The 57,386-nt window shown below is 72.5% G+C and carries 51 protein-coding genes (1 of these 51 running past the window's edge); 33 read left to right on the top strand and 18 right to left on the bottom strand.

All coding sequences use genetic code 11. The features are described 5' to 3' along the window. The 5 genes in view from VET29_RS14590 to VET29_RS14570 are tightly spaced (at most 15 nt apart) and all read left to right on the top strand, a layout consistent with a single transcriptional unit that may run on beyond the window. Positions 1–1,116 carry the 3' portion of a cytochrome P450 gene (locus VET29_RS14590; protein WP_324920180.1) on the top strand. 69 nt of this gene lie to the left of the window's left edge, so 1,116 of the gene's 1,185 nt are visible here — the last part of the coding sequence; its start codon lies off the left edge, out of view; its stop codon occupies positions 1,114–1,116. Continuing rightward, on the top strand, positions 1,103–2,296 hold the full coding sequence (locus tag VET29_RS14585; protein WP_324920178.1) for a cytochrome P450: 1,194 nt from the start codon (positions 1,103–1,105) through the stop codon (positions 2,294–2,296). The genes VET29_RS14590 and VET29_RS14585 overlap by 14 nt, the downstream gene beginning before the upstream one ends. Then, entirely contained in the window at positions 2,293–3,444 is a 1,152-nt protein-coding gene (locus VET29_RS14580) for a nucleotide disphospho-sugar-binding domain-containing protein (RefSeq protein WP_324920176.1), read from the top strand. The genes VET29_RS14585 and VET29_RS14580 overlap by 4 nt, the downstream gene beginning before the upstream one ends. Positions 3,445–3,453: 9 nt before the next feature. After that, complete coding sequence (locus VET29_RS14575; protein WP_324920174.1) at positions 3,454–4,620, top strand: cytochrome P450; 1,167 nt, start codon at positions 3,454–3,456, stop codon at positions 4,618–4,620. Positions 4,621–4,635: 15 nt separating this feature from the next. After that, positions 4,636–5,466, top strand: coding sequence for a phytanoyl-CoA dioxygenase family protein (locus VET29_RS14570; protein WP_324920172.1), 831 nt, complete (start codon positions 4,636–4,638; stop codon positions 5,464–5,466). Here the strand turns inward: VET29_RS14570 and VET29_RS14565 are convergent. Beyond that, on the bottom strand, positions 5,445–6,419 hold the full coding sequence (locus VET29_RS14565) for a UbiA family prenyltransferase (RefSeq protein WP_324920170.1): 975 nt from the start codon (positions 6,417–6,419) through the stop codon (positions 5,445–5,447). The two genes, VET29_RS14570 and VET29_RS14565, sit on opposite strands and share 22 nt — an antisense overlap. A gap of 117 nt (positions 6,420–6,536) precedes the next feature. Here VET29_RS14565 and VET29_RS14560 point away from each other — a divergent pair, with 117 nt between their 5' ends. The 9 genes from VET29_RS14560 (at position 6,537) to VET29_RS14520 (ending at position 16,443) form a co-directional block, all read left to right on the top strand. Then, positions 6,537–7,700, top strand: a complete 1,164-nt coding sequence (locus tag VET29_RS14560) for an FAD-dependent monooxygenase (protein WP_324920168.1) — start codon at positions 6,537–6,539, stop codon at positions 7,698–7,700. Positions 7,701–7,769: 69 nt separating this feature from the next. Beyond that, positions 7,770–8,519 carry a methyltransferase gene (locus VET29_RS14555; RefSeq protein WP_324920166.1) on the top strand — a complete coding sequence of 250 codons (750 nt, stop codon included), beginning with the start codon at positions 7,770–7,772 and terminating at the stop codon, positions 8,517–8,519. After that, positions 8,516–9,568: an acyl-CoA dehydrogenase family protein gene (locus VET29_RS14550; RefSeq protein WP_324920164.1), complete on the top strand. Its 1,053-nt coding sequence runs from the start codon at positions 8,516–8,518 to the stop codon at positions 9,566–9,568. The genes VET29_RS14555 and VET29_RS14550 overlap by 4 nt, the downstream gene beginning before the upstream one ends. Further along, complete coding sequence (locus tag VET29_RS14545) at positions 9,565–10,380, top strand: alpha/beta fold hydrolase (RefSeq protein WP_324920162.1); 816 nt, start codon at positions 9,565–9,567, stop codon at positions 10,378–10,380. Before VET29_RS14550 ends, VET29_RS14545 begins: the two co-directional genes overlap by 4 nt. Positions 10,381–10,382: 2 nt before the next feature. Then, on the top strand, positions 10,383–11,525 hold the full coding sequence (locus tag VET29_RS14540) for a cytochrome P450 (RefSeq protein WP_324920160.1): 1,143 nt from the start codon (positions 10,383–10,385) through the stop codon (positions 11,523–11,525). 20 nt (positions 11,526–11,545) lie between these two features. Next, the gene (locus tag VET29_RS14535; protein ID WP_324920158.1) at positions 11,546–13,546 is read left to right on the top strand and encodes a KedN5 family methylcobalamin-dependent radical SAM C-methyltransferase; all 2,001 of its coding nucleotides are present in this window, start codon (positions 11,546–11,548) and stop codon (positions 13,544–13,546) included. Continuing rightward, positions 13,509–14,555: a polyprenyl synthetase family protein gene (locus tag VET29_RS14530; protein ID WP_324920156.1), complete on the top strand. Its 1,047-nt coding sequence runs from the start codon at positions 13,509–13,511 to the stop codon at positions 14,553–14,555. The genes VET29_RS14535 and VET29_RS14530 overlap by 38 nt, the downstream gene beginning before the upstream one ends. Positions 14,556–14,692: 137 nt before the next feature. Continuing rightward, on the top strand, positions 14,693–15,226 hold the full coding sequence (locus tag VET29_RS14525) for an EF-hand domain-containing protein (RefSeq protein WP_324920154.1): 534 nt from the start codon (positions 14,693–14,695) through the stop codon (positions 15,224–15,226). Then, positions 15,223–16,443, top strand: coding sequence for a low temperature requirement protein A (locus VET29_RS14520; RefSeq protein WP_324920151.1), 1,221 nt, complete (start codon positions 15,223–15,225; stop codon positions 16,441–16,443). Before VET29_RS14525 ends, VET29_RS14520 begins: the two co-directional genes overlap by 4 nt. A 40-nt stretch (positions 16,444–16,483) precedes the next feature. On the opposite strand, the gene VET29_RS14515 is transcribed toward VET29_RS14520, so the two are convergent. Together VET29_RS14515 and VET29_RS14510 are read right to left on the bottom strand one after the other, a co-directional pair. Next, on the bottom strand, positions 16,484–17,509 hold the full coding sequence (locus VET29_RS14515) for an aldo/keto reductase (protein ID WP_324920149.1): 1,026 nt from the start codon (positions 17,507–17,509) through the stop codon (positions 16,484–16,486). Positions 17,510–17,570: 61 nt separating this feature from the next. Beyond that, complete coding sequence (locus tag VET29_RS14510) at positions 17,571–18,038, bottom strand: VOC family protein (RefSeq protein WP_324920147.1); 468 nt, start codon at positions 18,036–18,038, stop codon at positions 17,571–17,573. 112 nt (positions 18,039–18,150) lie between these two features. On the opposite strand from VET29_RS14510, the gene VET29_RS14505 reads away from it, so the two are divergent. Beyond that, on the top strand, positions 18,151–19,140 hold the full coding sequence (locus VET29_RS14505; RefSeq protein WP_324920145.1) for a helix-turn-helix transcriptional regulator: 990 nt from the start codon (positions 18,151–18,153) through the stop codon (positions 19,138–19,140). Between the two features lie 236 nt (positions 19,141–19,376). Here VET29_RS14505 and VET29_RS14500 read toward each other — a convergent pair whose 3' ends face one another. Next, positions 19,377–19,946 (bottom strand): helix-turn-helix domain-containing protein, encoded by a 570-nt coding sequence (locus VET29_RS14500; protein WP_324920143.1) that lies wholly within the window; start codon positions 19,944–19,946, stop codon positions 19,377–19,379. A 209-nt stretch (positions 19,947–20,155) separates the two neighbouring features. Between VET29_RS14500 and VET29_RS14495 the strand changes: the two genes are divergently transcribed. The 5 genes from VET29_RS14495 (at position 20,156) to VET29_RS14475 (ending at position 23,816) form a co-directional block, all read left to right on the top strand. Next, a complete protein-coding gene (locus VET29_RS14495) occupies positions 20,156–20,977 on the top strand; it encodes an SDR family NAD(P)-dependent oxidoreductase (protein WP_324920141.1) in 822 nt (273 codons plus the stop codon). A gap of 128 nt (positions 20,978–21,105) precedes the next feature. Next, complete coding sequence (locus VET29_RS14490) at positions 21,106–21,993, top strand: aldo/keto reductase (RefSeq protein WP_324920139.1); 888 nt, start codon at positions 21,106–21,108, stop codon at positions 21,991–21,993. Positions 21,994–22,237: 244 nt separating this feature from the next. Continuing rightward, the gene (locus tag VET29_RS14485) at positions 22,238–23,086 is read left to right on the top strand and encodes an oxidoreductase (protein WP_324920137.1); all 849 of its coding nucleotides are present in this window, start codon (positions 22,238–22,240) and stop codon (positions 23,084–23,086) included. Next, positions 23,083–23,271, top strand: a complete 189-nt coding sequence (locus VET29_RS14480) for an SDR family NAD(P)-dependent oxidoreductase (protein ID WP_324920135.1) — start codon at positions 23,083–23,085, stop codon at positions 23,269–23,271. Before VET29_RS14485 ends, VET29_RS14480 begins: the two co-directional genes overlap by 4 nt. Next, a complete protein-coding gene (locus VET29_RS14475; protein WP_324920132.1) occupies positions 23,268–23,816 on the top strand; it encodes an SDR family oxidoreductase in 549 nt (182 codons plus the stop codon). Before VET29_RS14480 ends, VET29_RS14475 begins: the two co-directional genes overlap by 4 nt. 48 nt (positions 23,817–23,864) lie before the next feature. Here the strand turns inward: VET29_RS14475 and VET29_RS14470 are convergent, their stop codons facing one another. Together VET29_RS14470 and VET29_RS14465 are read right to left on the bottom strand one after the other, a co-directional pair. Beyond that, positions 23,865–24,989, bottom strand: coding sequence for a HAMP domain-containing sensor histidine kinase (locus VET29_RS14470; protein ID WP_324920130.1), 1,125 nt, complete (start codon positions 24,987–24,989; stop codon positions 23,865–23,867). Between the two features lies 1 nt (position 24,990). Then, entirely contained in the window at positions 24,991–25,650 is a 660-nt protein-coding gene (locus VET29_RS14465; protein ID WP_324920128.1) for a response regulator transcription factor, read from the bottom strand. 88 nt (positions 25,651–25,738) lie between these two features. Here VET29_RS14465 and VET29_RS14460 point away from each other — a divergent pair, with 88 nt between their 5' ends. The 5 genes from VET29_RS14460 (at position 25,739) to VET29_RS14440 (ending at position 29,905) form a co-directional block, all read left to right on the top strand. Continuing rightward, the gene (locus tag VET29_RS14460) at positions 25,739–26,221 is read left to right on the top strand and encodes a hypothetical protein (protein ID WP_324920126.1); all 483 of its coding nucleotides are present in this window, start codon (positions 25,739–25,741) and stop codon (positions 26,219–26,221) included. After that, the gene (locus VET29_RS14455; protein WP_324920124.1) at positions 26,221–27,288 is read left to right on the top strand and encodes a peptidoglycan-binding protein; all 1,068 of its coding nucleotides are present in this window, start codon (positions 26,221–26,223) and stop codon (positions 27,286–27,288) included. The genes VET29_RS14460 and VET29_RS14455 overlap by 1 nt, the downstream gene beginning before the upstream one ends. Beyond that, positions 27,285–27,959, top strand: coding sequence for an ABC transporter ATP-binding protein (locus VET29_RS14450; protein WP_414636500.1), 675 nt, complete (start codon positions 27,285–27,287; stop codon positions 27,957–27,959). Before VET29_RS14455 ends, VET29_RS14450 begins: the two co-directional genes overlap by 4 nt. Beyond that, a complete protein-coding gene (locus VET29_RS14445) occupies positions 27,956–29,137 on the top strand; it encodes an ABC transporter permease (RefSeq protein WP_324920122.1) in 1,182 nt (393 codons plus the stop codon). The genes VET29_RS14450 and VET29_RS14445 overlap by 4 nt, the downstream gene beginning before the upstream one ends. Before the next feature lie 81 nt (positions 29,138–29,218). Continuing rightward, positions 29,219–29,905: an HAD family hydrolase gene (locus VET29_RS14440; protein ID WP_324920120.1), complete on the top strand. Its 687-nt coding sequence runs from the start codon at positions 29,219–29,221 to the stop codon at positions 29,903–29,905. A 4-nt stretch (positions 29,906–29,909) separates the two neighbouring features. Here VET29_RS14440 and VET29_RS14435 read toward each other — a convergent pair whose 3' ends face one another. The 5 genes from VET29_RS14435 to VET29_RS14415 are packed head-to-tail and all read right to left on the bottom strand — an operon-like array spanning position 29,910 to position 35,761. Further along, positions 29,910–30,905, bottom strand: coding sequence for an alcohol dehydrogenase catalytic domain-containing protein (locus VET29_RS14435; RefSeq protein ID WP_324920118.1), 996 nt, complete (start codon positions 30,903–30,905; stop codon positions 29,910–29,912). Then, positions 30,902–32,167, bottom strand: a complete 1,266-nt coding sequence (locus tag VET29_RS14430) for an aspartate aminotransferase family protein (protein WP_324920116.1) — start codon at positions 32,165–32,167, stop codon at positions 30,902–30,904. The genes VET29_RS14435 and VET29_RS14430 overlap by 4 nt, the downstream gene beginning before the upstream one ends. Then, positions 32,160–33,605: a trehalose-6-phosphate synthase gene (locus VET29_RS14425; protein ID WP_324920114.1), complete on the bottom strand. Its 1,446-nt coding sequence runs from the start codon at positions 33,603–33,605 to the stop codon at positions 32,160–32,162. Before VET29_RS14425 ends, VET29_RS14430 begins: the two co-directional genes overlap by 8 nt. Further along, positions 33,602–34,510, bottom strand: a complete 909-nt coding sequence (locus tag VET29_RS14420; RefSeq protein WP_324920112.1) for an SDR family oxidoreductase — start codon at positions 34,508–34,510, stop codon at positions 33,602–33,604. The genes VET29_RS14425 and VET29_RS14420 overlap by 4 nt, the downstream gene beginning before the upstream one ends. A gap of 54 nt (positions 34,511–34,564) precedes the next feature. Next, complete coding sequence (locus VET29_RS14415) at positions 34,565–35,761, bottom strand: MFS transporter (protein ID WP_324920111.1); 1,197 nt, start codon at positions 35,759–35,761, stop codon at positions 34,565–34,567. Between the two features lie 134 nt (positions 35,762–35,895). On the opposite strand from VET29_RS14415, the gene VET29_RS14410 reads away from it, so the two are divergent. From VET29_RS14410 to VET29_RS14400, 3 genes are read left to right on the top strand one after another with little or no spacing between them, the layout of a single operon-like run. After that, positions 35,896–36,855 (top strand): BadF/BadG/BcrA/BcrD ATPase family protein, encoded by a 960-nt coding sequence (locus VET29_RS14410; protein ID WP_324920109.1) that lies wholly within the window; start codon positions 35,896–35,898, stop codon positions 36,853–36,855. Then, on the top strand, positions 36,852–37,832 hold the full coding sequence (locus VET29_RS14405) for a sugar phosphate isomerase/epimerase (RefSeq protein ID WP_324920107.1): 981 nt from the start codon (positions 36,852–36,854) through the stop codon (positions 37,830–37,832). Before VET29_RS14410 ends, VET29_RS14405 begins: the two co-directional genes overlap by 4 nt. Beyond that, a complete protein-coding gene (locus VET29_RS14400) occupies positions 37,829–38,953 on the top strand; it encodes a sugar phosphate nucleotidyltransferase (RefSeq protein WP_324920105.1) in 1,125 nt (374 codons plus the stop codon). The genes VET29_RS14405 and VET29_RS14400 overlap by 4 nt, the downstream gene beginning before the upstream one ends. A 180-nt stretch (positions 38,954–39,133) precedes the next feature. Here the strand turns inward: VET29_RS14400 and aroB are convergent, their stop codons facing one another. Continuing rightward, on the bottom strand, positions 39,134–40,288 hold the full coding sequence (aroB, locus tag VET29_RS14395) for a 3-dehydroquinate synthase (RefSeq protein WP_324920103.1): 1,155 nt from the start codon (positions 40,286–40,288) through the stop codon (positions 39,134–39,136). Positions 40,289–40,655: 367 nt separating this feature from the next. Here aroB and VET29_RS14390 point away from each other — a divergent pair, with 367 nt between their 5' ends. Both VET29_RS14390 and VET29_RS14385 read left to right on the top strand, forming a co-directional pair. After that, positions 40,656–43,463, top strand: a complete 2,808-nt coding sequence (locus tag VET29_RS14390; RefSeq protein ID WP_324920101.1) for a helix-turn-helix transcriptional regulator — start codon at positions 40,656–40,658, stop codon at positions 43,461–43,463. 8 nt (positions 43,464–43,471) lie between these two features. Continuing rightward, a complete protein-coding gene (locus VET29_RS14385) occupies positions 43,472–46,177 on the top strand; it encodes a LuxR family transcriptional regulator (RefSeq protein ID WP_324920099.1) in 2,706 nt (901 codons plus the stop codon). 48 nt (positions 46,178–46,225) lie between these two features. On the opposite strand, the gene VET29_RS14380 is transcribed toward VET29_RS14385, so the two are convergent. From VET29_RS14380 to VET29_RS14365, 4 genes are all read right to left on the bottom strand, one after another. Next, positions 46,226–46,903, bottom strand: a complete 678-nt coding sequence (locus VET29_RS14380; protein ID WP_324920097.1) for a helix-turn-helix transcriptional regulator — start codon at positions 46,901–46,903, stop codon at positions 46,226–46,228. A gap of 439 nt (positions 46,904–47,342) precedes the next feature. Further along, positions 47,343–49,949, bottom strand: a complete 2,607-nt coding sequence (gene lanKC / locus VET29_RS14375; protein WP_324920095.1) for a class III lanthionine synthetase LanKC — start codon at positions 49,947–49,949, stop codon at positions 47,343–47,345. A gap of 459 nt (positions 49,950–50,408) precedes the next feature. Further along, positions 50,409–50,588 (bottom strand): hypothetical protein, encoded by a 180-nt coding sequence (locus tag VET29_RS14370; protein ID WP_324920093.1) that lies wholly within the window; start codon positions 50,586–50,588, stop codon positions 50,409–50,411. Between the two features lie 104 nt (positions 50,589–50,692). Further along, entirely contained in the window at positions 50,693–51,628 is a 936-nt protein-coding gene (locus VET29_RS14365) for a 3-oxoacyl-[acyl-carrier-protein] synthase III C-terminal domain-containing protein (RefSeq protein ID WP_324920091.1), read from the bottom strand. Between the two features lie 59 nt (positions 51,629–51,687). On the opposite strand from VET29_RS14365, the gene VET29_RS14360 reads away from it, so the two are divergent. Further along, a complete protein-coding gene (locus VET29_RS14360) occupies positions 51,688–52,119 on the top strand; it encodes a PaaI family thioesterase (protein ID WP_324920089.1) in 432 nt (143 codons plus the stop codon). Positions 52,120–52,129: 10 nt separating this feature from the next. On the opposite strand, the gene VET29_RS14355 is transcribed toward VET29_RS14360, so the two are convergent. After that, positions 52,130–53,404, bottom strand: a complete 1,275-nt coding sequence (locus VET29_RS14355; protein ID WP_324920087.1) for an MFS transporter — start codon at positions 53,402–53,404, stop codon at positions 52,130–52,132. Further along, positions 53,401–54,957, bottom strand: a complete 1,557-nt coding sequence (locus tag VET29_RS14350; protein ID WP_324920085.1) for a class I adenylate-forming enzyme family protein — start codon at positions 54,955–54,957, stop codon at positions 53,401–53,403. Before VET29_RS14350 ends, VET29_RS14355 begins: the two co-directional genes overlap by 4 nt. A 276-nt stretch (positions 54,958–55,233) precedes the next feature. Here VET29_RS14350 and VET29_RS14345 point away from each other — a divergent pair, with 276 nt between their 5' ends. Next, on the top strand, positions 55,234–56,118 hold the full coding sequence (locus VET29_RS14345) for a hypothetical protein (protein ID WP_324920083.1): 885 nt from the start codon (positions 55,234–55,236) through the stop codon (positions 56,116–56,118). A gap of 218 nt (positions 56,119–56,336) precedes the next feature. After that, positions 56,337–57,386, top strand: a 1,050-nt coding sequence (locus tag VET29_RS14340; protein ID WP_324920081.1) for a PQQ-dependent sugar dehydrogenase, incomplete at its 3' end; no start/stop codon positions are given.

The following is a 57,386-nucleotide window of genomic DNA, read 5'->3' as shown; positions in this document are numbered from 1 at the left end:
GACGAGCCGGTCTGCCAGGTGCGCTTCCCCTACGGCGAGCCCGCCTGGCTCGTCACCCGGCACGCCGACGCCAGGACCGTGCTGACCGACCCGAGGTTCTCCCGGGCCGAGTCGCTGCGCCGGGACGTCCCCCGGGTCACGGAGGTCAACTTCTCGGGCGGCATCGTCGCCATGGACCCGCCGGAGCACACCAGGACCCGTGCCGCCTGCCGGCACGCGTTCACCGCGCGGGCGGTCGCCCGGCTGCGCGACCGGGCGAGGGCACTCGTGCACGAGCTGGTCGACGCGGCCGCGGCGCGCGGGAGGTTCGACGCCGTCGCCGACCTCGCCGTCCCGTACACGCTGCGGATGATCTGCGCGCTGCTCGGCGTGCCCTACGCCGACAGCGACCGGTTCCGCGGTTGGGCGGAGGCCGGGCTCGCCACGACCGCCATCACCGAGGCCGAACGGCTCGACGCCACCGGGCACATGTGGGAGTACGTCGCCGACCTGATCGCCCGGCGCAGGGCGGAGCCGGCCGCCGACCTGATCTCGGCCATGCTGGCCGAGGGGGAGCGCGGCCTGCGCGACGAGGAGCTCGTGGTCATCGTGATGACCGCGCTCGTCGCCGGCTACGAGACCACGTCGACCGAGCTGCCGAACTTCCTCTACGTGCTGCTGTCGCGGCGGGACCGGTGGGCGCGGCTCGTCGCCCGCCCGGACCTGCTCGACACGGCGGTCGAGGAGCTGCTGCGGTTCGCGCCGCTGGAGGCCAACGGGGCGTCGCCGCGCTACGCCACGGTCGACGTCGTGCTGAGCGGGACCCGCATCCCGGCCGGCGCACCGGTGGTCGCGGCGACGGCGGCGGCCAACCGGGACCCCCGGGTGTTCGCCGACCCGTACCGGCTCGACCTGGCCCGCGATCCCAACCCGCACCTCGGGTTCGGCCACGGCGCGCACTTCTGCCTCGGCGCGCCGCTCGCCCGGCTGGAGCTGCGGGTCGCACTCGACGTGCTCGTGGCGACCCTGCCCGGACTGCGGCTCGCCGCGGAGGGACCGCGATGGAAGACCGGCATGCTCGTGCGGGGACCGGCGACCCTGCCGCTGGCGACGGGGAGGCGCCGTGACGTCGCGTGAACCGCCGCCGGTGGAACGGTTCCGGCCGGCCGACCTCGACCGGGACTGGCCCGCACTGCGTGCCGGCTGCCCGGTGTCGCGGACGACGACCCCGGACGGCGCCGGCGCCTGGCTCGTCAGCCGCTACGCCGACGTTCGCGCGGTGCTCGGGAGCCCGTCGTTCAGCGTGTCACCCGTCGACGGCACGGCCGGGCCGAACGAGTCGATCTTCCAGGACCCGCCGGGGCACACCCGGCTGCGGGGGCTCGTCGCCGGGCCGTTCGCCGCGGGCCGGGTCGACCGGCACGCGCCGGCGGTGCGGGCCAGGGCCGACACGCTGCTCGCCACGATGATGCGCGCGACCGAGCCGGTCGACGTCATGGCCGCGTTCGCCAAGCCGCTCACCATGAACGTGATCGCCGGCATCGTCGGCATCCCCGAGTGCGACCGGCCGATGGCGCAACGGCTGTCCGACCAGCTGCTCGTGCCGTTGTCCGAGGAGCAGGGCGCGGTCGCGCTCGCCGGGTGGCGCCAGTTCAACGACTACGTGCTGGCGCTGGTCGCCGCGCGGCGCGCCCGGCCGGAGGAGGAGGACGACCTCGTCGCGCACCTCCTCCGCGCCCAGCGCGAGGACTCGTCGCTCACCGACGTCGAGCTCGTCACCATGGTGCTCGGCCTGCCGGTCGCCGGCTACGTCAGCACCGCCAACGCGATCGCCGTCGCGTTCCGGCACCTGCTCGACGGCGGCTGGCTCGCGCGGCTCCGCTCCGGCGACGCCGGCCTGGCCGACCGGTTCGTCGAGGAGGTGCTGCGGATCCAGTCCGGCGACAACGGCGAGTCGATGCCCCGCTTCGCGACCCGCGACGTGCTCGTCGGCGGGACGGTCATCGGCAGGGGGGACATGGTCGTCGCGCCGCTCGTCGCGGCCAACCGGGACACCGACCTCTTCGCCGATCCCGACGCGTTCGACCCGGACCGCGCCGGCCGGGACCGGCACCTCGCGTTCGGGTTCGGCGTCCACCGCTGCCTCGGCGCCAACCTCGCCCGGCTGGAGCTGCGCTGTGCCGTCGCCGCGGTCGTCGAGTCGGGGCTGCGCGCCAGCATGGTCGAGCGCTGGGACGAGGTGCCGTGGCGGGTGAACATGCTCGGCGACCGGTTCCCCGAGCGGTTGATGGTCGCGATCGAGGGAGGTGGCGCGTGAACGTGCTGTACGCGTCGATTCCCGCCTGGGGGCACACCTTTCCCGTGCTGCCCGGGCTCGCCGAGCTCCGTGGCCGCGGCCACCGGGTGCGGATGCTCGCCTCGGCGAGCTTCACGCCGGAGATCGCCCGCCGCGTCGAACCGGTGGGCTACGACTCGCCGATGGACACCCCGGAACATCCCGTCGACCTCGCCGACATGGGACGGGTCCTGCCGCTCCTGCTCGCCGAGGCGCGGGCGGCGTTCGCGGCGCTGGCCGCCGTGGACCGGCCGGACGTGATCGTCGCGGACGTGCTGTCGATGGCGGGCTGGCTGCTCGCCGAGGCCACCGGGCTGCCGCTCGTGCGGGTGTGGCCGGTGTTCGCGTCCAACAGCGAGTTCTCCCTGCACACGGACTACGCCTCGCGCACCGACGACGCCGCGTCCACCGCCGAGTTCTTCGCGGCCGCGGCGGATTTCCTGGCCGAGGTCGGGCTGTCGTCGGTGTCCCCGGAACGCCTCTTCGACAACGAGGCTGACCACAACATCGCCCTCTACCCGCGCGAGCTGCAGCCGCACGGGGACACCTTCGACGAGCGCTTCACCTTCGTCCGGCCGTGCATCCGGCCGCCGGAGGAGTCGGCCGATCTCGCCTGGCTGCGCGGCGAGGATCCGCTCGCCGCCGTCACCCTCGGGACCGTCTTCACCGGCAACGCCGGGTTCTTCCGCACCTGTGTCGCGGGTGTCGCCAGGCTCGGCTGGCGGGCGGCGGTGGCCGTCGGGCCGACCGTGTCCCGGTCGGACCTCGGACCGCTGTCCGACCGGGTCGTGCTGCGTGAGCGGCTGCCGATGATCGACACCCTGCGCCACGCGAGCGTGCTTGTCTCCCACGGCGGGTTGACCAGCACCGTCGAGGCACTCGCCAACGGGGTGCCGGTGGTGATCGCGCCCCAGATCGGCGAGCAGTGCGCCGTGGCCGACCGGGTCGAGGCCCTCGGCGTCGGCGTGCGGCTGCGGGAGCCGTTCACCCCGGCGATCGTCGCCGACCAGCTGAGTGCCGTCGCGGCCGACCCGCTGCTCGCCGCCCGGGTCGCGGCGCTGCGGGCCCGGCTCTGCGGCGGCCACCCCGGCGCCGAGTTCGCCGACGCCGTCGAGCACGCCACGACCTGAAGGGACGCGATGACGACCGAGCAGGAAACCCTGCTGTACTACCCGTTCGTCAGGACGGCGACGCTCGACCCGCCGGCCGAGCTGGCCGAGCTGCGCGCCAAGGGCCCCATCCACCGGGTGCGGACGGCGGCCGGCGCGGCGTGGCTCGTGACCCGGCAGGCCGACGTGCGGGAGCTGCTGTCCTCACCCGCGTTCGGCACCGGGTACCCCGGCGCGATGCCGACCGGCGCGGACGACCTGGCCACCGGTTTCATGTTCCTGCACGACCCGCCGGAGCACACCCGGCTGCGGCGCAGCGTCGCCCGCGCCTTCACCGCCCGCCGGGTCGCCGAGCTGGGGCAGCGGGCCAGGGTGATCGCGGCCGAGCTGGTCGCGGCGATGCGTGACCGCGGCCCGGTGCTCGACCTGCAGGCGGAGTTCGCGTTCCCGCTGCCGATCGCGGTCACCGCGGAGCTGCTCGGCATCCCGGAGCCGGACCGCGCGCGGTTCCGCGGCTGGGCGGACATCGTGCTGCGACCCGGCGACGCGACCGGCGACCGCGGGGCCGCCTTCGTCGACCTGCAACAGTTCGTGGTGGACCTCGTCGACGCCAAGCCGGACGGGCCCGACCTGCTGAGCGACCTGGTCCGCGAGCCGGACGGCCTGCACCGGCTGGAGATCGCGGCCATGGCGCTCGGGCTGCTGATGGCCGGCTACGTGACCACCGCGTCGGCCATCTCGCTCGGGATGCTGCGCCTGTTCACCACGCCCGGCGCGCTCACCGCCCTGCGGACCGGCGCCGTCCACACCGGCCGGGTCGTCGAGGAGCTGCTGCGGCTGCAGGACGAGGAGATCGGCGTCAACCGGGTCGCCCGGTCCGATGTGGACCTGTGCGGCGTGCGGATCAGTGCGGGGGAGACGGTCATCGCCGCCCGCTCCGGCGCGAACCGGGACCCGTCGGTCTACGCGGCGCCGGACGAGTTCGACCCGGCCGCCACGCGGGCGCCGCACCTCGCTTTCGGCCACGGAATCCACCACTGTCTCGGCGCCGCCCTCGCCCGCATGGAGCTGACCGTCGCGCTCGACACGCTGCTCGACGGGTTGCCCGGCCTGCGTCTCGCCGTCCCGCCGGACGCGGTGCGGTGGAGTGCGCAGGGCATGGACGTCGCCATCGAGACCCTGCCCATCGACTGGTGAGAGAGAGGAACACCCATGGGACCGACCGTGCCACGCCTCCAACAGCCCTACGACGCCATCGAGCTGGACGCCGCCGTCCAGAACCGGGGAGCGGTCGTCCTCGCCGAGGCCTACCCGCCCGACCTGTGCTCGACGTTCCTCGACCAGGTCACGGACTACCTCCAGGCGCACCCGGAGGAAACCGAGTACGCCGCCCGGTCGGTGCTGGGCGGCTTCCAGGGCGCCACGACGACGACCCTGCACGCCCTCGTGGGGGCGATCGGCTGCGCGCCGGACCTGGTGCTGCAGCGCGACATCGTCGACTGTGCGCGGCGGGTGCTCGCCCCGCTGTCGGACACGATCCTGCTCACGGTCGCCGAGTACATGGCCCGCCACCCCGGCGCACCGCGGCAGGAGCTGCACCGGGACACGTACTCCTGGCGGCACGTACCCGGTGGCAGGCAACCGATCGCGCTCACCGTCATGGCCGCGATGTCCGAGTTCACCACCGCCAACGGCGCCACCTGGGTCGTGCCGGACAGCCACGGTGGCCCCGCCGACGAGCCGGCACCGGACTGGCCGGCGGCCGTGCAGGTCGAGCTGAACCGGGGGGACGCCCTGCTGTTCCGCGCCGACACCTTCCACGCGGGCGGCGCCAACACCACCACCGACCTGACCCGGCACATCTTCTCGATGGGCTTCCAGGTCGCGTGGCTGCGCCAGGTGGAGAACGGGACGCTCAGCGTGCCACCCGACCGCGCCGAGGGCCTCGACCCCGAGCTGCTCGAACTGCTCGGCTACTCACACGAGCTCGTCCTCGGGCTCTACAAGGGCGGTCACCCGCGTCATGCCCTGACCGGCTCGTAGCGCCGCCGCATCAGGCCGCGAGCGACCAGCGTCGCGGCGAGCGAGGGGCCGCCGACCAGCAGGGCGATGTCCGCCCTGCCGGCGGCGGCCGGCAGGAAGGTGCCGAGCACGATCCGCTCGGCGACGACGATCTCGTGCGCGCGCAGGCAGACCGCGCGGGGGATCGGTCGAGGCGCGCGGGCCACGAGCGCCACGGCCACCCAGTTCGCGAGCGCCACGACGGCGAGACCCGCGGCGTAGACCGGCAGTGACACCGCCGGGATCGCGGTGCCGGGCACCAGCGGCCACAGCGCGGCGATCGCCACCCAGCACATGCCGAAGTTGACCAGGCCCCGCACGGTGGCGTCGTCGCCGTGCAGCACCGGGTACGTGCGGCAGCCGCCACGCTGGTCGCCGTCCCGGTCGCCGAGCGCGCCGAGGAGGTTGGAACCCGAGTCGTGCAGCCAGAAGGCCACGGCCAGCGGCACGAGCCGCGGCTCCGGCAGCGGCTGCACGACCATCGAGCCCCACAGCAGGGTGAGTGCCGTCGGCAGCCCACGCACGACGTTGCCCCACAGTCCACGTCCTTTGAGGACACTCGCGTAGGCGATGCCGAAGACGCAGGCCACCGCGGCCAGTCCCGCCGTGAGCGGGTTGACCAGCACGGCGATCAGCCCGCCGGCCGCGATGCCGGCCACCATGACCGCGCGGGCGGTGCCCGCCGCGACGCGGCCGGACGGGATCGGCCGGTGCGGCTTGGTGAGCCGGTCCAGCTCGCGGTCGAAGTAGTCGCCGCCGTAGATCGAGGCGACCCAGGCGAGTGTCGGCACCAGCCAGGCCAGCAGGAGCAGTCGAGGCGGCGTGTCCACATCGGTCAGCACGGCGCCGGACAGCCCGACGGTCCCGGCGTAGAAAAGGGTGTCCGGCCGGCACGCCTCCAGGTGCGCCAGGACGCGGGCCCGCAACCACGACATGTGCGGCACTGTAACCGGCTCCTGGCAACGGTTCGCTGTTCGCGTGCCGAGGCGCCATGCTTGTCCGGTGTCGAATGTCCACAGTGTCCACAGCGTCCGAGCCGGCGGGGAACCGTCGTGATCCACGTCGTCGGCGCGGGTATCGCCGGGCTCGCGAGCGCGCTCGCGCTGCGCGCCGCCGGCCTGCCGGTGCGGGTCCTCGAACGAGCCGCCGCGTCGAGTGCCCGTGGCGGCGGGATCGGTCTGACCCCCAACGGGATGCACGCGCTGCACCGGCTCGGCGTCGGCGACGCGGTATGCGCGCGGTCGGTGGTGCAGAGCGAGGGCGGGGTGCGCACTCCGAGCGGCCGCTGGCTCGCCCGCAGCGACCTCGCGTTCGTACACCGCCGCTACGGCGAGCACGTGCGGGCGATGCTGCGCCGCGATCTCGTCGCCGTCCTCACCGCGGCCCTGCCGCCCGGCACCGTCCACTACGGCCAAACCGCGACGCTCGTCGCGTCCGGCTCCGCGAGCGATCCCGCGTGGCTGCGTGCCGGCGCCGACGTCGTGCCGAGCGACCTGGTCGTGGTGGCGGACGGGATCCGCTCCGCCGTCCGCGCCACCCTGTTCCCGGACCATCCCGGCCTGCGTGACTGCGGCTCGGCGAGCTGGCGGGCCGTCGTGCCGGCCGCGGGCCTCACCCTGGTCCCCGCCGAGACCTGGGGTGCCGGCCTGCGCCTGTCGATCCTGCCGCTGCCGGCCGGACTTACGCACTTCTCCGCGCTGGCAACGGATGCCGCGGGTGCCGGCGCCACGCTCGACACGCTCTTCGGCGGCTGGCACGACCCCATCCCGAGGCTGCTGGCCCGTGCCGAGGACGCCGAGGTGCACCTGGACCGCATCGAGGAGCTGGCCGCCCCGCTGCCGGCGCTCCACCGGGGCCGGGTGGTCCTGGTCGGCGACGCGGCGCATCCCATGGCGCCCAACGTGGGCCTCGCCAACGTCGCGCTGGAGGACGCCGTCGAGCTGGCGCACCGTGTCGACCACACCGTCGGCACCGCCGACTTCGCGGCACTGGTTGCGGCACTCGCCGACTACGACCGGGTACGCCGCCCACGTGTCGACCGGTTGGCCCGGATCTCGCGCTGGACCGGCCGCGTGGTCGAGTCGGCCGGCCCGGTCGCGGTCGCCGCCCGCAACGCCGGCACCTGGCTCGGCGGGTTGCTGCCCGAGGCGGTGTCCCGCCGGTCGCTCGACATCCTGGTCGGCTGGTCGCCGCCCGCCGGCGTTCGACCCGGCTGACTTGCCCGCGACAAGGGCCCCGGCGTTTCCTGAGTGTCCACACCGGACCGTCGACGCTACGGGATGTCAATGGACACCAGGGAATTCGAGCTACGCATCGGCCAGACGATCATCGACGGCTACCGCACCGACACCGCCCGCCCCGCGGTGTTCGAGCTGCTCGGCCGCCAGTGGGAACTGCTGGACGACGTGTGGCCGCCCGCGTACTCGCCCGGTGGCGAGCTGCACGCCGAGCTGATTCCCTTCGCCGCGATGGCCTCGTTCCTCGAGATGGGCAGCGGCACCGGGATCATGTCCGTCCTCGCCGCGCTGGCCGGCTGCCCCCGGGTCCTCGCGCTCGACCTCAACCCGGCCGCCGTCGACAACACCCGGCGCAACGCCCGCCGGCACGCCGTCGCCGACCGGGTCGAGGCCAGGGTGAGCGACCTCTACGCCGCCGTCCCGCCGGGCGAGCGGTTCGACGGCATCTACTGGAACCCGCCGTTCCTCGACGCGCCCGCCGAGCGTCTCGACGGCTCGCTGTGGCACGAGACGATGTTCGACCCCGGGTACGCCAAGCTGCGGCGCTTCCTGGGGGAGGGCGCCGATCTGCTCACCCCCACCGGCCGCATCTACCTGTGGTTCGGCGAGGCGCTCGGCAGCCCGACCCTGATCGACGACCTGGCGGCGGCGGCCGGTCTCACGGTGCGTGAGCTGCACAGGACGACCATGGGCGAGGTGCCCCCCGCCCTCGCCCGGGCGTTGCCGGCGGATGTCACGCACGGCGACCCGGACGCGCGGTGGCACCTGCATCTGCTGGAGCTCGGGAGCGGGGCATGACGCTGCTCGCCGCCGCCGCGGCGATCGTCGACGAGGTGCTGTTCCCGGCCGCCGCCGAGGTCGACCGCACCGGCCGCATCCCGGACAGCCACTTCGCGCTGCTCGCCGCCGAGGGCTTCTACGGACTCTTCGCCCCGCCCGAGGTGGGCGGACCGGGCCTGGAGTTCACCGAGGCGCTGCGGGTCATCGAGACGCTGGCCGGCGGCTGCCTCACCACGACGTTCACCTGGCTCCAGCACCACGGGATCGTGATGGCTCTGCTCATGACGCCCAACGAGGACCTGCGCCACCGGCTGCTCGCGCCGGCCGTGCGGGGCGAGGTGCGCGGCGGCGGCGCGTTCTCCGGCGTCGTGCACACCCCGCCGCGGGTGCGCGCCAGCCGCCGTCCCGGTGGCTGGTCGGTCAGCGGACGGGTGCCGTTCGTCAGCGGCTGGGGCATCGTCGACCTGCTGCACGTCTCCGCCTTCGACGAGACCACCGGCGAGGTGGTGAGCGGGCTCGTCGACGCCCACCCCGGCCCGGGGATCGCCACGGTCGAGCCGCTGACGCTGGTGGCCGGCCAGGGCACCAACACCGTCGCGCTCGGCCTGCGCGACCTGGTGCTGCCCGACGAGCAGGTCACCACGAGGATCGACCGCGCCGCCTACCTCGACGGCCTGACCGTCGGGTTGCTGGTCGACAGCGCGCTCGCGCTCGGCCTCACCGGCCGGGCCGTGCGCCTGCTGGCCGACGTGGACCCGCGAGCGGCCGAGACCCTGCACGACGAGCGGGACGACCTGCGCGACCGCTTCGACTCCGCCCTCGCCGAGCCGGACCGGCTGCCGGCGCTGCGGGCCGCCTGCTCGGCACTCACCCAGCGCGCCTGCACGGCCCTCGTGGTCGCCGGTGGCGGCGCCGCCCTGCTCGACGGCCATCCGGCGCAGCGCCTCGCGCGCGAGGCACTGTTCACGCACGTGGTCGCGAGCCGTCCCGAGGTGCGGTCGGCGCTGCTCGGCCTGCTCGCCGACCCGGCCCCGCCGGCCTTCGCGACCGCCGGCGGCCGGCGATGAACCGGGTGGACCTCGCCGACGGGCACCTCGCCTACGACGACCTCGGCGACACCGCCGGCGGCCAGCCGGTGCTGCTGCTGCACGACGGCACCCTGGACCGCAGGGTGTGGGGGCCGCAGCTCACCGGCCTCCCCGGTTACCGGCTGCTCGTCCTCGACGCGCGCGGGCACGGGGACTCCGCCACGCCGACCCTGCCCTACCAGCGGGCTGACGACGTGATCGCCCTGCTCGACCACCTCGACCTGCCCGCCGCGTTCCTGGTCGGGCAGTCGATGGGCGGCACCACCGCGCTCGACACCGCGCTCGACCACCCGGACCGGGTGACGGGGCTCGTGGCCAGCGGCTGCGGCACCTCCCAGCAGTACTGGCGCGGCGCGTTCCTGGTCGACCTGCTGCACCGCCAGTTCGAGGCGGCTATGCGCCGGGACACGGCCGAGTACGTCGAGCTCTTCCTGCGGATGTGGGTCGACGGGCCGGCCAGGCGGCCCGACGAGGTGCCGGGCGGGGTCAGGGACCTCTGCCGGACCATGGCCATGTCGACCGCCACCCGGCACGCCCGGCCGGATCCCGTCCTGCCCGGCCGCGCCGCCGACTCATGGGAGCGGCTGCCCGGCCTCACCGTCCCGCTCCTGCTCCTGACGGGCGAGCTGGACTGCCCGGACGTCCACGAGATGGCGGACCGGATCGCCACCGCGGTGCCCCACGCCGAGTCGCTGCGCGTGCTGGGGGCCGGCCACATGCTCAACCTCGAACGGCCGGACGTGTTCACGGCGGCCGTGCTGCGTTTCCTCGACACCGTGCGGGTGGGGTAGCCATGGATCTCGACTCGCTCTCGCTGCCCTACGAGCGGCCGTCGCCCTACGACCCGCCGCCGGCGTTCGCCGAGCTGCGCAAGGAGGGCCCGCTGGTCCGCACCGCCGACGGGGCGGGGCGTCCGGTGTGGCTGGTCCTCGACGCCGACCTCGCCCAGCGGGTTCTCGCCGACGCCCGCTTCGGGATCGTCGGTCCCGGCGACCACGCCGACACCGACTCGCTGCTCTGCGACGGCGCCGCGCACACCAGGCTGCGCGGCCCGATCTCCCGTGGGTTCGGGGTGCGGGCCATCGAGCGGCTGCGACCGCGCGTCCGGGACCTCGCCGACACACACGTGTCCGACCTGGCCGCCGCCGGACCACCGGCCGACCTGGTCGCGGTCGTCGCGCTGCCGCTCGCCCGCGCGGTGATCGCCGACGTGCTCGGCGTCGACATCGCCGACCGGGACCGGTTCAACTCCTGGGCACAGGCCATCTCGACGGTCGTCGCCGAGCAGGATGGTGCGGCGATCGCCGGTTGGACGGACCTGCTCGCCTTTCTCGGCGACCTCGTGGCCGCCCGCCGTGCCGAGCCACGGGACGACCTGCTGAGCGCGCTCGCCGAGGAGGGCCTCGGTGAACGCGAGCTGGTGCTCGCCGGTGCCGCGCTGCTCGCCGGCGGCCAGCTCACCAGCGCCAACGCCCTGTCCATCGGCATGGTCAAGCTGCTCACCACCGGCGGGCTGGGCGGACTCGCCCACGAGCCGGCGGCCGGCGCGGCCGCCGAGGAGATCCTGCGCCACCAGGCGGGCGTGAGCGGGGAGCCCTACCCCCGCTGGGCACTGTCCGATGTGGACCTCGCGGGCCGGCGGGTCGCAACGGGCGACGTGGTGATCGTGCGGCTCGAGGCGGCCAACCGGGACCCGACCCGCTTCGCCGATCCCGACCGCTTCGACCGCACCCGCGACCCCAACCGGCACCTGCGGTTCGGCTACGGGCCGCACCGGTGCGTCGGCGCCGCCGTCGCCAGGACGCAGCTGGTCGCCGCCATCACCGCGCTCGCCACCCGGCTGCCCGGCCTCGCGCTCGCCTGCGCGCCGGAGGACGTGCGGTGGACCCGGGCGCCGTTCGACGACGGTCCCGCCGCCCTGCCCGTGACGTGGTGACCGCAACCGGAGGAGACACGATGCGACGACAGCCGCTGCGGGTCTGGCTGGTGCAGCAGGGAATCTGGGCCATGTCGCTGGAGTCGATGCCGCTGGCCTCCGGCTACCTCAAGGCGACCGCGCTCGCCGACCCCGTCATCGCGGCCGACACCGAGATCGTCATCCACAACTTCGACGGCGAGGCCACCCTCTTCGGCATGGCCAACAGTCTGTTCGGTGACGGCGCGCCGGACGTGCTGGCGTTCTCGGTGCTCGGCTGGAACTACCGGGAGTTCACGGCGCTGGCCGAGACCTTCACACAGCTCAACCCGGCCGGCTGGGTGATCTTCGGCGGCAACCACGTCTCCGGTCAGGGTGACCGGGTGCTCACCGCCAACAGCGGTGTCGACGTGGTGGTCAACGGCGAGGGGGAGTTCACCTTCCGCGAGCTGCTGCGTGCCCGGCTCGCCGGCGCCGGCCCGCACGAGCTGCACGACATCGCCGGCATCACCTTCCGCGACGCGGCCGGCGCGATCGTGTCCACGGTGGACCGTCCGAGGAGCGAGAACCTCGACGAGATCCCGTCGCCCTTCCTCTCCGGTGTCATCCCCATGACCGACGCGCAGGGCCGCTTCCCCTACGACGTCGCGCTGCTGGAGACCAACCGCGGCTGCCCGTACAAGTGCTCGTTCTGCTACTGGGGCGGCGCCGTCGGGCAGAAGGTCCGCGCGTTCTCCCGTGCCAGGCTGCGCGCGGAGGTCGAGCTGTTCGCCCAGCACCGGGTGCACACGCTCGTGTTGTGCGACGCCAACTTCGGGATGCTGCCGGGGGACCGGGACTTCGTCGCCGACGTCGTCGCCATCCGCGAGCGGTACGGCTTCCCGCGCAGTATCGAGGCGTCCTGGGCGAAGAACAAGTCCAGGGTGTTCTTCGACATCGTGAAGACCATGAAGGAGGTCGGGCTGCACAGCTCGTTCACCCTGGCGCTGCAGACCCTCGACGAGGGCACCCTCGACCTCATGAACCGGCGCAACATGAAGGTCAACGACTGGGAGGAACTGGCCGCCTGGCTCAGCTTCGAGGGCCTCGACTGCTACGCGGAGCTCATCTGGGGCGCGCCGGGCGAGACCGTCGAGTCGTTCATGAAGGGCTACGACCGGCTCAGCCAGCACGTCTCCCGGGTCGCCGTCTACCCGATGCTGATCCTGCCCAACACCACCTACCACCAGGACAGGGCCCGGTTCGGCATGGTGACGGTGCGCGGGAACACCGACGACTTCGAGCACCTGATCTCGCACGACACGATGTCGCCGAGCGACAACCGGTACATGCACCGGTTCATCTTCGTGTCCCGGCTGGTGGCCGAGAACCCGGTGTTCCGGCACCTGTGGACACCGCTGCGCGTCCTCGGCGGCATCTCCCAGTCCACCGCGATCCGCTCGCTCATGGACTGGTTCGCCCAGGACGACGACCCGGCGTGCGAACCGTTCCGCACCGGCATGACCAACTCGTTCACCGACTCCGACGTGCTCGCCCCGGTGCTCGTCCACGTCTACGGCACCGACGAGGCGAAGGACCTGCTGCGACGGTGGTGGGCCACCTCGCTGCGACCACTCGTCCCCCCGCGGCACCGCGAGGTGCTCGATACCGTCGTCGACTACGACCTGCTCACGCTGCCCGCCTACACCGCCCCGGGCCGGGCGCCGTCGTGTCGTTACGCGGGCGAGCACCTGCCGGTCGTCGACGTCGACGGCGAACCGCACCACGTGCTGCGCGACGTGCGGCTCGGGTGTGACGTGCCGGCCGTCGTCCGCGCGCTGCGCAGGGGCGAGCCGCACGAGCCGGCCGTCCGGCCCGTGGCCACCGACCTCTACTTCAAGGCGGGCGCGGACCACTTCCTGCCGTCGACCAACCACGAGGAGGTCCTCTACTACATGGGTAGGACCGAACGGCAGGTCCGGCGGCTGCCCGACCGTCCCATCCCCGAGACGAGGAGCCGAAGCGATGTCCGTTCAGGTGAGAGAGGGAGCCCCGTCGGGTGAGGCCGAGCTCGCCGGCCTGATCGCCGACAGCCAGGAGCTCACCGGGCTCGTCGACGAGGTGCGGTCCCGGCTCGCCGGTCGCTGGGCCGGTGAGCCGTCGCTGCTGGCCAGGATGTGCGCGCACGCGCACACCCCGCCGGGCAAGCTGTTCCGGGCGATCCTGCTGATCGAGTCGGCGCTCGCGGTCGGCGGCGATCCGCGCTGGGCGCTGCCCGCCGCGGTCGGCGCGGAGTCCGGCCACGTCGCGAGCCTGGTGCACGACGACATCATCGACGGCGACGACACCCGCCGCGGCCGACCGGCCGTGCACACCGCGTTCGGCGTCGGCGACGCGATCGTCGCGGGCGACGCCCTGATCTTCGACCTGTTCGCCGGGCTGGCCGAGTGCCGTGCCGCCGGCGCGTCGGCCGACCGGGTCGTCGCCGCGCTCGCCGTCGTGTCGCGCTGCGGCATCGACCTGTGCCGGGGGCAGAGCCTCGAGACGGAGCTCCACGGCAGCGGCCGGTTCGACCACGAGACTTATCTGAACATGGTGCGGCTGAAGACGGCGGCGCTGTTCCGCGCGGCGTGCGAGTGCGGCGCGCTGCTGGCGGGCGGCGACCCCCGGCAGGTCCGCGCGCTCGGCCGCTACGCCGAGCACCTCGGCGTCGCCTTCCAGATCCGCGACGACCTGTTGCCCTACACCAGCTCCGCCGCCGAGGTGGGCAAGCCGGACACGAGCGACGTGCGCAACGGCAGGCTCACCCTGCCGGTGATCATCGCGCACCGCGCGAGCGGCGCCGCCGACCGCGCGGTGATCGAGGCGGCGCTGTCGGGCATCGGCGACCCGGCCACGGCACGGGCCGACCTGTCCGACGTGCTGCACAGGACCGGTGCCGTCACCGCGACGGCCGGCTGGGCACGGCGCTACCTGCGGTTCGCGCTCGCGGCGTTGCACGCGCTCCCGGTCACCGCGAGTCGCGCGCGGCTGGCCGGATACGCCGAGGCCGCCGTCGGCCGGGACCGCTGACTCGGCCGGTCACCCGAACAGGTGGCTCCGGTTTCTGTCGTACCGGGCCTTTGGTAGGAGTTGACACGCCCGGGTGCCCGTCAGCCGTCTGTCCACTCGGAACGCACAGTCGTCCGAGGTCGAGGAGTGAGCCGCCAATGACATCGAGTCCCAGCAGTGCGGAACAGGCGTTCCACCACCTCGACGGCGATCGCGACGGCTACGTCACGAGGCAGGACTTCGAGCGGATGGCACGGATGATCATCGACGCGTTCGGCATCGACGACTCGTCGCCGAAGGCGGTCGTCCTGCGGGAGGGCTACCGCAGGACCTTCGAACTGGTGCTCGCCGAGATGGCCACGCACCGAGGGGGCAGGGTCGGTCCCGACGAGTTCACGAGCGCCATGGTCGCGCTGTCCGAAAAGGAGTCGGCCGCCGAGCTGCGCGGGGTGTGCGCCGCCGAGTTCGCGGCCGCGGACCAGGACGACGACGGCGTGATCACCCGCACGGAGTTCGCCCACCTGCTCTCGGCGGTCGGCCAGCCGAGCTGTGACGTCGACGCCGCGTTCGACGCTCTCGACCGCGACCGGGACGGCTGGATCACCCGTGCCGAGTACGTCGCCGCCTGGGAGGACTACCTGGTCAGCGACAACCCGGACTCCGCGGGAGCGCGGGTGTTCGCCGGACTGTGACTTCCGCGCCAGGGCCGGCGGACCGGCACTCGACCTGGCTGGAGCTGTTCTTCGACCTCGTCGTCGTGGTCGCGGTCAGCAAGCTCGACGACCTGATCTACAGCGACGCGCACCACGGTCCCGACGGCCTGCACATCGCCACGTTCTTCACCCTGTACCTGGCGATCTGGCTCGTGTGGACGTCCTTCACGCTGTACTCCAACGTGGTCGCGGACCGGGTCAGGTACCCGTCCATGTTCGTGGGGATGGCCGGCATCGCGATGATGGCGGCGACCATTCCGAACGGGGTGAGCGACCGGGCCGACATCTTCGCGGCCATGTATCTGGTGACGAGCGGGGTGGGGTCGTCGAACTTCACCCGGTCGGGTCAGGTGCTGCTGTCCTGGGGTGCCGCGAGCCGCAACGCCGGGCTGGCGCCGTGGATCGTGTCGTTCTGGGTGGAGGACCCGTGGTGGAAGCTGTCGCTGTGGATCCTCGGGCTGGTCATCTCGCTGTGGTTCAGCGTCCTGTCCGGCCGAGGCAACTCCGCCGGCACGCTCGACCGGCTCAACGAGCGGCTCTCGCGACGCGGTGAGCGGAGTCGGCGCGGCACGAGCACGCCGGTGCTGGTGGCCGCGCACGTCGACGCGGGACACCTCGGTGAGCGGCTCGGGCTGTTCGTGATCATCGTCCTCGGGGAGGCGATGCTCCAGCTGGTCGAGACGCTCGCGGACGTGGACGACTGGTCGCCGGGGGAGGGCCAGGGCTGGCTGCTGCTCGTCACGGTCGTGTCCGCGTTCGGGCTGCTGATCGCGCTGTGGTGGCTGAACGTCAAGAACGGGTTCGCCGAGGAGGCGCGCTTCCCGCCCCAGTTCGTGCTGCCGGCGCACTTCGCCGCGATCGCCGCGGTCACCACCGTCGCGTCGGGCATCGGCACGGCGGTCACGGCGACCTACGGTCACCTGCCGGTGTCGAGCGCGTGGTTGCTGTGCGGCGGCGTCTCGGGCTATCTGACGGTGATCACGCTGCTGAGCAGGCAGACGTTCTCCTGGCGGGTACTGGTGACCGTCCTGGCCGTCGTGCTGCCGTTGGCGATGGGCACGCTGTCGTCGCGCGTGGCGCCCGCGGTGGTGGTCATCGTCCTGCTCACGGTGTGCGCCGGACAGGCGTGGAACCTGCGAGTAACCGTGGGGCCCGCGTCGGATGCGCCCCGGACCGGACCTGCCGCCGCCGAGTGAGCTCCCGGGCGTGCCCACCGTGCGTGCTCACCGGGCTTGTTCACCGCTCGGGAGCGCGTCGGCGCAACGCCGGCCGCGTGAGCGCGGGAGGGACGTACGCCACGTCGACGGGTCCCACGTCGATGCCCGGCGGCACGATCTCGTCGATGCGGTCGAGCACGTCGTCGTCGAGGCGCGTGCCGGCTCCCGCCAGCAGGTCGTCGAGCTGTCCGGGCGTACGTGGGCCGATGATCGCCGAGGTGACCGCGGGGTGGGCGGTCACGAACGCCAGGGCGAGGTGGGGCAGCGACAGTCCGGCCTGCTCCGCGACCGCGACGAGGGCTTCGACGGCGTTGAGCTTGCGTTCGTCGGTCATGTGCCGGCGCGCCCAGTGCAGGCGGCCCGCCGACGCCGTCTCCGTGCCGCCCTTGCGAAGGCGGCCGCCGAGCAGGCCCATCGCCAGCGGGCTCCACACCAGGACCCCCAGCCCGTAGCGCTCGCAGACCGGCAGGATCTCGCCCTCGATCCCGCGGTTGAGGATCGAGTAGTGCGGCTGCTCGGCGCGGAAGCGGGCCAGCCCACGCCGCTGCGCCACCCACTGGGCCTCGACGATCTCCGACGCGGGCAGGTTCGAGTGGCCGATCGCGCGGACCTTGCCCGCGCGGAGCAGGTCGGTCAGCGCGCCGAGGGTTTCCTCGATGTCGGTGTCGGGTTCGGGGTGGTGGGCCTGGTAGAGGTCGATGTGGTCGACCCCGAGGCGGCGCAGGGACGCCTCGACGGCGGTGACGACCCAGTGGCGGGAGCTCCCGCGCTGGTTGGGGCCAGGGCCCATGGGGCCGTTGAACTTGGTGGCGAGGACGACGTCGTCGCGGCGGCCGCGCAGGGCCTTCCCGACGATCTTCTCGGACTCGCCGTCGCCGCCGTAGACGTCGGCGGTGTCGATGAGGTTGATGCCGCCGTCGAGGGCTCGGTGGACGATGCGGACGCACTCGTCCGGGTCGGAGTTGCCGTACGGCCCGAACGTCATCGTGCCCAGTGCGTAGGCGCTGACCTGGATGCCGGTGCGGCCGAGCGGGCGGGTCTGCATGGTTTTCTCCGTCGCGGTGGTGGTGGGGGTGCGGCCGGCGCCGGCCGCACCCGTGGGAACGTCAGGCCTGGCCGTACTCGGCCGCGACGTCGACGATCCAGGTCACGCCGAAGCGGTCAGCCAGCATCCCGAAGGCGGGCGCCCACTGGGCGGGGCCGAACGCCTCGATCACGGTCGCCCCCTTGGAAAGGCCCTCCCACAGCGGCGTGACCTCGTCGACGCTCTCGCCGCGGACGGAGAGGAAGAACGGCTCCTCGGTGATCGTGGTGCCGTTCTCGCGCCGCGTGGTGGGCACACCGGGCGTGGCCGGCGCGTGCTGGCCGGGCACGTCGTAGGCCATCACGCGGAAGCCGTTGTCGGCGACGACCTGGCCGAACACGACGTTCGTGGCGCCGGGCAGCTCCGCGGGCATCCCGAAGTCGGCGTACGTGGCGACGGTGAGCTGCCCGCCGAACACCGACTGGTAGAACTCGAGGGCCTCGCGGGCCTGGCCGTGGAAGTTCAGGTGGGTGACAGCGTTGAGCGACATGGTGTTCAAGGTCCTTCACGAGCGGTTCCACGCCGGAGGCTTCCGGCGACAAGATCCACGATGTCACCAGTACCGGTCAGGGAACGTCCGCTACTTGTGGCAGCCTGAGGACATGCCCCTCGCTTCGTCGACGACGACCTCCAGCCGGCTGCTGTCGCTGCTGTCCCTGCTGCAGGCCCGCCGCGACTGGCCGGGGGGCCTGCTTGCCCAGCGGCTGGGCGTCAGCGAGCGGACGGTGCGCCGGGACGTCGACCGGCTGCGCGAGCTCGGCTACCCCGTCCACGCGGTCAAGGGACCCGACGGCGGCTACCGGCTCGAAGCGGGCAGCCAGGTGCCGCCGCTGCTGTTCGACGAGGAGCAGGCGGTCGCGCTCGCCGTGGCGCTGCGGATCGCCGTCGGGACGGGCGCGGGCATAGCGGAGGCGGCCGCGCGGGCGCTGGCCACCGTGCGCCAGGTCCTGCCGTCCCGGTTGCGGCAGCGCGTCGACGCCCTGGAGATCAGCGCGGCGGGGCGGGGCGCCGACCCCCAGGTCGACACTGGTGTCCTGCTCGCGCTGAGCGACGCCGTCCGAGCGGGGGAGGAGCTCCGGTTCGACTACCGTTCGCCGGGCCGCCCCGAGGACACCGGGCAGCGCCGCCCCCGACGGGTGCAGCCGCACCACCTCGTGGTCCGGACCGGGCGGTGGTACGTGGTCGGCTGGGACCCCGAGCGCGAGGACTGGCGGATCTACCGCGCCGACCGGATGACCCCGCGGGTCCCGAACGGCCCGCGGTTCTCGCCACGCGAGGTGCCGGGCGGCGACGTGGCCGTCTTCCTGTCGGCCCGGTTCAAGGGCTCCGACAGCACGGACGCCTGGCCCTGCCGCGGCGAGGTGATCCTCGGTCTGCCCGCGGCGGAGGTCGCCCCGTTCGCCGGCGAGGGCGTCGTCGAGGAGCTCGGCGCCACCCGGACGAGGCTGACGACCGGGTCCTGGTCCTGGGCCGCCCTCGCCGCGGCACTCGCCCGCTTCGACACCGAGATCGAGGTGCTCTCCCCGCCGGAGCTGCGCACGGCGTTCGCCGACTTGTCCCGCCGCGCCGGCCGCGCCGCGGAAACCGCCTAGGACGACGAACCACCCTCGCACGAGCCTTGGTGGGGCTCGGCTCAGGGTTTCGATCGGCCAGGGCAGCCTTCGAAGCAACCGCTCGGGGTGCGTCGCACCTACGACGACGAAGGGCGAGCCTGTTCCTCCCGCGTGCGCGTGCCGCGCGCCGGACACGGTGCCAGACCTCGGGCTGTCGGCGGCACACGCTCCGGGATCAGGTCTCCGGCGTCATGGGGAACCTGGCTGGCCCTGCGTCAGCACGAGGCGCTGGCCGCCTGCACCTCGTCGAGTGCCTGGCACGCGAGCTGGCTGAAGCCGTCGGCGTTGGTGGGGTCGCTCCAGCGTTGGTAGGCGATCTTCCAGGCGAGCGCGCCCAGCTCGGCGGCCACGCACGCGGTCAGCTCGGCCACCCCGCGGCGTTCGAGCGCGCCGGCCATCGCCGCGGTCAGGCCGAGTCCCTTGAGCGCTTCGCGCTCTCGCAGTTCCGGGTTGGCGGAGATCACCGCCCACCTGCGGGTGACGAAATCGCGGCGGGCAGACGTGAACGACTCCGTCCCGACCGCGTGCAGGGCGTTGGCCACCGCCTCGAGCGGGGTCGCGCCGGCCGGCGCGGCGGCGATCGCCTCGGTGACCAGTCCGGTCATGGAGTCCCCGCCGAAGAGCACCTCCCGCTTGTCCGGGAAGTGCCGGAAGAAGGTGCTCTTCGTGAGCCCCGCACGCTCCGCGATGTCGATCACCGTCGTGTCCTCGTAGCCGCGTTCCTCGAACAGGTCGAGGGCGGCGACCATGAGTCGCTCGGATGCGCGGGGTTGCCAGCGGGCCACGGGAGCAGCCTACGGCACTTGGTCCCGTCACCCGTGTATGGTGACAGGACCAAGTCCCGTCACCTTCGGTGGAGGTCCTCCCGTGAGCCGAGCCGTCGCCCTGTAGCGGCCGGCGCCGAAGCGGCACGCCCGGCTCCCGCAACCGAGACGTCGCGGGCCGCCGGGTGCGGACCCGTCATCGATCCACCCTCGAAAGGTCGTTGTGCGCCATGACTGTCGACTATCGGTCGCAGACCGTTCTCCTCACCGGAGCGAGCTCCGGGATCGGCGCCGCCCTCACCGCGGCCCTGGCGGCGCGCGGCGCGAACCTCGTGCTCGTCGCTCGGCGCGCCGAGCGGTTGGCGTCCCTGGCCGAGGACCTGCGCCGGACACACGGCGTCCGGGTCGAGGCGATCCCCTTCGACCTCACCAGCCCGGCCGCCGGGAACGAGCTTCGTGACGCTGTCGCCGACCGAGACGTGGAGGTCACCAGCCTGGTCAACAATGCCGCGTTCGGCACGTTCGGTCCGTTCGCCGGCGCGGATCCCGGACGTCTCGCCGCCGAGATCGCCGTGGACGTCACGGCGCCGGTCGCCCTGACCGCGGCGTTCATGCCCCAGATGTTGAGCGCTGGCAACGGCTTCATCGTCAACGTCGCCGGCGTCACCGCCTACCTTCCGTCACCCAGGATGGCCGTCTACAGTGCCGCGAAGGCCTTCGTGCTGAGCTTCAGCGAGTCCCTCTGGACGGAGCTGCGTGGCACGGGGCTCACCGCGTGCGCCGTCTGTCCTGGCGCCACCGACACGGACTTCACCACCGGGATGGGCCCCGGCGCCGGGGTGCTGACGTCCGGGCGGATGCGGACGCCGGAAGACGTCGCCGCCACGGCCATTCGCCACCTCGACCGGCGAAATCCGGGACCGGCCGTCATCGACGGGCGCGCCAACCGGATGAGCGTGATCATGAGCCGGCTCACCAGCCGCCGCACGAGCGCCAGGATGATGGACCGCGTCTTCGACCCGGACCGCCGGTCGAAGCCCGCCGCGGCCTGACACCCGCCGCGGACGGCCTCTTTCGCGTGGTGTCTCCGGGCCGCTGGTGGGTACGTCCCTCGCAACGGCCGATGTTCACCGGTCTCCGGTCGGGTTCACCCGCTCCGCGAATCGAGGAGGACGTCCTGATGTCCACCGTCCCGCACCTGACGCTCAACAACGGCGTCGAGATGCCCGCCATCGGTCTGGGTGTGTTCCAGACCCCGCCGGAGGAGACCCGCGCCGCCGTCGAGGCGGCGCTGTCGGTCGGCTACCGGCACATCGACACGGCCGCCGCGTACGGCAACGAGCGCGAGGTCGGCGAGGCCATCGCCAGGTCCGGTGTGGACCGTGGCGAGGTCTTCGTCGAGACCAAGATCTGGATCAGTGACTACGGGTACGACCAGACGCTGCACGGCTTCGAGAAGAGTGCCGCCAAGCTCGGTGTGGACCAGCTCGACCTGTTGATCCTGCACCAGGCGCTGCCCTCGGAGTTCGACAGGACCCTCGACGCCTACCGCGCGCTCGAGACGCTGCTGGCCGACGGCAGGGTCCGGGCCGTCGGCGTCAGCAACTTCATGGTGGACCACCTCACCGGGCTGCTCGACAAGGCGACGGTGTTGCCGGCGGTGAACCAGATCGCGGTGCACCCGTACTTCGCGCAGCGCGAGGTGCAGGAGTTCGGCGCACGGCACGGCATCCTGTCCCAGGCGTGGTCGCCGATCGGCGGCATCACGTTCTACCGCGACGGCGAGCACACCAGCACCCTTCAGGACCCGGTGATCGGTGAGATCGCGACGGCGCACGACAAGAGCCCGGCCCAGGTGATGCTGCGCTGGCACCTGCAGCAGGGCCGCTCGGTGATCCCGAAGTCCACCAGGCCGGCACGTATCGCCGAGAACTTCGACGTGTTCGACTTCGAGCTCACCACCGAGCAGCTCGCCGCGATCGACGCCCTGGACACGGGCACGCGCGGCGGCCCGGAGCCGACCGCCATCACCCTCGAGGCCTTCGGCAGGCCCGTCCCCGAAGCCTGATCGCCCCTGTCGCCACCGCCGGCACCTCGTGTTCGCGACGTGTCGAACCGGGGTGACCACGGTGGACTCGCAGCCGGGTTCGGCGCGTGCCCAGCACCGGCCGGTGCTCGTCTCGCGCCCGCGCGGTGGTTGTGCGACGCTGGGACGCCGTCGGTGCGGGGAGGGATCGTGGCCGAGCCTCCCGAGCGACGTTCCGAGACCTGATCATCAGGACCACCTGTCCCGACGAGGAGCGTGATGAACGATGGCGAGCTGGCTGATCACGGGATGTTCGACCGGCCTGGGGCGGTCGCTCGCCGAGGAGGTCCTTGCCGCGGGGCACAACGCCGTCGTGACGGCGCGGGACGCCGCCACGCTGCGGGACCTGGTCGACGCCCATCCCGAGACGGCGCTGGACGTCGCGCTGGACGTGACCGACCCCGCGCAGGTGAGCGCGGCCGTGGCGCGGGCCGAGGAACGTTTCGGCCGGATCGACGTGCTGGTGAACAACGCCGGCTACGGGTACCGCGCCGCGGTCGAGGAGGGCGACGATGACGACGTGCGGCGGCTGTTCGACACGAACCTCTTCGGTGCGGTCGCGATGATCAGGGCCGTCCTGCCGGGCATGCGCGCGCGTCGCGCCGGGACGATAGTGAACATCTCCTCGATCGGCGCACGGGCGTGTCCACCGGGTTCCGGCTACTACGCCGCGACCAAGGCGGCGATGGAGGCGGTGACCAACGCGCTGCGCAAGGAGGTCGCGCCGCTCGGGATCACCGCGATGTCGGTCGAGCCGGGTTCGTTCCGCACCGACTTCGCGGGCCGTTCGCTCACCCAGTCCGCGGCGGCCATCGCGGACTACGCCGACACCGCCGGCAAGCGCCGCAAGGAGAACGACACCGTCCACGGCAGGCAGCCCGGCGACCCCGCGCGTGCCGCCGCCGCACTGGTCGAGGTGCTCGATGCCGGCACGGCACCCGCCCTCCTCGTCCTCGGGCCGGACGCGCTGGGCATCTTCCGGTCCGTCGCGGACGAACAGCGCGCGGACCTCGACGCCTGGGCAGAGGTCAGCGCGAGCACGGACTTCGACACGAACGGAACCGCACGGTCATGAGCGGGACAGGGAACCAGGGACGCGTCGCGGTCATCACCGGCGCCTCGTCCGGCATCGGTGCGGCGACCGCCCGTGCGCTGGCCGCCGACGGTCACCGCATCGCGCTCCTCGCGCGCCGCACGGACCGGATCACGGCCTGGCCAAGGAACTCGACAACGGCTCGATCGCGATCGAGGCCGACGTGACCGACCGCGCCGCGGTGCTCGCCGCCGCCGACCGCGTGCGGCAGGAGTTCGGTGGTGCCGATGTGCTCGTGAACAACGCCGGGGTGATGTTGCTCGGGCCGTTCGGCTCCGACCAGCGGGACGACTACCGGCAGATGATCGAGGTCAACCTCCTCGGCGCGATCACCACCACCGAGGTGTTCCTCGACCAGCTGAAGGACGGCGGCGGCGACGTCGTGAACATCTCCTCGGTCGCGGGGCGCACCGCACGGGCCGGCAACGGCGTGTACGCCGCGACCAAGTGGGGCCTGAACGGCTGGTCCGAGTCGCTGCGGCGCGAGCTGCTCCCGGACGTCCGGGTGACCCTGATCGCGCCCGGCGCCGTGGCCACCGAACTGCCCGACCACATCACCCACGCGGAGACCAGGCAGGGCGTCGGCGCGCTCTACAGCAAGGTCGTGGTCACCGCGGCGGACATCGCCGAGGTGATCGCCTTCGCCATCTCCCGGCCACGACGCCTCGCCATCCACGAGATCCTCCTGCGACCGGCCGGTCAGGAAGGCTGACACGGCACACCGGCCGCTCGGCCGGCCCGGCGTGCTGCCGCCGCCCTGTCACTGGGCTCGCGGGAGGTCCAGGTGCGCGGTGAGGCCACCGTCCGGGTTGGGGTGGAGCGTGAGTGCGCCGTTGTGGGCGGTGGTGATGGCCGAGACGATGGCGAGGCCGAGTCCGTGGCCGTAGCCGCGGGTGAGGGTGCGGCCGGTGCCGCGGACGAACGGTTCGACGAGTGCCTCGACGGTGTCGGGCGAAACGACGGCTCCGGTGTTCGTGATCGTCGCTCGTGCCGTCGCGTCGTGCATGGCGAGTCGCACGGTCGCCAGGCCGCCGGACCGGTTGTGCCGGATGGCGTTGCGGACGAGGTTGGTGACGGCCCGGCGGATGAGGACGGGGTCGCCGTTCGCGGCCGCCTCCCCGGTTCGGGCCGTCAGCTCGATGCCGGCGCTCGCCGCTTCGTCGGCGAGCTCGCCGAGGACGGCGTCGGTGATGTCCGACAGGTCGACCGGCTCGTGGGTGAGCTCACCGGTGCCGGCGTCCGCGAGGTCGAGCAGGGCGTCGACCGTCTCGATGTTGGCCCGGTTCACTTCCCGCACCCGTACGGCGAGCGCGCGCAGCTCCGCGATGCCGGCGCCGGGGTCCGCCAGGGCGACGTCGATCATCGTCTGGGTCGTCGCGAGGGGGGTGCGTAGTTCGTGCGAGGCGTTCGCGGCGAAGCGGCGGTGGGCGGCGAAGGACCGTTCGAGGGAGGCGAGCATGCGGTCGACGGTGTCGGACAGGTCGCGGATCTCGTCCTGGGGACCGGCCAGGCCGACCCGGTGGTCGAGGGCGCCGGTGGCCGCCCGGGTGGCGGCGGCGTTGATGGCGGCGAGCGGCCTGATGATCCGGCCGGCGACGAGCCAGCCGACCGCGCCGCCGAGGGCCGCGAGCAGGCCGAGGGCGACGCCGGAGGCGATGAGGTAGAGCCGGAGGAAGTCGTCGGCGCTGGTGATCATGAGCGCCTCGGTCGGGTGCGCGTCGGCGATGGGCGGCCGGGGCCCGGCCAGGGCGGCGACGGCACGGTAGCTGGGGACGAAACGCATGACGAAGTAGACGATCGCGATGAGGACGGCACCGCAGCCGGTGACCAGACCCGCGTAGCTCAGGGTCAGTCTGGTGCGGATCCGCAGCCGGCGGTGCAGCATGTCAGCTCCCGAACCGGTATCCCGCGCCGGGGACGGTCTGGATGACCCACGGCTCGCCGAGACGCCTGCGGAGGTTGGAGATCGTCACCCGGGGCGTGTTCGTGAACGGGTCGACGTTCGCGTCCCATGCCTTGCTGAGCAGGGTTTCGGCGCTGAGCACGCCGCCATCGGCGTTCATGAGGACCTGCAGGACGGCGAACTCCTTGGGACTGAGCCGAACGAGGCGGCCGTCGCGATAGACCTCGCGGCGGAACGCGTCGAGCCGGACGCCGTGCGACTCCACGACCGGCGGGCGTGCCGGTTGGGTGCGCCGTTCGAGCGCGCGGAGGCGGGCGACGAGCTCGGGGAACTCGAACGGCTTGGCCAGGTAGTCGTCGGCGCCCAGCTCGAAGCCGGACACGCGGTCACCGAGTGTGCGGGCGGCGGTGAGCATGAGCACCCGCACCCGTGGATGCTCGGCCGCGATGACGGCGCAGACCTCGTCGCCGTGGACGCCGGGCAGGTCGCGGTCGAGCACGACGACGTCGTAGTCGTGGACGGTGACCGACTCCAGCGCCGCCTCGCCGTCGTGCACGACATCCGCGGCGATGGTCTCCCGGCGCAGGCCGGTGTGGATGGCGTCGGCGAGGTACGGCTCGTCCTCGACGATCAGGACACGCATGCCCGAACCCAACCAGACCAGGTGTTCCGGAAACGTAAACGATTTCCTGAACCTCGTGAGAACGGCCGGGGTGATCGACTCCCCGGCCATGAGAAACACCCTGATGCTCGCGGCGGTCCTGCTGGTCGGCGCGCTGCTGGGCGCCTGCGGCTCGACGAGTGACACCCCGAGCTCGGCCGGCACGTCCACGGCGGCCGACTCGTTCGAGGACTACCAGCTCTCCTTCGCCCGGTGCATGCGTGAACACGGCATCGACATGCCCGACCCCTCCGCCGACGGCAGCGTGAAGATCCCGGCCGTCAAGGACATGACCGCGTTCACCGAGGCGTCCGACGCGTGCCAGAAGAAGCTGGGCCAGCCACCCGCACCGGACGGCCAGGCGCCGAAGTCGGACGACGAGCGGCTCGCCGAGGGCGTCAAGACCGCCGAGTGCTTCCGCGCGCACGGACTGAACGTGCCCGATCCCAAGCCCGGCGAGGCCCTCACCATCCCGATGGACGCGCCGAGCGACGTCCTGGAGGCGTGCGTGCCCAACGGCGTCTCCGGGCCCGCCGCGCCGGGCGGCAAGTGATGCCGTCACGGCGCAGCCTCCTGGCCGGCCTCGCGGGCTCGGTCGTCGTGGTCGCCGGAGCGGGGGTCGGCATCAGCGCCGCCACGGGATCCGCCGAGCGTGGCGGCGACCCCGCACGCACCTACCGGGGGGCCACCGGCACCGTCGTCCGCGGTGACCTCGAGGGCAGCACCACCGCGTCCGGCACGCTGCGGTTCGCCGACGGGCGGCCGATGCAGTCCGCCCGCGGCGGGATCGTCACCGAGGTCCCGCCCCCCGGCTCGGTCAAGAAGTTCGGCGACCGGCTCTACGCGGTCGACAACGTCGCCGTGTTCCTCCTGCGGGGCGACATGCCCGCGTGGCGGGAGCTCGCGTCCGGGATGGGCGACGGGCCCGACGTGCGGCAGCTGGAGCAGAGCCTGCGGGCTCTCGGCTTCTTCCGCGGCGAGCCCGACCAGCGGTTCTCCTCCGCGACCGCGGACGCGGTCAGGAGGTGGCAGAAGGCGGTCGGCCTCGAACGCACCGGTCGCCTGCCGCTCGGCTCGGTCGTCTTCACCGGCGGGGACCTGCGGGTCGGCACCGTCACCGCACACGTGGGCGACCAGGTCGGGCCCGGCACGGCGCTGTTCGACACGACCAGCACCACGCAGGTCGTGGACGTGAGTCTCAAGCTCGCCGACCAGCAGCTCGCGGTCGTCGGCAGGTTGGTCGGCCTGCGCCTGCCCGGCGGGACGGAGACCGCCGGGACGATCTCGTCGGTCGGCACCCCGACCGAGACCGACAGCCCGAGCGGCCAGAAGGAGACGGTCATTCCCATCGTCATCGTCCTCGACGATCCCGCTGCCGCGGCGGCGTTCCAGGAGGCGTCGGTGACCGTCGACGTGCCGAGCGACCGGCGCGAGAACGTGCTGTCCGTGCCGGTCGGCGCCCTCGTCGCCATCGACGCCCACCGGTTCGGCATCGAGGTCGTCGAGCGGGATGGCACGACGCGGGCGGTCCCGGTGACGACCGGGTTGTTCGCCGGGGGACGGGTGGAGATCGCCGGCGCGGACGTCGAGGAAGGCCAGCGAGTGGTGGTGCCGCGGTGATCTCCCTCTCCGACGTCCAGCGCGCCTACGGCGCCCCGCCCGTGCTCGCCTGCGCCGGCATCTCACTCACGATCACGCCGGGGGAGTTCGTCGCGATCGTCGGGCCGAGCGGCTCCGGCAAGTCCTCCCTGCTGAACATCATCGGCACGCTCGACCGCCCGACCGCGGGCGTCGCCCGCGTCGACGGCCTCGACGTCAGCGGCCTCGACGACCGGGCGCTGTCGGCGCTGCGGGCACACCGGATCGGGTTCGTGTTCCAGCAGTTCCACCTCGCCGACGGCGTGTCCGCGGTCGACAACGTGGCGGACGGGCTGCTCTACACCGGCGTCCCCCGGGCCCGCCGACGGCTCGCGGCGAAGGGCGCGCTCGACCGCGTCGGCCTCGCCCACCGGCTCGACCACCGACCGAACCAGCTCTCGGGCGGCGAACGCCAGCGGGTCGCGATCGCCCGCGCCGTCGTCGGCGACCCGCCGCTGCTCCTCGCGGACGAGCCGACGGGCAACCTCGACACGGCGTCGGGGACCGCGATCGTCGAGCTGCTCGACGACCTCAACCGGCAGGGCACGACCGTCGTCGTCATCACCCACGACACCGGGCTCGCCGAGCGGCTGCCACGCCGGATCGCCCTGCGTGACGGCCGGGTGGTCAGCGACTCCTCGGGGGAGTCGTGACCGCACCTTCCCGGCTACTCAACCGCGACGTCCTGCGGATCGGCACGACCGGCCTGCGTACCCGCCCGACGCGCGCGGTCCTCTCCGCCCTGGGCATCGCAATCGGCATCGCCGCGATGATCGCCGTCGTCGGCATCTCGTCCTCCAGCCAGGCCCGCCTGAACGACGAGCTGGCGAGACTCGGCACGAACCTGCTGCGAGCGACCGCCGGCACCGACTTCACCGGTAAGCAGACCACCCTGCCCCCGGACACCGTCGGCAAGGTCGGCATGGTCGAGGGCGTCGAACGGGCCAGCAGCACCGCGACGCTGCCTGTGTCGGTCTACCGCAGCCGGCTCTCGGACCCCGCCGCGACCGGCGGGCTCGTCCCCATGGTCGCGGACCGGTCCCTCCTCGACGTCGTCTCCGGTCACGTGCGCACGGGCACGTGGCTCAACCCGGCGACATCGGCCTTCCCCGCCGTCGTCCTCGGCAGCGCCGCCGCGGACCGCCTCGGCGTCGTCACCCCGGGCACCCAGATCTGGTTGGGTGGCAACAACTTCACCGTCGTCGGCATCCTCGACCCGGTGTCGCTCGCGCCGGAGCTCGACCGCGCCGCCCTCATCGGAGAACCCGTGGCGACGCGGCTGTTCGCCTTCGACGGCAGCCCGACCACCGTCTACGAACGCTCGGCCGACGAGGCCGTCGAACGAGTCCGGTCGCTTCTGGGCCCGACCATCGCACCGCAGGCCCCCAGCGGGGTCGAGGTGTCCCGGCCGTCCGACGCACTCGCCGCGAAGAACGCCGCCAACCAGGCCTTCACCGGTCTTCTCGTCGGGCTGGGCTCGGTCGCCCTGCTCGTCGGCGGCATCGGCGTCGCGAACACGATGATCATCTCCGTGTTGGAACGCCGTCGCGAGATCGGCCTACGCCGCTCGCTCGGCGCGACTCGCGGGCACATCCGCACGCAGTTCCTCACCGAGGCTCTCCTGCTCTCGGCGCTGGGTGGTGTCTTCGGCTGCGGCCTCGGCGCGGCCGTGACCGCAGCCATGGCCCTGACCAACCGCTGGCCCTTCGCCCTCCCGGCGGAGTCGCTCGCGATCGCCGTCGCGGCGACGCTCGTGATCGGCGCGGCGGCCGGGCTGTACCCCGCGGTCCGGGCCGCCAGGACCCCGCCGACGGCGGCACTGAACTCGTGACGGCGCGGTAGCGTGTGCACAGTGGGAAAAACAGTGGGAATCACAGCGGCGACAACAGCGGCAACAACAGTGGCAAAACACGTGGACGCCATCCTGTTCGACTTCGCCGGGACGCTGTTCGACGATGCCGCGGTGTTGACCGTCACCGGGCTGCGGGCCGCCGCGCGGGTGCGGGGGGTCGCGTTGGACCACGAACAGGCCGCGCGGCTCATCGAGGTGTCGCTCGCGACGGTCGACTCACCCGAAGGGCGGGCACGCCGCGACGGGTGCGACCGGTCGGCCGCGCGGCACCGCGCCGTGTGGACGGAGCTGCTCACCGCGGCGGCCACCGGGTTCCTGCCCGGCCAGGAACCCGGGACGCTCGCCGACGCGGTGTACGCGTGCCTGTCCGACCCACTGTGCTGGCGGCCCTACCCCGACACCGCCCCGGTGCTCACCGCAGCGCACCGGGCCGGGATCCCGTTCGGGGTGGTGAGCAACATCGGCTGGGACATCCGGCCCGCGTTCGCCGCGCTGGGGGTCGCCGACCTGGTCGGCGGCTTCACGCTGTCCTGCGAAAAAGGCCTCGTCAAACCGGAGCCGGCGATGTTCGAGGCGGCGTGCGCGGACCTGGGGGTGCCGGCCGGCCGCACGCTGTTCGTCGGCGACGATCCGGCCACCGACGGCGGGGCGGCCGCCGTCGGATTGCCGGTGTACCTGCTGCCCGACCACCGTGTCGCGGACGAGCCCCGTGGGCTGGCCGCGGTGCTCGCCATCGCGGGCGGCTGACCCGTTACGGCACGACCAGCGTCTTGCCCAGCACCCGCCCGGACGCCTGCTCACGCAGCACCCCGGGCAGCTCGGCCAGCGACACCTCGCAGGTGATCATCCGTTCCACCGGCAGCACCGCGGCGGCCAGCACGTCCACCGCGGCGACGAAGTCCGCCGGCACCGTGCCGTAGCTGCCGCCGACCACCACCGGCTTGCCCCGCCACCGCGCGGACACGGCCGTTTCGGTGCGCCGCACGGTGTCCAGGTCGCAGCCGAGACCGTCGAGCACGTCGCCGGGCTTGGTGCCGCCGTAGAGCAGCACGAGCCCGCCGGGCACCACCACGCGCAGCGCGTCGGCCAGCACCGCGGGCCGGACGAAGCTGGTGGTGATCACCGCCGCGTCCACGCCGTCCGACGGCAGCTCCGCGATCGGCCCGACGGGCGCGTCCAGCATCCGTCGCTCACGCAGGAACGCGGTCCGGTCCTCGCCGCGGTTGCCGAGGAGCACCGACGCGCCCTGCGCGAGGGCCAGCCCCGCGGTCAGCACCCCGGCGGTGCCCGCGCCGAGCACCGCGAGCCGCAGGTCCCGCAGCGGCCTGCCGAGGTGGGTGGTCAGCGCGGAAAGGCAGTGCCACACACAGGCGACCGGCTCGGCGAACACCAGTCGCCGCGCGGGCAGGCCGTCCGGCAGCGTGGGCAGTGCCGCGGGCAGCCGCTCGGCCGGCCCGGCCACCCACATCGCGGTCGCGAAGCCGGAGCCGCGGCGCACCGCGGGCACGTTGGGGTCCAGGCCGACCCGGCGCCCCGGCGGGAGCGACGGCACGTCGGACTCCGCGACCACACCGACGATCTCGTGACCGAACTGGCTCGCGCCGTGCCGGGCGCCCGCGACCTCCTTGAGGTCCGACCGGCACAGCCCGGCCAGCTCGACGCGCACCAGCACGGCGGGACCGTCCGGCGGGCGCTCGGCCGGCGCGGGCACGAGCACGGGACCGTCCGGCCCGAGCTCCACCCTCACGGCAGCTCGTCCAGCGCGGTCCCGAACCGGTCGGCGACCAGGTGCGCGTCGGCCGGGCTGAGCACCAGCGGCGGGCGGAGCTCGATCACGTTGCCCAACCCGTGCTCCGACACGCGGGTGAGCACGCCCTGGCGGTGGAGCTCCCTGTTGAGCGCGTGCGCCGCGGCCACGCCCTTCCCGCCGTCCGGGGTGACCAGCTCCACCCCGAGCATGAGACCGAGGCCGCGGACGTCCCCGACGACCGGGTGATCGGCCCGCAACGCCAGCAGCCGGTCGAGCAGCACCGCGCCGCTCGCCCGCACGTTCTCGAGAAAACCCGGCCGCCCCACGATCTCCAGCGTCTTCACCGCCGCCGCCGCGGAGAGCGTGTGCCCGCCGTAGGTGAACCCGTGCAGCGAGCGGTCCCACCCGCTCATGCGTTCCTCGGTGAGGATCGCGGCGAGCGGCAGCCCACTGCCGGTCAGTCCTTTCGAGACGGTCATGATGTGCGGGGACACGCCGAACGTGTCCGCGGCGAACATCTGCCCGGTGCGCCCGAACGCGGTCTGGATCTCGTCGAAGATCAGCAGGATGTCCCGTTCCTCGCAGAACGCCTTCAGCTCGGCCAGGTAGCCGGGCGGCGGGATCACGTTGCCGCCCACGCCACTCACCGGCTCGATGATCAGGCACGCCACGCTGCCGGAGCTGGCGTAGTCGATGAAGTCCTCGATGCGTGCCACGCACCAGAACCCGCAGGTCTCCGGCCGCTGGCGGTAGAAGCACCGGTAGCAGTACGGCTCCGGCACGTGCACCGAACCCGGGAACCGGTACGGGAACGGCGCCCGCATGCGGCTGCTGCCGGACAGGCTCGCCGCGGCCAGCGTCTGGCCGACCTGCCCGCGGAACGGGACGATCACGTCCCGCTTCCCCGTGTGGTGCTGGGCGATCTTGATCGCGCCCTCGTTGGCCGTCGAGCCGCCGGAGCTGCGCAGGTTCACCCTGGTCAGGTTCTCGGGGGAGATCCTGACCAGCTCCCGCATCACCTCGTTGGTCGGCTCGGTCTGGAACGAGGAGCTCGCGAACACCAGCCGCTCGGTCTGCTCCCGGACCGCTGCCATCACCTCGGGATGGTTGTGCCCGAGCAACAGGTTGAAGGTGCCGGACACGCAGTCCAGGTACTCGCGGCCCGCGCTGTCCCACGCGCGCACGCCCGACCCGCCGACCAGCATCGCGTCGCCGAGCTGGTACTGCGCGACATCCTGCGGGGCGGGTGGGTCAGCCACGGCTGTCCTCGTGGTCGCGCATGAGCCCGTCGAGCTGGGCCCGCACCCATTCCTCCAGCGTCCACGGGGCGGCCGCCTCGCGCCGCCGCTTCGCGGCCTCCGCGCGTTGCTCGGCCGGTGCGGTGAGGCCCGCGCGGATCGCCTCGGCCTGCTCGACGAGGTCGAACGGGTTCACCGTGCGGCACACGGGCGCGAGGACCTCCGCGGCGCCGCACATCTCCGACAGCACCACGTCGGCGTCCCGGGTGTTGACCAGCGGGGCCTCGAACGTGCTCAGGTTCTGACCGTCGACCGTGGAGTTGAAGACGAGCAGGTCGGCGCGCTGGAAGCAGGCGATGGTGTGGTCCACCTCGTTGTCGCAGTGCGCGCGCACCCGGTCGCCGCCGAGGTCACGGTTGGCCTGCGCCACCGCGTCCTCCACCCGTCGCCGGTAGTCGGCGTTGGCCTCCACGTAGAGCCGGTTGGGGTTCATCCGCACCAGCAGCTTCGCCGACGCGAGCCGTTCGTCCGCGCGCACCGCCATGACGAACGCGTGCACCGCCCGGACCGCGTTCTTCATCGGATCCGTTCGTCCACTGTGGACGACCAGCGGGTCCTCGCCCGCCCACTCCCCGACGCCGTCGGGCAACCGGGGTGCGCGCCCCTGAAGGGCGAGCGGGCTGTAGCCGAGCGGCATGGACCGCACCCGGCACCGGTGGCCACGCCAGACCACGACACCGCCGTCCCGGTCGACCACGGCGTCGGGCACCAGGTCGGCCACGCAGTCGAGGAAGTTGCGCACCCACCGCCACGCGAAGAACCCGATCGTGGTGGCCGGCAGCATGCTCTCGACCAGCGCCGTACGCATGGGCCGCGGCAGGATCCGCCAGTAGTCCGCGGACGGCCACGGGATGTGCACGAACAACAAAACCGGCGCGTCCGGGCGCTGCCGTCGCAACAACGCGGGCACGCCGACGAGCTGGTAGTCGTGCACCAGGTACACGGGGTCGGCCACGTCGGCGGAGGAGTCCAGCAGCGCGCCGGCGAAGTCCTCGGTGAACGCGGCGAAGTGGTCCATCGCCGTGCGGGTCCGCTCGTCGAAGGTGGGTGTGGTCCACCGGTCCCAGCCGTAGTTGTTGGCCGCCCACAACAACTCCGCGGTGAGGTGGTTCTGCACCTCGGTGAAGGTCTCCCGGTCGTGGCACAGCAGCCGGATGGTGATGTCCCGCCCGGACGGCAACCGGACCTCGAGCCCGTCCGGGTGCTCGGCGGCGGCCCGCCGGTCCTCCTCGGTGTCCGCGCTGGCGATCCAGGACACGCCGAGCATGCCGGCCTGGTCGGCCACCACGTTGCCGGTGCCGCCGGGTGCGAGCCACGGGCGTAGCCGCCCGGTGTCGGGGTCGGGCGCGAAGCTCACCGCGGCGCGCTTGCTGGCCAGGAACAGGTGGCGGTCGGTCACGGGGAGGTTCCTCCGGAGGCGATCAGGCGGCTGCTGGCGGACAGGACGTCGACGGGGTCGAGGCCGGCGAGCTCGGCGAGGCCAGCGGCCCGTTCGCTGTGCAGGCAGGCGTTGCGTGGGCGGCAGGCGTAGGCGCTCTCGGTCCTCGGTACGGGCCGGATCAGGCCCCCGTCGGCGCCACACGCCTCGGCCAGGTGCCGGGCCCACGCCAGCCGGCTGAGCCTGCGGGGGCCGCCGAGGTGCAGCACGCCGGTGTGGCCGGTGCCCAGCAGCGCCGCCGTCCAGGCGGCCACGTCGTCGACGAGGACCGGGCTGTTCCAGTGGTCGTCCGGCACCGGCACCGGCTTGCCGGCACGCATGCGTTGCACGCACGTGGTGAAGAAGTTGGGGCGCAGCCCGGCGGGGTCCCAGCCGTAGACCAGGCTCACCCGCAGCGCCAGTGCTGTGCTCGACGCCAGGAACTCGTGCTCGGCGGCCAGCTTGGCGCGGCCGTAGGCGTTGGCCGGCGCGGGTGGCTCCGACTCGGCGTGGCTGTCCTTGTGCCCGGGGAAGACGTTGTCGGTCGAGATCAGCAGCACCCGCCTGCCGCCCAGTGCGGTGGCGAGGTGGGCGGCGCCCCCCGCGTGTGCCCCGGTGGCCTGGTCCGGGTGCTCCTCGCACCAGGTGATGTCCGACGGGCCGTGGACCACGACGGCGACGTCCGGCCGGACCTCGTCGACCAGCGCGCACACCCGTGCCGGATCGCCGACGTCGACCGGCGACCACGGCAGGTCGGCGGCCCGCGGAGTGTCCGGCCGGCGGCGTGAGCTCAGGGTCGGCCGGTGTCCCGACGCACGCAACCGGTGGGCGACATGCGAGGCGAGGTAACCCGCACCAACCACCAGCACCCGAAGGTGATCGCCCACCGAGCCTCCCCAGCGCAGCCTGGTGACGATCCGTAGCTGATCACGCCACCAGAGTCACGATAGCGTAGGAGGTGTCACCTCTGCAGAGTGACGATCTGGCTGCGGCAGCAGGCGGAGGGCATGGGCGCCGGCCACCACGGCCAGCGCGAGGCCCGCCACCACGCCGAGCGCGGGTGGCAGCCCGATCGCCGCGGCCAGCAACCCGACCAGCGGGGGGCTCGCGAGGAAACCGGCGTACGCGGTCGTGGTGACCACCGAGATGGCGGTCGACCTGCGCCGTGGGTCCACCGCCCTGCCCACGGCCGCGAGCAGCGTGGGCACCACCGGCGCGAGCCCGATCCCGGCGAGCGCGAAGCCGGCGAGTGCCACGGCGGGCAGGCCCGCGAACGCGGCGACGGCCAGACCGCAGCCGCCGAGGACCGCGCCGACCCGCACCAGCGCCGGCTCCCCGAACAGCTCGCCCTTCCACTGCGCGAGCATCCGGCCCGCGGACAGGCCGGCCATGTACGCGGCGGGTCCCGCGCTGCCGAGCAGCGGTCCCGCGCCGAGCTGTTGGCGCAGGTGCAGCGCGCCCCACTGCTCCACCGCGTTCTCCATCAGCAGCACCATCGCGGCCACCCCGCCCACCAGCAGCAGCGGGCGCAGCCACCGCGGCGAGGAGTCCACGGCCACGGCGGTCGGCTCACCCGGAGCGCCCGCGCCGCGCCAACCGCGCGGGTCCACCGCCAGCGCGGCGCTGACCAGCACTAGTGCCGCGACCACGAGCAGCACCGCCTGCCTGCTCACGTCCAGCTGCCTGGCGAGCCCCGCCGCGGGCCCCGCGAGCACCATGGCCAGCGGGGTCGCCGCGTGCACCTTGTTGAACAGCCGCACACCGTCCCGCGCCTCGTGCGCGGCGGTGGTCGCGTTGAGCGCCACCTCGATCGCGCCGCTGCCCGCGCCGACGAGCAGCAGCGCGACGACGAACACCGGCACCGACCCGGCGAACGCCGTCAGGGTGATGCCCGCCGCGAACACGGCCGTCGCCGCGGGCAGGGTGTGCTGCGCGAAGCGGTCCGCCAGCCGGCCGGTGAACACCATGGCGGGCACCGCGGCGACCGGCACGGCGAACAGCGACAGGCCGAGCCCTCTGGTGTCCAGCCCGAGCGCGGCCTGGAGATCGGGGATGAGCGCGGCCCACCCGCCCCAGAACAACCCCCAGCTCGTCGCCACCGCCAGCAGTCCCAGTACCCCACCGGTGCGTCCGCGCACGTGACCTCCGTGTCCCGCGTTCCTGGCACGGTGCGTGACCGTGGTCGCACACACGATAGCCACCTTTGCCCGATTCCCCGGCAGGGTGGCTTCGGTAGCGTTGCTGACGGACGGCGACACGGAGGTGGCCAGGGGTGAGGTGCTGGGCGGTCGATGCCGGCGGCAGCAGCACGACGGCCATGGTCGAAGGTGGTCACCGGTGGCGCCGCGGCTCGGTCAACCCCGCCTCGGTCGGCGCTGCGGGTGCCGACGCCGAGCTCGGCGCGTTGTTCGCGGCGCTGGCGGAGCGGCTCGGCTCCCGGCCGGCCTTCGGCTGGCTCGCGACGGCCACCGTGGACGCCGGCACCCCCGAACCCGAGCTCGACCGGCTGGCGGCGGCCGCCGCGGCGGCCGGTCTCACCGGCACCCTGGTGATCTCCCGCGACATCGTGCCGCTGCTGGCCGCGCATCCGTTGCGCGGCAGGGGAGTCGCGGTGGTGTGCGGCACCGGGTCCGGTTTCCTGGCCGGCGACGGACGGCGCCCGCCCGTGTCCACCGGCGGGTGCGAGTACCTGGGCAGCGACGAGGGCGGCGCGTTCGACATCGGGCTCGCCGGGCTGCGCGCCGCTGTGCGTGGCACGGACGGCCGGGGCCCGGCCACCGCGCTCGGCGTGGCACTGACCGCGGGCTCCGCCGCCACGGTGGCCGAGCTGGCCCGCGCGCTCGCGGCACGGCCGTTCCCGAAGGCGGCGGTCGCCGCGCTGGCCCCGGCCGTGTGCCGGTGCTGGCTCGACGGCGACGCCGTGGCCGGCACGGTCGTCGACCGGGCACTGGACGAGCTGGTCGCCGGCGTGCGCGCGGCCCGGGACCGCGCCGGGCTCGTGGGCAGCGCGTGGTCGGCGGTGCTGTCGGGTGGCGTGCTGCGCGGCTGCCCCGAGTTCGCCGCCGCGCTGGCCGAGCGGATCACCGACGAGTTGGGCGCGACGTCCCGCCCCACCGTGGTCGACGACCCCGCCGCGATGGTGCTCGCCGCCGCGACCACGCACCGGGACGAGCTCCCGGACGCGCTCGCCGGCAGCTGGGCGTGGCACCGGCGGCTCGGAGCGGCCGCATGAGCCTGCCGGGGAACGGGACGGGGGGGCCGGTGCGGATCGGCCTGTGCCTCGCCGCGCTGTCGCCGCTGGGCCTCACCGGCGCCGTCACGGCCGCGGCCGGGGCCGGCGTTGAGGTCGTGGACCTGCCCGCGGACCGCTGTTTCGGCCTGGTGGACGCCGAACGGCTGGCCGACCCGGAGCACCACCGCGAGGTCATGGCGGCGCTGCGGGAGTCCGGCGTCGAGGTCGGGTGTGTGAGCAACAGCCGCGACACCCAGCTCGTGCTCGGCCCGCACGGGCCGCACACCGATCCGGTGCTGGCCGGTTCGCCGGCGGACAAGCGCGCCTACGGGCAGCGTGCCGCGCTCGGCACCGTCGCGCTGGCGGCGGGACTGGGGGCGCCACTCGCCCGGCTGATGCTCGGGGTGCCCGACCTCGGCAGGTGGCTGTCGTGGTGGGGGAGCGAGGTCTCCTGGCAGGACAACGTGTCCGAGTGGGTCGACGCGGCCGCTCCGGCACTCGCGCTCGCCCGGGAGACGGGCGTGCGGGTGGTGGTGGAGCCGCACCCGAAGCAGGTGGTCTACGACCCCGCCAGCGCGCGGGCACTGCTGGCCGCCGCGGCCGACGTCGGGCTGTGCCTCGACGTGGCCAACCTGGCCGCGGTCGGGCACGACCCCGTCGACGCCGTCCGCGGGTGGGGTGCGCGGCTCGCCGCGGTGCACGCCAAGGACCTCCAGGTATGGCGGCAGCCGGGCGATCCGCGTGGCGCCGGCTGGTCGCGGTACGGCCCGGGGCCGCCGATCCGGTTCCGGGCGCTCGGGTGCGGCGAGCTGCCGTGGGTGGGCACCGTCGCCGCGTTGCTGGACGAGGACTACCGGGGAGTGATCTACGTGGAGCACGAGGACGCCCTGTTGCCGACCGAACAGGGCATCGGCACGTCGGTCGCGGCGCTGCGGGCGCTGCTGCCGGCGGGCGCGCCGCAGGGGCGCACCTGGTGAGCGCGCGGGCCGGCGGGCTGGCGGGTGTGCGGGCCGGGTTGCTCGCCGGCGGCCTCGGCGAGCGCATGGGCCGGCTCACCGACAGGTCGTGCAAGCCGCTCGTGCCGTATGCCGCGGCGTGCCGGCTGGTCGACTTCAGCCTGGTCAACGCGGTGCGGTCGGGGGTGCCGGAGGTGGTGCTGCTGTCACTGCACCGCGAGTCCGACCTCGCGCGGCACCTGTTGCGGCACTGGACCGGCCATCCCGGCACGCGGATCCACTTCGGGCCGCACGACGAGTTGTTGCGGTCGGCGGGCGGTCTGGCGGACGGTGAGCCGCTGCCCCCTCGGCCACCCGAGCGCGGCACCGCCGACGCGTTGCTCGCCAACGCCGAGTACCTGTTCGCGCCGGGGGCGCGGGACGTGCTCGTGCAGCACGCGGATCACGTGTACCTGATGGACTACGCGCCGATGGTGGCCGCGCACCGCGAGTCGGGTGCCGACTGCACCATCGGCGTGCAGCGGATCGAGCTGAAGTACGTGTCGTTGTTCGGCATGGTCGAGGTGGACGGCGACCTTCGGGTGCGTGCGCTGGTGGAGAAGCCCGCGGAGCCGACGTCGGACCTGGTCTTCACCGCGTTCTGCCTGTTCCGGATCGACACGCTGCGCGAGGTGCTCGCCGAGCTGTCGGCACTCGGCGACGACGGCTGGCACCACGACATCAGCGCGGACGTGCTGCCGCACATGATCGCCACCGGCCGGCGCGTGTCGGCGTTCCCGATCTCCTGCTACTGGGCCGACATCGGCACCGTGGAGCGGTACCGGGTCGAGCAGCTCAAACTGCTGGACCTGCCGATGGACCCGCTCGCGATGCCGCGCACGCTGTCCGGCGCGCCGCCGCGGTACCTGCCCGAGCACCACAGCCTGGTCGGCGCGTCCGTGCCGCCGGGCGCGGTGGTGACCGGCAGCGTGCTGCACCCGGACTGCCGGGTCGAGCCGGGCGCCGTGGTCCGCGGCTCCGTCGTACTGCCCGGCGCGACGGTCGCCGACGGCGTGACGGTCGCCGAAACGATCGTCCTCGCGGGCGAGACCGTCACCGAGGACCGGCACGGCCTCACCGCGCTGACTGCCTCACCGCGCTGACTGCCTCGCCGCGCTGACTGCCTGACCGCGCTGACGGCCTCGCCGCGCTGGAGGCCTGACGCCGCGGCATCGGTCGAGCGTCCACTTCGGACGAAACCGCAACTCGGCCTGCGTGAACGCGCAACTCGGTGTGCACGAACGCGGGACTCGGTGTGTGTGAGCGCGGGACTCGCGGGGGTTTTAGCCGGTGCGTAGGCGGCGGTAGCCGGTGGTGTCGGTTGTGATGGCGGTTCGGATCTCGTCGTCGGTGACGTCGTCGGCGATCACGGTCTCGCCCAGTGCGGTGGGGAGGACGAAGCGGAGGACGCCGTCGCGGATCTTGCGGATCTGCCACAGTGCGGCCAGGACGGCTGTCACGTCGAGGTCGACGGGTAGGTCGTCGAGCATGACGGGGAGGCCGACCGCGACCAGGAGGTCGCACAGGCGGGCCCTGGTGCGCCAGTCGAGCAGTCCTCGCCGCTCGGCGATCCGTGCCGCGCACGCCATGCCGAACGCGACCGCCTCGCCGTGCAGGACCGGCCCGTAGTCGGTGACGGTCTCCACCGCGTGCCCGATGGTGTGGCCGAAGTTCAACGGCCGGCGCAGGTCCAGCTCGTAGGGGTCCTTGCTGACGAGGCCGCACTTGACCACGGTCGCGCCGTGCACCAGGCGTGCGGTGGTCACCAGGTCGCCGCCGAGGATGGCGGGATGGCGGTGCTCGATGAACTCGAACAGCTCCGGCGACGCGATGACGCCCTTCTTGATCACCTCGGCCAGCCCGGCACGCAGTTGCCTCCGGTCGAGCGTGCGCAGGTAGCCGACGTTGGAGATGACCGCCTTGGGCTGGTAGAAGGCCCCGATGAGGTTCTTGGCGGTGGGGTGGTCCACCGCGACCTTGCCGCCGAGCGCCGCGTCGACGTGTGCGAGCAGTGTGGTCGGCACGTTGATGTACGGCACGCCACGCATGTACGCGCTCGCCACCCAGCCGACGGTGTCGATCACCACGCCGCCGCCGACGGCGAGCACGATGTCCCGGCGGGCCAGCGCGGTACCGGCCAGCCAGTCCAGCAACTCCGAGGCCGTGGCGAGGCTCTTGCTGGCCTCCCCGGCGGGGAACGAGGTCGCGGTGACCTCCAAGCCGTTGGCGGACAACGTGTCCGCGAGACGCCGCGCGTGCAGCCGCGCCACCGTGTGGTCGCTGATCACGGCCACGCGCCTGCCGTCGATCTCGGCGCGGAGCCGGTCGACCACGGCTCGCTCCGTGCGGCACACGGACACGGTGTACTCGTCCTGCCGCCCAGCGGTCGTGAGCACGTCCCCTTCCGGACTACGCGGCATCGGCAGTGACTCGCGCATCCGGACGTGTGGCACCACCCGTTCAGCACCCCCAGGCGTTCGTTCCCTTGTGGACAACAGGATGGCTCGATCGACTTCAATGGTATAGACATCTCTACCGGCCGCTCGTCGAGCGGAAATCGGTACCCGTTCGGCGCAGTGCGGCGGCCGGTGTCCTCAGCGCAGCGTCAGCACCGGCGGGCCAACCGGGTGAGACCGTCGGGCGGCACGTCACGGAACGCACTTCACACTTTGCGGGTGCTCGGCCACGGGGGACAGTCCTGGCTGTACGCCACACCGGGGAACTCGTGCGCGTAGTAACGTTCATCCCCAGGACCTGGGCGGGTCCCACGGGCTCTGTCGCGAGTGGCTCCGGAGCCGGCCTCTCATGATCTCGTTGCATGCGGTGTTGTCTGTCGTGTGGAAGGGGACGCGTCGAATGCCTGTCCTTGGCCGTTCGGCCGAGAAGGAGCTTCTCACCCGGGTGATCGAAGGCGTTCGGACGGGACGGGGCGGCGCGGCCGTCGTGCTCGGTCGCGTCGGGATCGGCAAGACCGCCCTGATCGACGACGTGGCCGGCGGGTTCACGGATGTCACGACGGTTCGGGTGAGCCAGGCCGACTTCGACGTCGACTCGCCCTACTCCGGGCTGCGTGGGGTGATCACGCCTTTCTCGCACGTTCTCGGTGAGTTGCCCGAGCCGCGGTCGAGGGCCATGCGACTCGCTCTCGGCCTGCGCGCGGGCGGTTTCGCCGACCCGTTCCTGCTGGGACAGGCCACACTGGCGGTTCTGCGGAGTGTCGCGAGTGAGCGTCCGTTGTTGTGTGTCGTCGACGACGCGCACCTGCTCGATCCGGTCTCGTTGCGATCACTGACCTTCGCCGGCCGCAGGCTGAGTGGGGAGCGGTGCGCGCTGGTGTTCGGCGCCCGGCCTGTCGCCGGACCACCCGACTGGTTCGACGGCCTGTCTGCCCTGCCCCTCGGTCCGCTGGGCGAAGAGGAGTGCCTGCGCCTGCTGACGTCCGTGGCGGGCGGCATCGGGAACGTCGCCACAGCACGCGTGCTCGCCGCGGCGGAGGGAAACCCGGGTGCGATCGTCGAGTACGGCCGGGCGTTGACGGAGTGGCGGGGTACTGACGGCCTGCGCGTCCCCGACCCGTTGCCGATCACCGCGAGGACACGGGCCGAGTACGTGCGGGCGAAGGACGACCTGAGCCGGGCGGCGCGCTGGGGTGTGCTGGTCGCCAGTGCCGAGCCGGCCGGGGACGTCGACCTGGTCGTGCGTGCCGTTCGGCACCTCGGTGTCGATCCCGCGGACGTGGACCTGGCGGTGTCCGGGTTCTTCGACCTGGCCGGCAAGGTGCGGTTTCCGCATCCGCTCACCCGGTCGATCGTCTACCACTCCGCGTCCAGCCGGGAGCGAACGCTGGTGCACCAGGCACTGGGTGCGGTCGTCGACACGGCCGTGGGACCGGAACGGCGGGTGTGGCATCGGGCCGCGGTGCTGGCGGAGCCCGACGAGCGCATCGCTGCCGAGCTGGCCGGCGCCGCCGCGTCGGCGAGGGCGCGCGGCGGTCATGCGGCGGAGTCCACGTTCCTGACCCGGGCGGCCGAGCTGAGCCCCGACGACCGGTCCCGGGCGGGGCGGCTGGTGGCCGCGGCCAGGGCCGCGCAACTGTCCGGTGACAACGAACTGAGCATCGCACTCCTCGACCGGGCGAGCGCACCGCGCACGTCCGCGTACGACAGCGCGTACGACAGGCAGGACGCCGACCGCATCCGCGGCGCCGCTCTCACGTGGTCCGCGCGTGCGTCGCAGGCCGCGACCCTGCTCGGCGCCGCCGTCGAGGAGTGCCGGGTGCGCGACGAGGGGCTGGCCCGCCGGCTCTGGCTTCAGGCGGTCAACGCCGCCCTGCTCGCCAGCCGGGAACCGGGGGATCCCGCCCTGGACAGGTTGGTGGCGGTCGCACGGTCGATGCCGAGCCGTGCCGGCCGCGGACGGGGAACGGACGAGGACGTGATGCACGCACTCGCCATGCGTCTGTCCCGGGGACGGGTCGACACGGCCGGGCCACTGCGCCGCGCGCTGCTGCCCGACGCGGCCGGCGAGACCGCGCAGTTCGGGCGTGAGCCCGTCCTCACCACGCTGCTGAGCCTGGAGATCTGGGATCTCGCGGCCGGCAGGCGGGCGCTCGCCCGCATGGCCGCGGCCTGCCGGCGGGACGGTGCGCTGACCGGGCTGTACGCGACGCTGGTCGCCCTGGCCCACCAGGAAGCCCTGGCCGGACGGTTCCACGTCGCCGGGGAGCACTGCCGCGAAGCGCGCGAGGTCGCGGCCAGGCTGGGGATTCCAGCGAACCGGGCCGGGTTGGCGGCCCTGGTACCGGACGCCCTGCGCGGCCGCGCGCGGCAGGTGCGTGCGACGGCGTTCGCGATGAGGGACGGCCTCACCGCGGAGGGATACGGCCTGGGCGCGGCGACGTGTGTGTTGGCACTGGCGATGGTCGACGTGGCGCAGGGCCGGTACCGCAGGGCGCTCGTTCATGCCAGGGACGTTCACGAACTGGATCCGCCCGGCGTGGGTAACCTCGTCCTGCCCTACCTCGTCGAGTCGGCGGTCCGGGTCGGCGACCGGGCGCTCGCCGCCGCCGGGCTCAGGCGCCTCGAAGAACGCGTCGAGGCCGCCGGCTCCTTCTGGGGACAGGGAGTGCTCGACCGGTGTCGAGCGCTGGTGGCCTCCGGGTCCGCGGCCGAGGAGCTGTTCGCGACGGCCGCCGGGCGGCTCGACCCCGACAGTCTGCCGCTGGAGCACGCGCGTACTCACCTGATCTGGGGCGAGTGGCTGCGCCGCGAGGGCCGCGGCGAGGACTCGATCGCTCACCTGCGGACCGCGTACCGGATGTTCGTCTCGATGGACAGTCTCCCGCTGGCGCAACGATGTGCGCGGGAGTCGAGGGCCGCGGGAGCGCGGACGGGGGAGTTCGGCACGTGGCCGTCGGCGGGACTGACCGGCCAGGAGAAGACGATCGCCGAGTTGGCGGCGCGGGGCATGACGAACGAGGCCATCGCGTCGACACTGTTCGTCAGCGTTAACACGATCGCCTACCACCTCAAGAAGATCTACCGGAAGCTGGGTGTCAGCTCCCGGCGCAAGCTGTCGGTGCTCTTGTCGCTCGGGGTCGAGCCGGAAGCGTGAGGAGGCTCATGGGCGCCGGTCACAGCGGGCGGTCCACACTCGTCGGCCGGGACGCCGAGCATCGCGCGGTGCTGGAGCTGGTGGCACGACTACGCGGCGGCCACGGCGGCGGGCTGGTCCTGCGCGGCGAGTGCGGAATGGGAAAGACGTTCCTCGCCGAGCATGCCGTCGAGTCGGTCCCGGGCGTACGAGTCGTGCGCACACCCGGCATCGAGGCGGAGGCGCTGCTCCCGTACGCGGCACTCGACCGCCTGCTGCGGCCGTGGCTCGACCGCCTCCCGGACTTGCCCGTCCGCCAACGGAAGGCACTCGACACCGTGTTCGGTGAGCGGCTGGGGGCAACGTCGCCCGCGGCCGTCGCGGTGGCCACCTCGGCGTTGCTCGACCTGGCGGCCGGCGGCGAGCCGGTGCTCCATCTGGTCGACGACGCACAGTGGATCGACCGGGCCACGGGTGAGATCCTGTGCGCGGTCCGGAGTGCCGGGAGGCAGGCAGGCCGGAGTTTCCTGTTCTGTGCCCGTGACCGGCCCGAACCGGTTGGCTGGCTGGGACAGTGGCCCGAGGTGCGGCTGTCCCCCCTCGACCACCACGAGTCCATGATGCTGCTGGCATCGCTGTCCGAGGACGTCGACCCGTTCCCCGCGCGGCGGCTGGTCCGGGTCGCCGGTGGGAACCCGTTGGCGTTGACGCGCTTCGTCCGCAACTACGTGGCCGGCCACGGCTACCACCGTGCGTGGCCCAACGAGTGGTTCAGGCTGCCGGAACGGCTGGAGACCGAACTACTGAGAAGCACGGGAGAATGCTCCGCGCGGGCCAGACTGCTGTTGCTGCTCGCCGCGGTGGAACCGTCGGCCACGATGGCGGACTTCCGGACGGCCGCCCGGGTGGTGGGAACCGAGGTCGACCCGGACGAGGTCGTCGACCTGGTGACGTTCGAGCCGCACCCGGTGTTCCGGCAGCCGTTGCTGCCGCTGGCCCTCGCGCGGCGGGCCACCGCGGTTCTCCGGCACAGGATCCACGTCGTGTTGGGACTCGTGCTCGACGACGCCGATCGACGGGCATGGCACGCCGCGCTGAGCGCGCACGGCCACGACGAGACGATCGCCGGTGAGCTCGAGGCCGCGGCGCGACGAGCGGAGATCCAGGGCCGGCACCGGCGTGCGGAGACGTACTTCCGGCGGTCGGCGGAGGTGGGCAACGTGGACCGCCGTGCTGGTCGCCTGGTGTCCGCCGCCCGCCTGGCGTTGCTGACGAAGAACTACCGGTTGACCGGTGCCCTGCTGGACGAGGCGCTGCTGACGCCGCTCGACGCCCATCTCCGTCCCGAGATCTCCCGGATCCGCGCGGTCCTGTACGCCCGTGCCGGAGACGACAGGGACATTCTGTTGGCGCTGAGCGATGTCCTCGACGACATGGGGCTCCTCGACGTCCGCGCGGCCGGCGACACGTGGTTCGAAACTCTCGACGGGGCGCTTCTCGCGCAGGGTCAGCTGCCGCACACGACGCTCTGCCGGTTGGCGCGGCACGCACTGGACGCCGCGCCAACCCACACGGGGCAGCAGACGCCGGTGGACGTCCTGGCCGCGGGGCTCGCCATGCGGGTCACCGCCGGCTACGAGGAAGCGGTGCCGCTGATGCGGCGCATCGCCACGACACTGGACACCGTGGACGATGCGGACCCGGCCGGGCGGCGTTGCCGCCGGTGGCACTCCCTGATCGCCCTGACACTGCTGGAGCTGTGGGACATCGAGCGTGGCGCCCGCCTCTCCGACCAGGCGGCCCGCGGCATCGACGTCCGGATCCTGCGCGTCACGCCCTTCGCTCTCGCGCAGGGCCACGCGACGCGGTGGGACTCCGGTGCGGTGACCGTGCCCCACACCGGCAGTCGGCGGCTGGTGCAGATCGCGGTCGAGGCGGTGGCCGGCACGGGGCGGGGCACGGCGGAGGCGCGGGCGAAGGCACGAGAGGTCATCACGCTGGCCAGACGAGCCGGCTACGGTTTCCTGGTCTCACTGTGTCACCTTCTGCTCGCCAGGATCGCCATCTCACGTGGGGAGTACGACGAGGCGCTGGTGTGGTCGCGGCTCGCGTACACGGAGGACGCGCCCGGCCTCGGCGGGCAGGTGCTCGCGGATCTCGTCGAGTCCGCGGTCAGGGTGGGGGACGCCGCCGTCGCCGCGGCGGCCTACGACCGGTTGGCGGTCCGGGTGGGGGCGAGCGACTCCGTGTGGGGACGGGGACTTCAGGCACGCGCCCAGGCTCTCAGCGTGCCGGACACCCATGCCGAGCGGTACTTCCAGACCGCGATCCGGTTGCTGGAGCCGACGGCCGCCGTGCTGGACACCGGCAGGACCCAGCTCCTGTACGGCGAATGGCTCCGGCGCAGGAAGCGGCGCACCGAGGCGGCCCACCACCTGGGCCGGGCGTACCGGACGTTCGTGGCCGTCGCCGCGGACGCGTTCGCCGAGCGTGCCCGCGCCGAGCTCGACGCGGCCGGCGCGCGTCCCGAAGGGAAACACGACCTGACCGCGCAGCAGCGCCGGGTGGCCCAGCTGGCCGTCGAAGGGCTTACCAGAGCGCAGATGGCCGTGCGGTTGGCCATCAGCGAACACACCGTCGCCGATCACCTCAAACAGGTCTACCGCAAGTTCGGCGTCCACTCCCGCGGACAGTTGAGCGAGGTGTTCACGAACGGCGCGGGCGATGACCCGTGATCGGCGTGCTGTCGCGGAACATTCCGGGTGGGACGTGCGATGCGGGCGTCACACCAGCCCCTCGTTCATCGCGATGATCACGGCCGTCGTGCGGTTGGGGGCACCCAGCTTCAGGAACAACGCGGCCACCAGCCGTTTGACGCCGTGCGAGGAGATCCGCAGCGCCGCCGCGATCTGCTTGTTGCTGTAGCCCTGGGCCAGCAGGCCCAACGTCTCGTGCTCCCGGTCCGTCAACGCGACGCGGTGACCAGCGGACCGGTGCGGACCGGAACGGCGCGCCGCGAGCAGGGTGCGTGCCAGGACGGCCGGCATCGGCAGCTCTCCGGCGACCACCCGGGCCAGGGTGGTGTCCAGCACGGCGGCGTCGAGGCCGGTCAGCATCATGACGCCGTCGCAGGGCAGGTCGTTTCGCCGCGACGGGATCTTCTCGACGTGCGCCTCGTCGCCCAGCAGGACGACCCACGGCCGCTCGCCGGCCGGCGTGGCACCGAGCTCGGCGAGTTGTCGCCACTCCTCGAACCCGACGATGACGACGTGGTGGTGGGGTCCCTCGCCGTCGGGATGCGCGTGCCGGTCGTACGGTGGCCAGGTCGAGACGGTCCGGACCCTGGCGAGGTGGCCGAGCAGCGATCGCACTCCCCGGTGGACGACCTCCGATCCGATCAGTAGTGACACGTCGAGCTTCGTCGACTCAAGCGACGAACCGGCGTTCCGCGTACCCGTCATGAAGTGAACCGATCCCCGAGTTCGACTCTGCTGCCGTGCGGCTTCTCCACACTCATCGTGCCCGCTGGGTGTGCTGTTCGAATCCCCCGCTACGGGTAGTCACCGGGTATGACCGGCCAGTGTCGAACCGCGGATGTTCGGGTGGCCCGATCGGAATCTCGTGGTCGGTACGGGTCATGAGACGGACGGGACGGGACCGTCGATCCGGTGTGCTGTTGCCGGGTGGCGGGGCCCGCACCGCCCGGCAACAGCACGTCCCCGACCTAGTCCATGATCCAGGTGCAGCTGTTGCTGCTGATGGTGCTGGCGAACTCCAGCTCGGGGGCGGCGTTGGCGGCCTCGAGGGTCAGCTCCTGCAGTTCGAGAATCGTGTGCATGGGATCTCCTGGTGTTTTCTCTTGTTCTCCGGAGCCCGTTGCCCCGGAAGTCTCGACAGCCGTCAGGAGATGAGGGGCAGACCGGTCGATTCCGCCCAGGTGAGTGGCCTTCCGGACCGGCTGGGGGCGGCCGGGTCCGCCGCACGTGCCCAGCTGTCCAGTGCCAACAGAACGCCCGCGGTGCCGCTGGCCAGATCCATCGACAGGCGCAGCAGCCGGTGACCGGGAAAGGCCACCGTCCTTCCGGTGCCCGACGCGTCGGGGCGCCGCACGGCGTGCCACGCCAGCCGGCGGACGTGGTCGGCGGTGGCACCGGGGGAGCCGAGCTGCCCCGGGTGGGCGGCCTGCAGCATGATCAGCCCGGCCCTGCCCAGGAGCAGTCCCGGCTCGATGATGAACGGGCTCTGGCTGGCCCGGAGGATCCCGGTCCGCCACATCGCCAGGCGTTCGTCGGGCCTGTGTCGTTGGCACAGCGTGATCGCCTCCGCGAGCCCGCCGCTCCCGTCGCCCAGGTACGGCATCATGCGGGCGCCCTGGACCAGGTGAACCTCGCCGCCGGCGTCGACACGGCAGTGTTCGAGGTCGGTCTCGAGTGCGCGGACCGCCAGCCGCAGGTAGGTGTCGTCCCCGGTGTCCTGATGCCGGCGGAGGAAGAAGAGGGCCACGCCCGTGAGTCCGTGCATGAGCCCGGCCTGTGCGCCGTCCGTGCCCGGCATGACGTCGTCGCCGGTGGACACGATCTCGGCGAGCCGTTCGTCGATCGGGGCCAACTCGTCGGCCCAGCGGGAGTCCCCCGTGGTGACGGCCAGGTAGCGAAGGGTCAGTGCGATCCCCGCCAGTCCGTCGTAGAGACCCACGGACCTGACCTCCGCCGTCCGCGGCGCCACCTTCTCCAACAGCTCGCTCGCCGCCTGCTCGCGCCCCAGACCGTGGAGTACCAGTGCGGCGCCGTGAAGTCCGTCCCACAGGCCCGCGCGTGCCGGACTGCGCCGAGCCGCCGCCAGTAGCCACTCCACGTGTCGTTCGTCGACCGGACGACCGGTCGAGGCGAGGGCGTACAGGACTCCCGCCGCGCCGTGGGCCATGGTGTAGCCGCCGTCGTGCAGTGCCTTGGGGTCTCCCGGGAACAGCCGGTCGGCTCGTTCCGGCGTGGCCGACGCGACGATGGCGCGCGCCATGGCGTCGGTCAGCGACCGCATCTCCGGACCGTGCGGGTTCGCCGCCGCCGCGGCGAACGCCGTGTCGTGCCGGGAGCCGGCGCCGGTCGCCGAGGGTGGGCGCAGGCGCTCGGACAGGCCCGCGGTCACCTGCCGGGACATACCGAAGGTCTCGGCCACGGCCGCCGGCAGCTCCGTTGCCTTGTCCGCGTCCAGGTCGAGCATCTGGGTCAGCGGCAGGAACATCGCCACCCGCAGGCAGTCGAGTGCGTAGAAGTCGCGCACCCTGCCGGCTGTGGTGTGTTTGGCGACGAACCCGGGACAGGCGATCGTCGGCTCCGGATCCAGGCCGGGCCGGTAGGCGACCTCGAAGTCGACCAGCCCGATGCGACCGTCGGGACGCACGATGACATTGCGCGGATGCAGGTCGCCGTAGACGTAACCACGGTCGTGAATCGCGCGGATCGCCTTGTCGATCTGCTCGATGATGTCCAGCGCGGTCTCGGTGTAGTTTCGGTACTCCGCTTTTCCGGCGCTGCCTCTGGTGGCCGGATTGTTGGCCGACAGGAACTCCAGCAGTGTCAGGCCTTCGAAGTACTCCTCCGCGAGGAAATGATGTTCCCAGCAGGTGAAGATCTTCTCGGGGGTGGGCACGAAGTCGAGGTCGCCGAGATCCTGGAGCGTCTCGTGCTCGCGATGCAGGCGTGCCACCGCGTCGTGCCCCGCGCCGTCGAGTCCGGCGAACGGCCGTGCCTCACGAATGATGACCGTCCTGTCGGTCGCGGGGTCCGTGGCCAGGTAGATTCCGCCGCCGTTGGAGAAATGGAGCGCCTTGCGCACGGTGTAGGGCAGGGACTCCGCTGTTTCGGCCCTGGTCCGGTGTTGCTGTTCGGCCAGGTAGTCCGGGAGCTCCACCCAGGACGGTGGCCGGAAGGACGGTCCACGGGTGTCGGGCACGAGCCTGCCGTCGGGCCGGCGCACGGCCAGCACCTGCCGCCCCCGGTCGTCGACGGTGTACGTCTGTCTGAACCCGCCGTAACGCACGTACAGGGGTCCCTCGCGCCATCGCAGGTCGCTCAGGATGTACGGTCCCTGTCTTCCCTCCAGGGCGGTGTTCAGCTCGTCGAGCACGGCGCGCAGCGCGTCCGGGCCGGGAGGATAGATGGTGATCAGTTTTCCGCTTCTTCCTCGCGGCGCGTACTTTCCGTTCATTCGCAGATGCGTCTGCCGATGAGTCAGCACCTTGAAGGGGACCAGCCGGGCGAAGCAGTATTTGGCGACGATCTCGATAGTGTCGTCCGCGTCCGCCAGTGTGGCCGAGACATGCACCTTCCACCCTTGTTCGGGCAGGTTGGCCACAGCGGGGAAGAAGAACGTCCAGCTGTCGTCGTTGCCCACCTTCCACCCGTCGGGTTGTCGGCGCCCGACAAGGGCGTGCTCGCTTGCCTCGCCCAGGCTGGGATGGTCATAGAAGTCCAGTCCCTGCTGGCAGTACAAAATGTAGTCTTCCATGCGCGTACCACACCTGTCGTCTTGCCGTGGAAATGGGACGGGAACCGACGATGCCGTATGGACCGGAAATGCTGGACTGGTTTTCACGGAGTGATTTCCACCGCGTCGGGGTGTCATCTCCAACCTGTGCGCCAGCCTACCGCCGTGCGCATGCTGTGGGCAATTTCCCAAAGTTCGGCCGAATGACCTAGCCGTTTGGTCGGTCGCCGGCGCCGGGCACTCGATGGCCGAGCGGTGGTTCAGCGGGCCGGGCGGGCGAGTTCGACCGCCGGATCTCGGGCCGCCGGCAGGGCGCGGGCGTGCCGTGGTGGCCATCGCGCCGAGCGCGGACGGTGGGGTCGTCGCCCGAACGCCGGTCGACGGCGGGGCGGATGGGGGCTCGATCGTACCTGGTGACGACAGTGGGCCCATGCCGTGGCTGTCCACGGCATGGGCCCACCGGTCCTACCTAGTGCGACACTAGCTGGCGCTGGCGCCGGACTCCAGTTCGCCGCCGCCGAAAGCACGCTCGGCTTCGCCGCCACCGAAACTCGCCTGCTCGAGCTCACCGCCACCAAGTTTACGCATGTTGAGGTTCTCCTTCGTCGGAAGTAATACAGAAAAAGTATCCAGAGTCCATCTCGCCACTGCAAGCTGCATTCGCCCCGAGATATTGCGCCGAACGGGGTGCGACCGTTTGGTGCCAACAGGCGTCTGGCGTGAATTCCTCACGGTCCGTAGTGATTTTCCACAAAGAACGCCGCTCAGTGCTCGACAACCATCGCGGAGAAGGTCGCGCCGTATGCGGCCGCGGCCATGAGATAGCGGTCACCCGTCCGCAACAGTCCGCTGTCGACGGCCGTGCGGTAGTTCAGAAAGGGGTCCGCGGCGAACGTGTGGCCGATGAGGGGCACGTTGTCCAGCAGGACCGACGCCGGCGGCAGCCCGAGCTGCCGGCACACCTTCCGCCAGGAACGCACGTTCACGTTGTGCGGCAGGATCAGCCGGAGCTCGTCGACGCGCAGCCCGGCCCGCTCGGCGGCCGCGCTGATCACCTCGGCCACCAACACCGTGTACTCCTTGGCGAACCGCTCGGCGTGGTCGGGGCGGTCGACCGCCCAGTGGTCGAGGTCGCCGCGCTGCAGCGTCGCGTAGCTCAGCACCCGGTCGCGTGCGCCGTCCGCGGACACCAGGCAGGCGGCGGATGCCTCGCCGAAGATCCGCGCCTCCGGCCGCAGTGTCTCGTCGAGGGTGAAGACCTGTTCGGCGGCGAGGACGAGCGCGAGCGCGTCCGGGTCGCCGTCACCAGCCAGCAGCCGCCCGGCGATGTCCACCGCGAGAAGCCCGGACGCACAACCGTGGTGGGTGACGGCGAAGGCGGTCGCAACACTCAGTCCGAGCCGCTCGCAGAACTCCGGCAACGGGCTCAGCGGATGTGGCTGGGAGACCGGAATCGTGCGTGCGTAGAGCACGTAACGGATCCGGCTCCGGGCAGCGGCCAGCGACGGCAGCTTGCGGGCGGCGCGCACGAGGAGATCGGTCAGCGTCTCACCGGGTTCCTGGCGGCGAACCTCGGAGTATCCGTAGGAACGCCGGAGAGTGTCGACTGTGGACGCGGGCAGCCGCCACTCCGCGAGGAGCTCCTCGATCGGCACCCGGCGGTCCGGCAGGTGACCGGCGATCTCCCGTAGGGCGGTCATGAGCGGTTCCTTCGCGCGAAAGGGAGTGCCGGCGGCGTCCCGAGTACTACTGTCGAACCATGACGGGAGAACGCACCGGCCACTTCTGGGATGCCGTCGAGGGTCGGACGCCGATGCCGGCGGCGGCGGCGACGTTGGGCTGGTCGCTCGTCCGCGCCGACACGGAGCGGGGCGAGATCGAGGTGTCCTTCGAGGCGACCGAGGAGTTCCTCAACCCCGCGGGTGCTGTCCAGGGTGGCTTCCTCACCGCCATGCTGGACGACACCATGGGCCCCGCGCTCGCGGCGACGCTGGGTCCCGGCCGGTTCGGGGCGACCATCGAGCTCAAGGTGAGCTTCCTCCGGCCTGCCCGGCCCGGCCGGCTGGTGGGGCGCGGACGTGTCGTGCACAGCGGCGGCACCATCGCCTTCCTGGCCGGGGAACTGCTGGACGACACCGGGCAGGTGGTGGCCGTGGGTTCGGCGACCGCCCGGATCGTGCGGACCGACTGAGCCGCGGGCCTCATGGCCGGCCGCTGTGGACGTCGGCGCTGTCCACACCGGCATGCGCGCCGGATCGGTAGCGCAGCAACGGGATCACGGTCACCACCAGACACAGCGATCCGGAGAGGACGATCGCGGGCTGGAGCCCGAGCCCCGCGACCGCGAGCCCGGCGAGCGTCGCGCCGAACGCGAGGCTGCTGCCGGAGACCGCCGTCACCATGCCGAACACCCGGTTCTGCAGCTCGACCGGGACGCGGGCGTAGAGCATCGCCCCGAGAACCGGCCGGAACGCCGCCTGGGTCACCCCACAGAGCACCGAGACGACGAGAACCACGACGAGGTTGTCGGTCAGCCCGAGGGTCAGCTGCCGGGGACCGACGCACAACGCCACACTGACGCAGAAGGTCAGGTACTGCGGCAACTTCGGTCCGACCACGGTGAACACGATGTTGCCCGCGATCGCGCCGAACGCGAACGCGCTGAGGATGAGGCCGACCGCGGGGGCAGAGCCGGAGTGCTCGTCCACCCACAGCGGCACGAACACCGCGTAGTTGGCCACGGTGAACAGGTTGACCACCGAGGTCATCGCGAGCATCCCGAGCAGCAGCCGGTCCTGCCACAGGTGACCCGCACCGCGCCGCAGCGCGGTGAGGTAACCCTCCTTCGCGGCCGCGTCCCGGTCCGGCATGGTGCCCTCGGGCGGATGCACCAGCAGTCCGATGAGGAGCGCCGACAGGGCGAAGGACGCCGCGTCGAACCAGATCGCGTCCTGCGGTCCCAACCAGAGGATCAGCAGACCGCCCAGCGGCGCCGCGGTCACCATCGCCACGTTGCCGATCCCGTCGTAGATCGCGGTGGTCCGGATGATCTGCATACCCGCCGCGTCACTGACCGGACGGAGCATGACGTGCTGGGCTCGGCCGCCGACACCGGTGAGCGCGCCCTTGACTGCGATCAGCGCGGCCAGCGGGAGGAACCCGATCCCCGGCGTCGCAGCGACGGCGACCATGGCCAGTGCCGCCACGCACTGGGTGACGATCAACGTGCGCCGGATGCCGAACCGGTCGGTCAGCGGGGTGGCGAACACGCCGGCCAGCAGGGCGGGAACGACGGAGGCCATGGAGATCAGGCCCATCTTCGCCGCGCTGCCCGTGCTGGTCAGCACCAGCCACGGCACGGCGACCGTCGTCACGACGCTGCCGAGCATGGACACGATGTGTCCCGACAGCAGCGCGACGAGCCCGACCCGCCGGGCGCCCCGGCCCGTACCCGTCGTGTCGCTGACCGTGCTCAATCCGCCGTACTTTCCGCCAACACGTGCTCGGCCGCGTACTTCTCGCGCAGCCGCCTGGTGTTCGTCTTGCCGCTGTCCGTCCTGGGCAGATCGTCGACGAAGTCGAACGACCGCGGTACCCACACCCAGCTGAGCTTCTCCTTGACCAGCCCGGCGAGCTCCTCCTCCGTCACCGTGGCCCCGTCGGTGAGCATCAGGTAGGCGTGGGCGGCCTCACCGAGCTCCGGGTGCGGCACGCCGATCACCGCGGCCGCGCGGACCTGCGGGTGGGTGGTCAGCGCGTCCTCGATCGCACGCGGGAAGATGTGGTGGCTGCCGTAGGTGGTGATGATCATGTCGCTGGCTCGGCCGGTGAGGTGGATGTAGCCCCCGGCGTCGACGTGGCCGAGATCGCCGGTGCGCACCCAGCCGTCGACGAGCGTCTTCGCGGTCTGCTCCGGATTTCCCACGTAGCCACGGAAGTTGAGCTTGCTGGCCACCCACAGCTCGCCGGTCTCGCCCGGCGGCAGCACGGTGCGGCCGTCCTCGCCGCGGATCTCCAGCCGCACGTCGCCGTAGGCGGGTCCACAGGAGCCGATCCGGTCCGGGTCGGTGCCGACGCCGGGATGTGCCGAGATGAACGGGGACTCCGACAGGCCGTAGGTGATGCGCACGACCGGGCCGAAGCGGTCGACGGCCTGGCGCAGCCGTACCGGGTTGGTGGCCGCGGTGCCCACGCTCAGCACGACCATCTCGGACAGGTCGCGCTTGTCGATGTCGGGGTGGTCGAGCAGCTCGTAGAGCATCAGCGGGGTGATGAACACGGAGTTGACCTGTTCCCGCTCCACGAGCTCGAGGAACTCCCCGGCGCGGAAGAACCGCGAGACCAGCAGTGTGCCGCCGGTGAACAGGTAGAGGAACGCCGAGGTCTGCCCGGCGACGAACCACATGGGGGTCACCGTGAGGTGGCGGTAGCGCGGTTCGTCCGCCGCGAGGATCTGTTCGGCGAGGGTGAGGATCTGCTCGTACAGGTCCACCGTGTGGAGCAGTGGTTTCGGCACTCCGGTGGTACCGCTGGTCTGGAAGACCGAGTCCGGGGTGCCGGTCGCCCGGTCCACGTCGAACGGCTCGGCACCGGCCGGGAGCGGGGCGAGGATGTCCGGACCCGCTCCGCCCGGGCCGACGCAGAACGCCGGAATCCCCAGCCGGTCGACGATTTCCTGACCGACCCGCTCGTGCACCGCCACCTCGTACAGCAGCGCCGCCGGCCGCACCTGGTCGAGATAGGCGGTCAGTTCCCTGGGCGTGCTGGCGTTCGACAGCCACGCGGTCCGGCACCCGAGCAGGTGCAGTGCGAGCTGGATCGCCTGGGCGTGCGGCGGGTAGCCGAGCAGGATCCCGACCGTCGTGCCCGGCCGAAGCCCGGAGCGCTCGAGGTTCGCCGCGATGTCGAGGACCGAGGCGCGCAGTTCCGTGTAGGTGAACCGGGTCTCGCCGTTGACGAGGGCCTCCCGGTCGCCGTACTCCGCGAACAGCTCCAGCGCGCGCACCGCGTAGTCCGGTCCGGAACCCATCACACACTCCAGGCTTACGTGGACGGCGAAGCACGAGGTGATCGCTGCCAGCTGATGCGAGCGGGCGAAGCGTACCTGGGGAAATCCGGGAAACAGACCGTGCAACGTGAATTCCCCTCACAGGCCTGCGAGGCGCGCGGCTGAACGGATCAGTGACGTGCTCCCCTCTGGTGAACGTGGCCGCGATACACGACATTCGGGGCCGTCCTCGGTCCGCGGGCGCGGTGCCGCCGAGGGCGTACTGTCGCCGCATGACTCCCAGGAGAGCGCTCTAGCATGCGGGGAATGTTCGTCACCGGCCCGCTCGCCGGAGGTGACTCGCCCGGTGTCGGCGGTCTGCGCGTACGTGACGCGGTGGGCCGGACCTTCGACGAGCTGACCGGCCAGGTGCTGAACCCGACGCTGCGCGGCTACGTCGCCGACATGACGGCGCCGTACGGGATCGCGGTGCGCGAGGACCTGATCGAGGCGGGCGCCGGGCACTCCTACGGCGAGATGTGCGCGCCGCTGCTCGACGTCCTGGTGCCCGAGGAGCGACCGGCCGATCTGCTCGTGCTGGCGACCGACATCCCCGACTCGTGCTTCGGACGTTCCACCGCCACCTACCTGAGCTGGCACTGCGCGGGCGCTCCGCTGACGTTCACGGTCTGCGATCAGGGCCTGCTCGCCGTGTTCACCGCGCTGCACCTGATCGACGGCTACGCACGCAGCGGCGCGTGCCGGCGGGCGGTGCTGCTGATGGCCGAGCAACCGACCCTGTACCACGAACCTCCCGTTCCGACGCGTGTGCCGGACCGCGCCGCGGCCGTGGGCGTGGTCATGGAGACGGCCGGATCGCGTGGAGCGCTGTCGGTGCGGCGCCACACGACGCTGGCGGCGCACGACGTGCCGGCGGTCCTGGCCGACGAGCTGGCCCGGCTGTCCAGTGACCGGGCGGCGCCCGTCGCGCTGGTCGGCGCCGGTCTCGCGGCGGTCCTGGCGGACCGGCGCGTGGACGGCGACATGCTGGTGTGCCGGGGGAGCCAGCCGCTGACCGGTATCTGGCAGGAGCTGGCGCACCGGCTGCCTGGCTGGCGGAAACACGGACGACAGGTGTTGCTCGCGGAGTACGACCCGGCGCTGGGCCAGCTCTTCTCGGCGACACTCCGGCTCGGCGACTGACGTCGAGGGCGTTCCGTGTGGGTGCGTTCCAGGCCGCAAGCCAGCCTGCCCCGCTGCTGAACAGCGGCTGCCGCGGTCGTCCCGGGCGCCAGCACTATCGCTGAAGATGTGCAAACTTCTGTTGGAAACCTGCGTACTTTCGCCGAAAGTTGACATATGATCTGGCTCACACGGACACCCTTCCCCCTGCCATCACGACCAACGGAACGGGACCCACCATGCAACGAAGCACGAGGTGGCGCGCTGCCGCCTGCGCCGGTCTGCTGGTTGTCACCAGCGCGGTAACCGTCCTCGCCACACCCCCAGCCCAGGCGCACCCTGTCAACGCCGCCGACTACCAACAGGTGGCGCTCGCCAAGGGCGTCGGCGAGATGGGGGAGCCGATGTCACTCGCGGTGCTGCCGGACCGGTCGGTCCTGCACACCTCCCGCAACGGTGAGCTGCGCCGCACCGACGCGAACGGCACCACCACGGTGATCGGCGTGCTGTCGGTCTACTCCCACGACGAGGAGGGCCTGCAGGGCGTCGGCGTGGACCCCGGCTTCGCCTCGAACCGCTTCATCTACCTCTACCACGCGCCGCCACTGTCCACCCCGGCCGGCGACTCGCCGGCCAGCGGCTCGGACTTCTCCGCGTGGAACGGTGTGAACCGGTTGTCCCGCTTCACCCTCAACGCCGACTACACGCTCAACACCGCCAGCCAGGTCACCGTCCTCGACGTGCCGGCCACCCGCGGCATCTGCTGCCACGTCGGCGGGGACATCGACTTCGACGCCGCCGGCAACCTCTACCTGTCCACGGGCGACGACTCCAACCCGTTCGACTCCGGCGGCTTCTCGCCGATCGACGAGCGTGCCGGCCGCAACCCGGCCTACGACGCCCAGCGCAGCGCGGCCAACACGAACGACCTGCGCGGCAAGGTGTTGCGCATCAAGGTGAACGCGAACGGCTCGTACTCGATCCCGGCCGGCAACCTGTTCGCGCCCGGTACCGCGAGGACCCGTCCGGAGATCTACGCGATGGGCTTCCGCAACCCGTTCCGGATGAGCGTCGACAAGCAGACCGGCGTGGTCTACCTCGGCGACTACGGCCCGGACGCCGGTGCCGCCGACGCGAACCGCGGTCCCGGCGGGCAGGTCGAGTTCAACCGGATCACCTCGGCCGGCAACTACGGCTGGCCCTACTGCACAGGGTCGGCCACCAACGCCGAGACCTACAACGAGTTCACGTTCCCGTCCGGCCCCTCCGGCGCGCGCTACAACTGCGCG

It is taken from the genome of Actinophytocola sp. (genome assembly GCF_035634895.1).
Lineage (GTDB): Bacteria > Actinomycetota > Actinomycetes > Mycobacteriales > Pseudonocardiaceae > Actinophytocola.
This window is presented reverse-complemented; position numbering and strand designations above follow the sequence as displayed.

What these genes read in the sequence shown, in the direction of transcription:
- VET29_RS14575 (WP_324920174.1), top strand. Translation starts at nt 3,454, where the DNA reads ATGACGACCGAGCAGGAAACCCTGCTGTACTACCCGTTCGTCAGGACG.
- VET29_RS14570 (WP_324920172.1), top strand. Translation starts at nt 4,636, where the DNA reads ATGGGACCGACCGTGCCACGCCTCCAACAGCCCTACGACGCCATCGAG.
- VET29_RS14565 (WP_324920170.1), bottom strand. Translation starts at nt 6,419, where the DNA reads ATGTCGTGGTTGCGGGCCCGCGTCCTGGCGCACCTGGAGGCGTGCCGG.
- VET29_RS14555 (WP_324920166.1), top strand. Translation starts at nt 7,770, where the DNA reads ATGGACACCAGGGAATTCGAGCTACGCATCGGCCAGACGATCATCGAC.
- VET29_RS14550 (WP_324920164.1), top strand. Translation starts at nt 8,516, where the DNA reads ATGACGCTGCTCGCCGCCGCCGCGGCGATCGTCGACGAGGTGCTGTTC.
- VET29_RS14545 (WP_324920162.1), top strand. Translation starts at nt 9,565, where the DNA reads ATGAACCGGGTGGACCTCGCCGACGGGCACCTCGCCTACGACGACCTC.
- VET29_RS14540 (WP_324920160.1), top strand. Translation starts at nt 10,383, where the DNA reads ATGGATCTCGACTCGCTCTCGCTGCCCTACGAGCGGCCGTCGCCCTAC.
- VET29_RS14535 (WP_324920158.1), top strand. Translation starts at nt 11,546, where the DNA reads ATGCGACGACAGCCGCTGCGGGTCTGGCTGGTGCAGCAGGGAATCTGG.
- VET29_RS14530 (WP_324920156.1), top strand. Translation starts at nt 13,509, where the DNA reads ATGTCCGTTCAGGTGAGAGAGGGAGCCCCGTCGGGTGAGGCCGAGCTC.
- VET29_RS14525 (WP_324920154.1), top strand. Translation starts at nt 14,693, where the DNA reads ATGACATCGAGTCCCAGCAGTGCGGAACAGGCGTTCCACCACCTCGAC.
- VET29_RS14515 (WP_324920149.1), bottom strand. Translation starts at nt 17,509, where the DNA reads ATGCAGACCCGCCCGCTCGGCCGCACCGGCATCCAGGTCAGCGCCTAC.
- VET29_RS14510 (WP_324920147.1), bottom strand. Translation starts at nt 18,038, where the DNA reads ATGTCGCTCAACGCTGTCACCCACCTGAACTTCCACGGCCAGGCCCGC.
- VET29_RS14505 (WP_324920145.1), top strand. Translation starts at nt 18,151, where the DNA reads ATGCCCCTCGCTTCGTCGACGACGACCTCCAGCCGGCTGCTGTCGCTG.
- VET29_RS14495 (WP_324920141.1), top strand. Translation starts at nt 20,156, where the DNA reads ATGACTGTCGACTATCGGTCGCAGACCGTTCTCCTCACCGGAGCGAGC.
- VET29_RS14490 (WP_324920139.1), top strand. Translation starts at nt 21,106, where the DNA reads ATGTCCACCGTCCCGCACCTGACGCTCAACAACGGCGTCGAGATGCCC.
- VET29_RS14485 (WP_324920137.1), top strand. Translation starts at nt 22,238, where the DNA reads ATGGCGAGCTGGCTGATCACGGGATGTTCGACCGGCCTGGGGCGGTCG.
- VET29_RS14480 (WP_324920135.1), top strand. Translation starts at nt 23,083, where the DNA reads ATGAGCGGGACAGGGAACCAGGGACGCGTCGCGGTCATCACCGGCGCC.
- VET29_RS14470 (WP_324920130.1), bottom strand. Translation starts at nt 24,989, where the DNA reads ATGCTGCACCGCCGGCTGCGGATCCGCACCAGACTGACCCTGAGCTAC.
- VET29_RS14465 (WP_324920128.1), bottom strand. Translation starts at nt 25,650, where the DNA reads ATGCGTGTCCTGATCGTCGAGGACGAGCCGTACCTCGCCGACGCCATC.
- VET29_RS14460 (WP_324920126.1), top strand. Translation starts at nt 25,739, where the DNA reads ATGAGAAACACCCTGATGCTCGCGGCGGTCCTGCTGGTCGGCGCGCTG.
- VET29_RS14455 (WP_324920124.1), top strand. Translation starts at nt 26,221, where the DNA reads ATGCCGTCACGGCGCAGCCTCCTGGCCGGCCTCGCGGGCTCGGTCGTC.
- VET29_RS14405 (WP_324920107.1), top strand. Translation starts at nt 36,852, where the DNA reads ATGAGCCTGCCGGGGAACGGGACGGGGGGGCCGGTGCGGATCGGCCTG.
- aroB (WP_324920103.1), bottom strand. Translation starts at nt 40,288, where the DNA reads ATGCGCGAGTCACTGCCGATGCCGCGTAGTCCGGAAGGGGACGTGCTC.
- VET29_RS14390 (WP_324920101.1), top strand. Translation starts at nt 40,656, where the DNA reads ATGATCTCGTTGCATGCGGTGTTGTCTGTCGTGTGGAAGGGGACGCGT.
- VET29_RS14385 (WP_324920099.1), top strand. Translation starts at nt 43,472, where the DNA reads ATGGGCGCCGGTCACAGCGGGCGGTCCACACTCGTCGGCCGGGACGCC.
- VET29_RS14380 (WP_324920097.1), bottom strand. Translation starts at nt 46,903, where the DNA reads ATGACGGGTACGCGGAACGCCGGTTCGTCGCTTGAGTCGACGAAGCTC.
- lanKC (WP_324920095.1), bottom strand. Translation starts at nt 49,949, where the DNA reads ATGGAAGACTACATTTTGTACTGCCAGCAGGGACTGGACTTCTATGAC.
- VET29_RS14370 (WP_324920093.1), bottom strand. Translation starts at nt 50,588, where the DNA reads ATGCAGCTTGCAGTGGCGAGATGGACTCTGGATACTTTTTCTGTATTA.
- VET29_RS14365 (WP_324920091.1), bottom strand. Translation starts at nt 51,628, where the DNA reads ATGACCGCCCTACGGGAGATCGCCGGTCACCTGCCGGACCGCCGGGTG.
- VET29_RS14360 (WP_324920089.1), top strand. Translation starts at nt 51,688, where the DNA reads ATGACGGGAGAACGCACCGGCCACTTCTGGGATGCCGTCGAGGGTCGG.
- VET29_RS14350 (WP_324920085.1), bottom strand. Translation starts at nt 54,957, where the DNA reads ATGGGTTCCGGACCGGACTACGCGGTGCGCGCGCTGGAGCTGTTCGCG.
- VET29_RS14345 (WP_324920083.1), top strand. Translation starts at nt 55,234, where the DNA reads ATGCGGGGAATGTTCGTCACCGGCCCGCTCGCCGGAGGTGACTCGCCC.